This window comes from Enterococcus sp. AZ088, assembly GCF_051714845.1.
Taxonomy (GTDB): Bacteria; Bacillota; Bacilli; order Lactobacillales; family Enterococcaceae; genus Enterococcus; species Enterococcus faecalis.
Genome location: NZ_JBIOSQ010000001.1, coordinates 929,792 through 987,462 on the forward strand (window position 1 = coordinate 929,792; position 57,671 = coordinate 987,462).

The 57,671-nt window shown below is 33.7% G+C and carries 54 protein-coding genes, 1 other RNA gene, 1 pseudogene and 1 other annotated feature (2 of these 57 running past the window's edge); of the genes and pseudogenes, 40 read left to right on the top strand and 16 right to left on the bottom strand.

Annotated features, from left to right (window positions below; genetic code table 11):
* The 16 genes from IGL17_RS04690 to IGL17_RS04765 all read left to right on the top strand — a co-directional run.
* A protein-coding gene (locus IGL17_RS04690) for a hypothetical protein (protein WP_438760015.1) crosses the window boundary here: on the top strand, positions 1 to 418 show its end. 1,946 nt of this gene lie to the left of the window's left edge; the window shows 418 of its 2,364 coding nt (coding positions 1,947–2,364); its start codon lies off the left edge, out of view; it ends in the stop codon at positions 416 to 418.
* 476 nt (positions 419 to 894) lie between these two features.
* Complete coding sequence (locus tag IGL17_RS04695) at positions 895 to 1,365, top strand: hypothetical protein (protein ID WP_426030013.1); 471 nt, start codon at positions 895 to 897, stop codon at positions 1,363 to 1,365.
* A gap of 17 nt (positions 1,366 to 1,382) precedes the next feature.
* Positions 1,383 to 1,991: a hypothetical protein gene (locus IGL17_RS04700; RefSeq protein ID WP_426030015.1), complete on the top strand. Its 609-nt coding sequence runs from the start codon at positions 1,383 to 1,385 to the stop codon at positions 1,989 to 1,991.
* Between the two features lie 148 nt (positions 1,992 to 2,139).
* Entirely contained in the window at positions 2,140 to 2,406 is a 267-nt protein-coding gene (locus IGL17_RS04705; RefSeq protein WP_010785666.1) for a hypothetical protein, read from the top strand.
* A 27-nt stretch (positions 2,407 to 2,433) separates the two neighbouring features.
* On the top strand, positions 2,434 to 3,279 hold the full coding sequence (locus IGL17_RS04710; RefSeq protein WP_438760018.1) for a leucine-rich repeat domain-containing protein: 846 nt from the start codon (positions 2,434 to 2,436) through the stop codon (positions 3,277 to 3,279).
* A 3-nt stretch (positions 3,280 to 3,282) separates the two neighbouring features.
* Complete coding sequence (locus tag IGL17_RS04715; protein ID WP_174114750.1) at positions 3,283 to 3,837, top strand: hypothetical protein; 555 nt, start codon at positions 3,283 to 3,285, stop codon at positions 3,835 to 3,837.
* Between the two features lie 115 nt (positions 3,838 to 3,952).
* Positions 3,953 to 4,558: a recombinase family protein gene (locus IGL17_RS04720; protein WP_174114748.1), complete on the top strand. Its 606-nt coding sequence runs from the start codon at positions 3,953 to 3,955 to the stop codon at positions 4,556 to 4,558.
* 218 nt (positions 4,559 to 4,776) lie between these two features.
* A complete protein-coding gene (locus tag IGL17_RS04725; RefSeq protein ID WP_174114746.1) occupies positions 4,777 to 4,917 on the top strand; it encodes a hypothetical protein in 141 nt (46 codons plus the stop codon).
* Between the two features lie 42 nt (positions 4,918 to 4,959).
* Positions 4,960 to 5,130 carry a hypothetical protein gene (locus tag IGL17_RS04730; protein WP_174114744.1) on the top strand — a complete coding sequence of 57 codons (171 nt, stop codon included), beginning with the start codon at positions 4,960 to 4,962 and terminating at the stop codon, positions 5,128 to 5,130.
* An 89-nt stretch (positions 5,131 to 5,219) separates the two neighbouring features.
* Positions 5,220 to 5,720, top strand: coding sequence for a hypothetical protein (locus tag IGL17_RS04735; RefSeq protein ID WP_174114742.1), 501 nt, complete (start codon positions 5,220 to 5,222; stop codon positions 5,718 to 5,720).
* A 13-nt stretch (positions 5,721 to 5,733) separates the two neighbouring features.
* The gene (locus tag IGL17_RS04740) at positions 5,734 to 6,234 is read left to right on the top strand and encodes a hypothetical protein (RefSeq protein WP_426030021.1); all 501 of its coding nucleotides are present in this window, start codon (positions 5,734 to 5,736) and stop codon (positions 6,232 to 6,234) included.
* A 167-nt stretch (positions 6,235 to 6,401) separates the two neighbouring features.
* Positions 6,402 to 7,079, top strand: a complete 678-nt coding sequence (locus IGL17_RS04745) for a hypothetical protein (RefSeq protein WP_438760022.1) — start codon at positions 6,402 to 6,404, stop codon at positions 7,077 to 7,079.
* Positions 7,080 to 7,176: 97 nt separating this feature from the next.
* Positions 7,177 to 8,949, top strand: a complete 1,773-nt coding sequence (locus IGL17_RS04750) for a MucBP domain-containing protein (RefSeq protein ID WP_426030023.1) — start codon at positions 7,177 to 7,179, stop codon at positions 8,947 to 8,949.
* 58 nt (positions 8,950 to 9,007) lie between these two features.
* Entirely contained in the window at positions 9,008 to 9,799 is a 792-nt protein-coding gene (locus IGL17_RS04755; RefSeq protein ID WP_426030025.1) for a class A sortase, read from the top strand.
* A gap of 139 nt (positions 9,800 to 9,938) precedes the next feature.
* Complete coding sequence (locus tag IGL17_RS04760; RefSeq protein WP_426030027.1) at positions 9,939 to 11,930, top strand: DNA methyltransferase; 1,992 nt, start codon at positions 9,939 to 9,941, stop codon at positions 11,928 to 11,930.
* A 2-nt stretch (positions 11,931 to 11,932) separates the two neighbouring features.
* On the top strand, positions 11,933 to 14,560 hold the full coding sequence (locus IGL17_RS04765) for a DEAD/DEAH box helicase family protein (RefSeq protein ID WP_174114736.1): 2,628 nt from the start codon (positions 11,933 to 11,935) through the stop codon (positions 14,558 to 14,560).
* A 140-nt stretch (positions 14,561 to 14,700) separates the two neighbouring features.
* Here IGL17_RS04765 and IGL17_RS04770 read toward each other — a convergent pair whose 3' ends face one another.
* Both IGL17_RS04770 and IGL17_RS04775 read right to left on the bottom strand, forming a co-directional pair.
* The gene (locus IGL17_RS04770; RefSeq protein ID WP_104874989.1) at positions 14,701 to 15,351 is read right to left on the bottom strand and encodes a hypothetical protein; all 651 of its coding nucleotides are present in this window, start codon (positions 15,349 to 15,351) and stop codon (positions 14,701 to 14,703) included.
* A gap of 107 nt (positions 15,352 to 15,458) precedes the next feature.
* A complete protein-coding gene (locus tag IGL17_RS04775) occupies positions 15,459 to 16,271 on the bottom strand; it encodes a hypothetical protein (RefSeq protein WP_438839738.1) in 813 nt (270 codons plus the stop codon).
* A gap of 738 nt (positions 16,272 to 17,009) precedes the next feature.
* On the opposite strand from IGL17_RS04775, the gene IGL17_RS04780 reads away from it, so the two are divergent.
* The 3 genes from IGL17_RS04780 to IGL17_RS04790 all read left to right on the top strand — a co-directional run bounded on the left by IGL17_RS04780 (position 17,010) and on the right by IGL17_RS04790 (position 19,639).
* Positions 17,010 to 17,945, top strand: a complete 936-nt coding sequence (locus IGL17_RS04780) for a hypothetical protein (protein WP_104874988.1) — start codon at positions 17,010 to 17,012, stop codon at positions 17,943 to 17,945.
* Positions 17,946 to 18,085: 140 nt separating this feature from the next.
* A complete protein-coding gene (locus tag IGL17_RS04785; RefSeq protein WP_174114711.1) occupies positions 18,086 to 18,454 on the top strand; it encodes a PH domain-containing protein in 369 nt (122 codons plus the stop codon).
* A 12-nt stretch (positions 18,455 to 18,466) separates the two neighbouring features.
* The gene (locus IGL17_RS04790) at positions 18,467 to 19,639 is read left to right on the top strand and encodes a tyrosine-type recombinase/integrase (RefSeq protein WP_104681416.1); all 1,173 of its coding nucleotides are present in this window, start codon (positions 18,467 to 18,469) and stop codon (positions 19,637 to 19,639) included.
* Between the two features lie 97 nt (positions 19,640 to 19,736).
* Here IGL17_RS04790 and ssrA read toward each other — a convergent pair.
* Positions 19,737 to 20,103, bottom strand: a transfer-messenger RNA (tmRNA) gene (gene ssrA / locus IGL17_RS04795).
* 138 nt (positions 20,104 to 20,241) lie between these two features.
* Positions 20,242 to 20,547: a DUF6693 family protein gene (locus IGL17_RS04800; RefSeq protein ID WP_438760026.1), complete on the bottom strand. Its 306-nt coding sequence runs from the start codon at positions 20,545 to 20,547 to the stop codon at positions 20,242 to 20,244.
* A 334-nt stretch (positions 20,548 to 20,881) separates the two neighbouring features.
* Here IGL17_RS04800 and ace point away from each other — a divergent pair, with 334 nt between their 5' ends.
* The 3 genes from ace (at position 20,882) to IGL17_RS04815 (ending at position 25,430) form a co-directional block, all read left to right on the top strand.
* Positions 20,882 to 22,906, top strand: a complete 2,025-nt coding sequence (gene ace, locus IGL17_RS04805) for a collagen-binding MSCRAMM adhesin Ace (RefSeq protein WP_010714416.1) — start codon at positions 20,882 to 20,884, stop codon at positions 22,904 to 22,906.
* A gap of 124 nt (positions 22,907 to 23,030) precedes the next feature.
* Positions 23,031 to 24,626, top strand: coding sequence for an ATP-binding cassette domain-containing protein (locus IGL17_RS04810; RefSeq protein ID WP_016617858.1), 1,596 nt, complete (start codon positions 23,031 to 23,033; stop codon positions 24,624 to 24,626).
* Between the two features lie 69 nt (positions 24,627 to 24,695).
* A complete protein-coding gene (locus IGL17_RS04815; RefSeq protein WP_002386601.1) occupies positions 24,696 to 25,430 on the top strand; it encodes a class I SAM-dependent methyltransferase in 735 nt (244 codons plus the stop codon).
* Here IGL17_RS04815 and IGL17_RS04820 read toward each other — a convergent pair.
* From IGL17_RS04820 to IGL17_RS04835, 4 genes are all read right to left on the bottom strand, one after another.
* Positions 25,427 to 25,828, bottom strand: a complete 402-nt coding sequence (locus tag IGL17_RS04820) for a YxeA family protein (protein ID WP_002358048.1) — start codon at positions 25,826 to 25,828, stop codon at positions 25,427 to 25,429. The two genes, IGL17_RS04815 and IGL17_RS04820, sit on opposite strands and share 4 nt — an antisense overlap.
* A gap of 110 nt (positions 25,829 to 25,938) precedes the next feature.
* The gene (locus IGL17_RS04825; protein WP_002382100.1) at positions 25,939 to 27,291 is read right to left on the bottom strand and encodes an amino acid permease; all 1,353 of its coding nucleotides are present in this window, start codon (positions 27,289 to 27,291) and stop codon (positions 25,939 to 25,941) included.
* Positions 27,292 to 27,462: 171 nt separating this feature from the next.
* Positions 27,463 to 27,648 carry a hypothetical protein gene (locus tag IGL17_RS04830; protein ID WP_002358046.1) on the bottom strand — a complete coding sequence of 62 codons (186 nt, stop codon included), beginning with the start codon at positions 27,646 to 27,648 and terminating at the stop codon, positions 27,463 to 27,465.
* A 485-nt stretch (positions 27,649 to 28,133) separates the two neighbouring features.
* A complete protein-coding gene (locus tag IGL17_RS04835) occupies positions 28,134 to 28,421 on the bottom strand; it encodes a hypothetical protein (RefSeq protein ID WP_002384728.1) in 288 nt (95 codons plus the stop codon).
* A gap of 369 nt (positions 28,422 to 28,790) precedes the next feature.
* Here IGL17_RS04835 and IGL17_RS04840 point away from each other — a divergent pair, with 369 nt between their 5' ends.
* From IGL17_RS04840 to pheT, 9 genes are all read left to right on the top strand, one after another.
* The gene (locus tag IGL17_RS04840; protein ID WP_002365495.1) at positions 28,791 to 29,552 is read left to right on the top strand and encodes a (Fe-S)-binding protein; all 762 of its coding nucleotides are present in this window, start codon (positions 28,791 to 28,793) and stop codon (positions 29,550 to 29,552) included.
* A gap of 12 nt (positions 29,553 to 29,564) precedes the next feature.
* Positions 29,565 to 31,037 carry a LutB/LldF family L-lactate oxidation iron-sulfur protein gene (locus IGL17_RS04845; RefSeq protein WP_002365496.1) on the top strand — a complete coding sequence of 491 codons (1,473 nt, stop codon included), beginning with the start codon at positions 29,565 to 29,567 and terminating at the stop codon, positions 31,035 to 31,037.
* On the top strand, positions 31,030 to 31,749 hold the full coding sequence (locus IGL17_RS04850) for a LutC/YkgG family protein (protein ID WP_033624236.1): 720 nt from the start codon (positions 31,030 to 31,032) through the stop codon (positions 31,747 to 31,749). Before IGL17_RS04845 ends, IGL17_RS04850 begins: the two co-directional genes overlap by 8 nt.
* A gap of 220 nt (positions 31,750 to 31,969) precedes the next feature.
* A complete protein-coding gene (gene lepB / locus IGL17_RS04855) occupies positions 31,970 to 32,518 on the top strand; it encodes a signal peptidase I (protein WP_002358039.1) in 549 nt (182 codons plus the stop codon).
* Positions 32,519 to 32,628: 110 nt separating this feature from the next.
* On the top strand, positions 32,629 to 36,219 hold the full coding sequence (locus IGL17_RS04860; protein ID WP_016617861.1) for a PD-(D/E)XK nuclease family protein: 3,591 nt from the start codon (positions 32,629 to 32,631) through the stop codon (positions 36,217 to 36,219).
* The gene (addA, locus tag IGL17_RS04865; RefSeq protein WP_025193342.1) at positions 36,212 to 40,006 is read left to right on the top strand and encodes a helicase-exonuclease AddAB subunit AddA; all 3,795 of its coding nucleotides are present in this window, start codon (positions 36,212 to 36,214) and stop codon (positions 40,004 to 40,006) included. Before IGL17_RS04860 ends, addA begins: the two co-directional genes overlap by 8 nt.
* Before the next feature lie 69 nt (positions 40,007 to 40,075).
* Positions 40,076 to 40,420 (top strand): winged helix-turn-helix transcriptional regulator, encoded by a 345-nt coding sequence (locus IGL17_RS04870; RefSeq protein WP_002358035.1) that lies wholly within the window; start codon positions 40,076 to 40,078, stop codon positions 40,418 to 40,420.
* A 43-nt stretch (positions 40,421 to 40,463) separates the two neighbouring features.
* Positions 40,464 to 40,682, top strand: a binding site (T-box leader).
* A 57-nt stretch (positions 40,683 to 40,739) separates the two neighbouring features.
* A complete protein-coding gene (gene pheS / locus IGL17_RS04875; RefSeq protein WP_002358034.1) occupies positions 40,740 to 41,786 on the top strand; it encodes a phenylalanine--tRNA ligase subunit alpha in 1,047 nt (348 codons plus the stop codon).
* Between the two features lie 7 nt (positions 41,787 to 41,793).
* Complete coding sequence (pheT, locus tag IGL17_RS04880) at positions 41,794 to 44,217, top strand: phenylalanine--tRNA ligase subunit beta (protein WP_016617863.1); 2,424 nt, start codon at positions 41,794 to 41,796, stop codon at positions 44,215 to 44,217.
* A 197-nt stretch (positions 44,218 to 44,414) separates the two neighbouring features.
* On the opposite strand, the gene IGL17_RS04885 is transcribed toward pheT, so the two are convergent.
* The 4 genes from IGL17_RS04885 to IGL17_RS04900 are packed head-to-tail and all read right to left on the bottom strand — an operon-like array spanning position 44,415 to position 47,444.
* Positions 44,415 to 45,080, bottom strand: a complete 666-nt coding sequence (locus IGL17_RS04885; RefSeq protein ID WP_002382114.1) for an amino acid ABC transporter permease — start codon at positions 45,078 to 45,080, stop codon at positions 44,415 to 44,417.
* Between the two features lie 11 nt (positions 45,081 to 45,091).
* A complete protein-coding gene (locus IGL17_RS04890; protein WP_002363695.1) occupies positions 45,092 to 45,805 on the bottom strand; it encodes an amino acid ABC transporter permease in 714 nt (237 codons plus the stop codon).
* A 45-nt stretch (positions 45,806 to 45,850) separates the two neighbouring features.
* A complete protein-coding gene (locus IGL17_RS04895; protein WP_002360586.1) occupies positions 45,851 to 46,678 on the bottom strand; it encodes a transporter substrate-binding domain-containing protein in 828 nt (275 codons plus the stop codon).
* Positions 46,679 to 46,712: 34 nt separating this feature from the next.
* Positions 46,713 to 47,444: an amino acid ABC transporter ATP-binding protein gene (locus IGL17_RS04900; RefSeq protein WP_002360585.1), complete on the bottom strand. Its 732-nt coding sequence runs from the start codon at positions 47,442 to 47,444 to the stop codon at positions 46,713 to 46,715.
* Between the two features lie 264 nt (positions 47,445 to 47,708).
* Here IGL17_RS04900 and racE point away from each other — a divergent pair, with 264 nt between their 5' ends.
* The 6 genes and pseudogenes from racE (at position 47,709) to IGL17_RS04930 (ending at position 53,112) form a co-directional block, all read left to right on the top strand.
* On the top strand, positions 47,709 to 48,536 hold the full coding sequence (gene racE / locus IGL17_RS04905) for a glutamate racemase (RefSeq protein WP_002358027.1): 828 nt from the start codon (positions 47,709 to 47,711) through the stop codon (positions 48,534 to 48,536).
* A complete protein-coding gene (gene rph, locus IGL17_RS04910; RefSeq protein WP_002369622.1) occupies positions 48,529 to 49,884 on the top strand; it encodes a ribonuclease PH in 1,356 nt (451 codons plus the stop codon). The genes racE and rph overlap by 8 nt, the downstream gene beginning before the upstream one ends.
* 12 nt (positions 49,885 to 49,896) lie before the next feature.
* Positions 49,897 to 50,408, top strand: a pseudogene (locus IGL17_RS04915) (metallophosphoesterase).
* A 227-nt stretch (positions 50,409 to 50,635) separates the two neighbouring features.
* Complete coding sequence (gene cbpB / locus IGL17_RS04920) at positions 50,636 to 51,124, top strand: cyclic-di-AMP-binding protein CbpB (protein WP_002358013.1); 489 nt, start codon at positions 50,636 to 50,638, stop codon at positions 51,122 to 51,124.
* Positions 51,125 to 51,204: 80 nt separating this feature from the next.
* Entirely contained in the window at positions 51,205 to 51,906 is a 702-nt protein-coding gene (dapD, locus tag IGL17_RS04925) for a 2,3,4,5-tetrahydropyridine-2,6-dicarboxylate N-acetyltransferase (protein ID WP_002358012.1), read from the top strand.
* Between the two features lie 36 nt (positions 51,907 to 51,942).
* The gene (locus IGL17_RS04930; protein WP_016617864.1) at positions 51,943 to 53,112 is read left to right on the top strand and encodes an N-acetyldiaminopimelate deacetylase; all 1,170 of its coding nucleotides are present in this window, start codon (positions 51,943 to 51,945) and stop codon (positions 53,110 to 53,112) included.
* A 44-nt stretch (positions 53,113 to 53,156) separates the two neighbouring features.
* On the opposite strand, the gene IGL17_RS04935 is transcribed toward IGL17_RS04930, so the two are convergent.
* Entirely contained in the window at positions 53,157 to 54,077 is a 921-nt protein-coding gene (locus tag IGL17_RS04935) for a mechanosensitive ion channel family protein (protein ID WP_002382128.1), read from the bottom strand.
* A 169-nt stretch (positions 54,078 to 54,246) separates the two neighbouring features.
* Here IGL17_RS04935 and IGL17_RS04940 point away from each other — a divergent pair, with 169 nt between their 5' ends.
* Both IGL17_RS04940 and IGL17_RS04945 read left to right on the top strand, forming a co-directional pair.
* The gene (locus IGL17_RS04940; RefSeq protein ID WP_002358008.1) at positions 54,247 to 54,609 is read left to right on the top strand and encodes a hypothetical protein; all 363 of its coding nucleotides are present in this window, start codon (positions 54,247 to 54,249) and stop codon (positions 54,607 to 54,609) included.
* A 28-nt stretch (positions 54,610 to 54,637) separates the two neighbouring features.
* Positions 54,638 to 55,510, top strand: a complete 873-nt coding sequence (locus IGL17_RS04945; protein ID WP_325067984.1) for an aldo/keto reductase — start codon at positions 54,638 to 54,640, stop codon at positions 55,508 to 55,510.
* 50 nt (positions 55,511 to 55,560) lie between these two features.
* Here IGL17_RS04945 and IGL17_RS04950 read toward each other — a convergent pair whose 3' ends face one another.
* A complete protein-coding gene (locus tag IGL17_RS04950) occupies positions 55,561 to 56,283 on the bottom strand; it encodes a gamma-glutamyl-gamma-aminobutyrate hydrolase family protein (protein ID WP_002358005.1) in 723 nt (240 codons plus the stop codon).
* A gap of 141 nt (positions 56,284 to 56,424) precedes the next feature.
* Complete coding sequence (gene gloA, locus IGL17_RS04955) at positions 56,425 to 56,799, bottom strand: lactoylglutathione lyase (RefSeq protein WP_002358003.1); 375 nt, start codon at positions 56,797 to 56,799, stop codon at positions 56,425 to 56,427.
* A 148-nt stretch (positions 56,800 to 56,947) separates the two neighbouring features.
* On the opposite strand from gloA, the gene IGL17_RS04960 reads away from it, so the two are divergent.
* On the top strand, positions 56,948 to 57,394 hold the full coding sequence (locus IGL17_RS04960; protein ID WP_016617866.1) for an NUDIX hydrolase: 447 nt from the start codon (positions 56,948 to 56,950) through the stop codon (positions 57,392 to 57,394).
* Between the two features lie 63 nt (positions 57,395 to 57,457).
* On the opposite strand, the gene yidA is transcribed toward IGL17_RS04960, so the two are convergent.
* Positions 57,458 to 57,671 carry the end of a sugar-phosphatase gene (yidA, locus tag IGL17_RS04965; RefSeq protein ID WP_002361624.1) on the bottom strand. The gene runs 599 nt beyond the window's last position, so only the last 214 of its 813 coding nucleotides appear in the window; the start codon falls outside the window, past its right edge — the gene reads right to left on this strand; its stop codon occupies positions 57,458 to 57,460.

Genomic DNA, 57,671 nt, shown 5'->3' on the forward strand with positions numbered 1-57,671 from the left:
GGACAGTAGATTTTTAGGATATGCCGAAGCTGATGTGTGGAATACACAGGATAAATCTGAAACAATATCTAAATATTTAAAGAGCAAATCTGAACAAAGAAAAGGTCTGTTTTTGATAAATGCAACAGCATTTCAGCAGATAAATAAAGAAGAAGTAGAAGTAGATAAAATTGCGGGATTTGTTGAAACAAGAACACATTTTATCGATACACAAGAAATTGCAGATAATTTTGACAGATACTTTGATACAGACAAGAAATATGGTCGTTTAATAAGAGATAACTTTAATAACACTGATGATGATTTAGAAAGTATTATTATTACTAAAGATAAATCTGAAGAAGTTAAAGAAAATGAAGAAAAAGTTGAGGAATCAAAAACTATTGAAGATTTTGATTTTGATGATTTTAATTTATAAGGAGGTAGTTAATCATGTTTTACCTATTTTGTTTACTAATTTTTGCAATTAATTTATCAATATCATTTAGATATAAAAATATCAAAACTGACAATTTGACTTTAGACGAGTATATTAAATCAAAGTTTGATGTATCTGATAGTCAAGAAAATAAAGAAATATCAAGCGATATTCTAGACTTCGATAAATTTAACAACATATGATGTCATTCAAATTTGACTTAATATTGTATCTATGTTAATATAATAATATAGAGATATGTTAAAAGCGAAAAGTCGCATATCTCGCTGTCATTTATAAATTTATTTCTGAAGCAAGGTTACTCCGCCTTGCTTCTTTTTTTGCATTAAAATATTGGTATATCAATGATTAATATAAAGTGTTGTTTAAATTTGACTATTAATTTAGATGATGCTATTAATTAGATATATAGATAAATAATATATTTAATTAAATACAAAAAAGGAGAGATAATTATGAGTAAATTAGAGATAATCAAACAAAACTATGTATTAGATTTTAAGCAAAATGGAGATAAAGTTGATGAGTTAGAACAATCAGAAAAAGACAAAATAGATAATTTAGAAATTAAACAGCTATTTAAGCAATTAGAAAGAGCATTAGATGATATTGCTGATTGTGTATTAGATACTAATGTTTTAGATGACAAATCTAAAGTAGTGATAAGTAATTCTAACTTTATTGATTTTGATGAGTTTAATAAAGTATATCTAACAACTAATTACACTTGTTTTGATACTTTTGATACTAAACAATTTGTCGGAATACATTACTTTAAAGAATTATTTGCATTTGATAATGAGATGATTTATAAATTGACAAGATTGATTGAGCTATCTAATAGAATTGATTTGACTAAAAAAATAAAAAGAATCGGTAACAGTAATCTTATTAATGTGACTGAAGTTTTAGAATTTAAAATATAAAAAAGGGGGAAATCAGAATGAAATATTTAAGATTTGAAGGAAAGGAGAACACAACATTTGATAGAAATTTAAACTATAGATATTATAATCAAATCTACAAAAATCAGGAGATAGTAATTGACAAAGACTTGAGATTGATGCTAAAAAATAGACTCGATAATGGATTTAAGCAAGATAAATTAAGTAAACAATCAGCAACTATTGATGACATGATTAATGATTTAGATTTACTAACTGCAGTTGAGCAATTACAATCAATTATTAATCAATATCCGATAGCAAATAAAACCTTTGATAAATCAGCATTTATAGATACTTTAGACACACAAGTATTAATGTTTAAATTAGTAAATATCAAAGTAGATTTTGATTTAAATATTGAAAGCTTTGAGATATTAGCTAAATATATTGTCGATAATCAAAATAAAGAATCAGAAATAAACACCGTTAGAAATATACTCTATAATATTATTAAATCTGATGATTATTCTTTAGCACTTTTCCAAAAAATTATTGGGAAATTGAGAAGAAGGTTAGATAGTGATTTAGTTAAAGTTAGTAATGTTAAATATACTGCTGATGACAAATTTAAATTGAATACTGTTAATTTAACTTTTCTATTTTAAAATAAAAAAATCTAAAAACATTGATTTGATAGTGTGTGTAGAGGGGTGTTGTTTAAATTTGACTATATAATGAAAGGATGCTATTAATGATTATAGATACAATTATTGTATCTAATTAAATATAATAAAAAGGAGTGAGTTTTAAAAAATGAAAACTGTAGATATTGAAATATATAATTATATTAAAAAAATGGTGGGAAAAGGTACTAGTATAATTTATGAGCAGATTTACAATGAAGGTTATGATACACCTTTGATTCAAATTATTATCAAAAATGTCAGAATTAAAGAATTTATTTACTATGACTATGAACATGTCAAGTCACTAGATGATATTAAAAAAAATTTAGACATACAAATAAGCTGTTTAAATAGTCGAGTAAATCGAAGAAATAAGAAGCTCTTAACTAATTAAGAGCTTTAATAAAAGGAGGGAGTTGGATTGAAAGAAAATAAAAAAATAAAGATAGCTTTAGTACTAACAAGTCTAATTAATATTAGTTTAACAAGCTTTGTAGCTTTGCAATACTTTAATAATGATAAAAAAACAGAAGTAGTATCAGATAACAAAAAAGTTGCAAAATCAAATGATTTAAAAACAGCAAAAACTACTGAAACAACAGAAGAATTTAAATGTCCGATTAATGATTTGGAAACTTTTAAAAATGCTGATGGAGTGGAAGTTTTTAGTTATTATGTCAATCAAGACTGTAATGAAATAGTTGTAGATAGCTATATAGCAAGTGATTATATAGCAGATTTAGAAATTCCTGATAAAATCAAAGGTATTGAGGTAACAGCAATTAGGGATAGAGCATTTGCTAATGTTACTTTTAAAACTATTAAATTACCTGACGGCATTAGATATATCGGAAAAGAAGCATTTAGAGAATCAGACATCAAAGAGCTTGTATTACCTGAAAATTTGCAAGTTATTGATGATAGAGCATTTCAATATGCAAATTCTCTAGAAGGGACTTTGATAATTCCTAGTAAAGTGAAGTATATCGGTCAAAATGCCTTTCAATCAAATTATCTAACAAGTATTATTTTCCCCGAATCTTTGGAAATAATCGAAGATGGAGCATTTTTGTATAGCGAATTAGAAAATATTGAATTTAAAGGAAATGGTAAAAATCTTAAAAAAATAGGGGTTGATGCTTTTTCTGTCGCTAAAGTTCAGAATAAAATCGATGTCAGAGCTTTTGAAAACCTTGTAATATATGACTTTAATAACCCTATTTTGTATTTTGATGAAGAAATTTTAAACAAGGGAGGGATTGATTAAACCATGAAACTACTTGAATTTTTGATAGCTAACAAAGAAAATGTTGTATTTTGTCTAGCTGTATTGTCACTAATAATTCCTATTTTTATCAAGCATAAGAGGAAACTAACAATCATTTTAGCAATCATTAGTTGTATTTATATTTACAATAGTTACCAAAATTTTGATAGTAAACCAGATAAAATTGTAGAAAACACAGCAGGAATTGTTGATAAAGCAAAGAATAAAGTGTCTGAATCAGTCAATAATATTGCAGAAAAAGGGAGTGATTTGTTAGATAAAAATACAGATAATTATAATAAAGAAAAAGAAGAAAAGAAAAAAGAATCAAGAATCGGAACATTAAATTCGGAAGCAACAAATAATACTAATGAATCTGACAATTTAAAAGCAACAACAGAGTCAACAATAGATAAACTTGATGAATTTGAAAATGAATTAGCTGAATACTATAACAATTTAGACAATTTTAAAACTTATCAAAATCAGGAAGAAAATAAAACTGATGGTGATGAAAGAGCTAATACAGCTTTAGCAGATTTAGAAAATGAAAAATGAGGTAATATATTCAAAGTTTTTACATCATTTTAAATTTCTTGTGTATCAAGGGTTAAGGTGATGTAAAAAGATGAGGTAATTAAGAAATAAAAAATACTAATGGAGAGGATGAAAAATGAAATATGGTTATGTAAGAGTATCGACAAGAAGTCAGTTTGAAAAAGAAACATATTTAAAACAAATAGAAACATTAAAAGCTGAAGGAGTGTCAGAAGAAAATATATATATTGAAAATGAATCAGGAAAAAACACAAAAGATAGACCTATTTTTAATAAGTTATTAGAAATTTTAAAAGAAAATGATACCTTAATTGTTACTAAACTTGACAGATTAGCAAGAAATACAGCAGATGCTTTAAAAATAGCTGAATTGTTAACTAGTAAAGAAATAACCTTAAATATCTTAAATATGGGGATTTTAGACAACAAGCCTACTGGAAAGCTTATGTTTACTATGTTTTCAGCATTTGCAGAATTTGAAAGAAATTTGATAGCTGAAAGAATGTTGGAAGGTAGAGAGTATAAAAGACAAAATGACTCAAGTTATAAAGAAGGAAGAAAACATAAGTTGAATACTAATCAATTAAAGCATTTACATCAGCATTTTGAAGAAAATAAATATACAAATAAAGAATTAGCAAGCATTTTTAGCGTTTCTCAAAAAACAATAGCAACAAGAAAAAAAGAGTGGCAAGATATGAAAAATATGAGTAAATTATAGTGCTTATCACAAGCACTATTTTTGCTTTACTTTTTTATTAAAAAGTTTAAATATCTAACATAGTAAGCTATTTTTAATTAATAGTAATAAACAACAATGATACTTAAAATTGACTACAGTTTTAGATGATGCTAATATAAATATACGGAATAATATTATATTTATTTAAATACAATAAAAGTTGGTATGAACATGAAAAAAAACAGGAGGAAGGAGTAATGCAAAAGAAAAAAACTAAAGATAGCACATGCAAAGTATTAAAAAATGGAAAAATTGTTGGTTATTTAACAGCAAAAGATGAAGAAAATGGGAAAGATATAGAATTAGATAAACAAGGCTATACTATTGTAGCTATTTAATAGATACAATTTAATAAAAATAAAAAGTGGGAGGGAGGCTTAATGACTGATGGAGCATCACAAGGTTTGTTTGTAATTGTTGCTGTTGTTATTTTTGGTATATTTGTATTGATAGCATACTTGCTATTTAGAGATACTTTAAAAGATTCGCTCAATGGTATTTTTAAAAATGCTACAAGCAATGCAGAGGCAAGCTTAAATTATGTAGCTTAAATATTTTAAATTAAGGAAGATACTCATAAGCTTTAGATATTAATTATTTAGTATCTAAAGCTTTTTTATTATAAAAGGAGGTGTCAATTATGACAAATGGAGCAAGTCAAGGACTATTTGTGATTGTTGCAATAGTGATTTTTGGTATATTTATATTAATTAGTTATGTATTATTTAAAGATAATCTGAATACAACATTGGCTAATATATTTACTGATGGATTAGAGCAAGCAGAGGATTTAATTGACCCTAAAGTTATAACAAAAATCACTATTGTTGAGAAAACAAACGAAATAAAGAATTTAAAGAAAAATCAATCTGAAGAATACTATATCAATGAGTTTACTAAAGCTTTTGATTTTTTAGACCAAGGTGGAGAAAAAATTAAATCTAGAAAGCTAAATTTAGGGTTTAAATTTCATTCAAGAGGAACAACATATCCAACTTTTGAGGAATTTATGGAAAGTTATTCTAATGGCAGTGTCAATTTAAGGATGGGAGTAACAGCTACTGCAAAAACAGATAAATCAGTAATAGCTACAACAAAAATTAATGGAATTGCAGGAATTACAATATTTGAAAATCTTTAAGAGAGGTGAAAAAATGAAAAAAGTAAAGATATTGAATAAAGAAAAAAATAAAGAGATTGTTTTTGAATTTGAAGATTTAGGAAATAATGTATATCAATATACTAAAGATACTAAAGTGATTAGATTTGATTATACAAAGACAAAAAGCTTAATTGATACTGCATTAGCTGATTGCAAAGTTGATATTTTTAAAGTGTTTAGGCAAAAATACAGTTTAAGTGACACAACTTATTTTAATACTAAACAATCAAAAAACCCTAGATATAATTTAAAGTTATATCTAATATACTTAGATTTGAAGCAAAATAAAGATATAATCAATCAAGAAATCAAACTAATGGAAAATGCAATTAAATCTAATAAAATATCGGTAAATCAATATGCTAAATTATCTAAAATAACAAAACAAACACTATTTAATATTAAAACTAATAAACAAAACAAAGATAAAAAATACTTTTATAAAAACTATCTAAAAATAGTTGAAGCAAATAAATACTTAAAAAAGCCTTAAATTTAAGGCTTTTTTTGTTGATATAACAATGTTTGGTTAAAAGTGTTGTTCAAATTTGACTATTTAAATTAAGTACGCTATAAATAAACTATGGAGATAAATATTATATTTAAATAAATACAATATTTGAAAAATGAGGTAAATAAAAAAACAAAGGAGTGTTTAAAATGACAGTTAAACAAACAATAATGACTTTCGCATTAACAACAATGATGATGATGACAATGGCAACAACAACAGCAAATGCAGATGCATTAGATACAGTAGCAGATGTAGCTAATCAAACAACACAAATAGCTAAAGATAATAAAGATAATGTAAACAAAGATGGATTGATAGAAACTATGAACAAAAAAGAAGGAGACATTAAAGAACTTGTAGGTAAAGGTGGAGCATTTGCTAACAAATTTAATGCTAAATTAGATGATGCAATCAAATACAGCAAAGAAACAAATAATAAAAATATATTTACAAAAACAAGTAACTTTATATCAATATTACTTACAGATAAAACAAAGAAACAAGCATTAGATGCAGAAAATCAAGATAAATCAATCATCGATACAGCAAAAGAGCAAGTAGCTAATAATGACTTAAAAGAATCAACAAAACAAGCACTTAAACATCAATTCATTGGTAGTGGATTTTCAAGTGTTCCTTCAGGATTTGCAGGATTTTTAGCAGTTGGTATTAGAACATTATTAGGGATTATTGTAATATCAACAATTGCAATTAAATTATTTAAAAGTAAAAGAAATAATAATAATAGTGACATTAAAAGCAGAAATGCAAAAATTGATAGAGCTTATGGTAGAGGTCAAAAAGTATTGAGCAGAATAAGATAATAATTAAAGCTTTTTAAATAGCTAAATATCAACTATTTAGCTATTACTAAAGGTTTTAAAAAACCTAAAAAATAAATAGAAAGGAGGTATTTTACTAATGAGTAAAATAGTAAAAAAATTAAGTAGTATAGCATTATTAACAATAGTAGGTGCAAGTTTAGGTGCAAGTGGTTTACAGCTAAATTCAAATATTTTAGGTAACAATACAGTAGCTAAAGCGGAAGAATTAGATAAAACAGAAAATGTTGATAAAACTGGAGAAATTGCTGAATCAACTGAAGTTATACAAAGCAATCAAAAAGTTGTAAATGAAAGTGAAGTAACTGAAGTTAAAGAAAATCCTTGGAATTATTCAGAAGAATTAACAAAAGAAGGGTTTCAAGCATTACCAGAAATTCAAGGAGAAATGTTAAGTACCACAGAAAATGAAGGTTTAAGATTTAAAACAAAAACAAGAATGTATTTTGAAAATGATACAACTATTAGAGAACCTAAAGTAGGAGATATTGTAGTTGTAGAACAATCAAGTAATGATAAATTGTATGGTACTCATAGAAAATTTGATGAACCAAATTTATGGGTTGGTTATGATAATTTAAAATTTTACTACTCATTAGATAAAGAAATTGTAGATTATTATGATGATACAACTTTAGAATTATTAGATACTTATGTGTTAAATGGTAAAGAGTATAATTTTGAAACTGATAAAAATGGTAAAGCAATTACATCAACTGAAACAGTAACATATAATGATGCAATCAGTAATTTACCAATTTCTATGGAAAATACACATGTAGTATTTAGATATAAAGTAACAAAAGTTTTTGGACATAGAAATACAATTAATATTACATCTGATATCTATTCTCAATCTCATGTTGATTCTGACTTTGAAAAGATAAGTAGCGATACAAATCAACATGCTTTATATTATACAAAAGTAAATTATGTTGATTTTCAAACAAAAGAAGAAATAAAAGAATCAGATTATGTTTTAAATGAAATTGATGGAGATAAAACATTTTATGCTAAAGAAATTGATGGATATTTAGCAAATGAAGAATCTAAAACTATTAGTGTAAGTAGCACAGTAGACAGTGAAATTACTTTTTTTTACAACCCTGATTTAAAAAAAAAAGCTGATATAACAGTTAGATATGTTGATGAACAAGGAAACGACTTATTAAAGAAAGAAATACACAAAGACTTATTAACAGATAAATATTATGAATATGAAGCTAAAGAAATTGATGGGTATAATTTAATTAGCAACAAAAAACAAGGTCTTTGGTTGAGATTAGATGGTGGTGAAATAGTTTTTACTTATTCTAAAATTGAACCAATAATTGAAATAGGAAAAGTTATTGTCAATTATTTAGATGAAGATGGTAATAAAATAGTTGAATCTAAAGAAATTTTGGATTTTATTGGTAATAAGTATTTTGTGTCTGCTATTGATATTGATGGATATATATTCAATGAACAGATGTCTATAAGAAATCAAGGAGGAGTTTTTACTAAAGAGGATTCTATTATCAATTTTATTTATAAAAAAGTAGTCAAACCTACAGACCCAACAGAACCAAAAGTTCCAGTTGAACCTACTGAACCACAAGAGCCAATAACTCCTGAAAAACCAGTAGAACCACAAGAACCTACTGAACATGAAAAATCAGTAGAACCAGTAGAGCCAGCAACATCAACAGATACAGAAAAAGAAACTACTGAAGAAGATACTAAAAAAGAAGATAAGAAAGACAAGCTTTATCAAACAAATCACAGTAACAACAATATTTTATTAGCATTAGCAACAACAGCAATTATGAGCTTATTAGTATTTATAACTTTTAAAAGATTCAAAAAATAAGGTTAAAAGAGAGTAGTTTAACCGTTACTCTCTTTTTTATCAAAAAGGAGGGGGATTGATGGAAAAGTTATATATACATTTAAAAAATTTAAGAAAAGTTGCTGTTGTTATGCTGTTAGTATTTACTACTTTTTATTTGTTGTTAATCTTTTTAACTCAAAATGACAATCAAGAAATAGCTGATAATATTGAGAAATATAATGAGTTTATTATTGTTACAAAATCTGATAATAGTAAAAATGATATTGCAGAAATTAAAGATAATATTGAAAAAGTGAAGGAAAAGAGAGGGGTTAGTAAAAAGAATGAAAATCAAGTAGTATCTAAAGAGGAAGAAAATACAGAACCTATTGATTTAGATATAAAAGAAGAAATTATAGAAAATAGCTATCAATCTCTAGAAACAACTGATAAATTAAATAAATTAGGCAGTATCGAGATACCTAAAATCAATTTAAAACTATCGATTTTTGAGGGGAAACCTTTTGTAAATGATAAAAATAAAGAAGATTTAATGCTTTCTGGTGCAGTCACAAATAAGCAAAATCAAATAATGGGAAGAGGAAATTTTGTATTGGCAAGTCATATTATTAGTAATAGCAACTTACTTTTCACAAATGTTAATCAGCTAGAAAGAGGAGATACTATCGTTTTAAAAGACAGTGAATATATTTACAAATACACTGTTTATAATGATTTTATAGTATCTAAAGATGAAACATGGATTTTGAATGATATAAAAGATTATAGTATTTTGACACTCTATACTTGCTATGATGACGGGTCAAAAATACCTCAAAATAGGGTAGTTATTAGAGCAGTGCTTACAGATATTAACTTAAATAACTGATTGTTTGATAGAAAAACAAATTTTTCTGTCAGCAAAGTCAGTATAAAGTCCTTTAATTAGGGCTTTTTATTTTCTCATGACTTTTTGTATGTTGCTTGATATAATAAGGAAGGACAAGATTATCACTAGGAGATGAAAAATGGATACTAGATTAATGCAACAAATAAAAGATATTTTAAAAGAATTCCCTCAATATTGGATTGGGGAAGAATTACAAAGACCAGTTGTTATTGATGATTTAAAAAATTATGATGCACTTTTAATTTCAGCATTATTGAAGAATCAAAAGATTAGAGAGAACTATTCGGTAAAAGCTGGAGATGTGGTTATTTTTAAAGTGCAAGAATTTATTGATATTTTGAGGTATAAAGACTACTGGGCAGATAGCTATACTAAATATTCGAACACCATTGGATTGTCAAGTGAAGGTAAGTATCTTCAATACAATACTGATGTGGTGTTAGATTTTCCTTACAAAGATTGTGTCTTAGAAGGTGGTATGACCAAAGAAGATACTGGAAAAGAAGAAGTTTTCTATAATGAAGTTATTGCCAGAGATGAAATAGATACCCTGTTATCACCTAAAGTACTAGTGAATGTAAAAAAATATGATGCTGATGGAAAACATACAGTTGATTCTTTTAGTAATGAAGATAATTTAATTATTAAAGGAAATAACTTATTAGCTTTACATTCATTAAAAGAAAGATATGCTGAGAAAGTTAAATTTATATATATTGATGTTCCATATAATACGAAAAATGATAGTTTTAGGTATAACGATAGATTTAATCATTCCTCATGGCTAACCTTTATAAGGAATAGATTATTGATTTCTAGAGAACTATTATCAGATACTGGAATAATAGCATTGCATTGTGATGATAACGAGATAGGATATGTTACGGTTCTCTTAGATGAACTATTTGGACGAGATAATTTAATTTCTATTTTTCCTAGAATAACAAAAAAGGGCGGGAAGTCCACAGATATCATTGCAAAGAATCATGATTATATTTTGTTGTATTCAAAAAAAGATGTCTCTAAAATATTATACCCTATGCGTCATAATGACGAGAATTTTAAGTTTAAAGATGAATACTTTGATAGTCGAGGATATTATAAACTTAATCAAACATTAGATTATGATAGTTTACAATATAATAAATCTTTAGATTATGAAATAAAAATTAAAGATTTTTTACTTGTTCCTGGTGGTAATCAGGAAATGTATAAAAAACGAATATCGGGTGAATTTAATAGAGCTGATTGGGCATGGAGATGGAGTAAAGATTTATATGAATTTGGGTTGAAAAATGGCTTTATTGAATTAAAAACCAGTGGAACTCGACCAAGAATATATACTAAAACATATCAAAAAGTAAAAATCGAGAAAATTAATGGTCAATATGAAATTGTTTCAAAAATTAGAACAAAACCGTTATCTACATTAGAATTTACAGAAAATAAATATTCAAATGATAATGCAACTAAACATGCAAATACATTGATAGAAAAAGGACTGTTTGATTATACAAAACCAGAATCACTTATATGTAAATTAATAGAATTAAATACCAAAGAAAATGACATAGTTCTAGACTTTTTCATGGGTTCAGCAACTACTCAATCTGTAGCAATGAAAATGAATAGAAGATTTATTGGTATTGAACAGATGGATTATATCAATACAGTTTCTGTTCCAAGGCTTCAAAAAGTAATTGAAGGCGAACAAGGCGGAATTTCTAAAGATGTAAATTGGCAAGGTGGAGGTTCATTTATTTATGCTGAATTGATGGAATTAAATCAATTATATATGAACAAAATTGACCAAGTATCAACTAAAGAAGAATTAGCTGACTTATGGGATGAATTAGATAACAATACTGATTTAAATTTCCAATTAGACAAAGAGAAACTAGTGAATGAATTGTTAAAAGAACATGATGAAGAAGAGGGTTCTGTTACTTTCAATGACTTAACTTTTGACGAACAAAAAGCAATTTTTAAGAAAGCATTAGATAAGAATCAATTATATGTGCCTTATTCAGAAATTGAAGATACCAATGTACTTATTTCTGATAGTGACAAATCCTTTAACTATAGTTTTTATAATGGCGAGGTGGAATAGTCATGGCGAAAGAAAGATTATATGAATGGTTAGACAGTCAAATGTCTAATATGTTTTATACAAGTAATAATCCCCATGAAGTTCCTGAGTATATAAAAGCTAATCTTAAAGATGAACTTCGCCATTATCAAGAAGAAGCATTCAGAAGATTTCAATTTATGCAAGATGATAATTTACTTGCAGGAATTAGTGATGCAGGTTTTCAAAGAAAGCAACTATTATTTAATATGGCGACAGGTTCAGGGAAAACTATGGTTATGGCTAGTTTGATGTTGTATTTATACAAAGAGTTCAATTATCAGAACTTTATTTTCCTTGTAAATACTGATGCGATTATCAAGAAAACACAAGAAAATATGTTAAATACACAGTCAAATAAGTATTTGTTTAATTCTAATGGCATTTTTATTGATGGCGAACAAATTATGATTCAAGCAGTGGACAATTTTCCTGCTGTTAAAGATAAAAATACTATTTATCTAAAGCTGACTACTATTCAAAAGATTCATGGAGAATTAAATAAACCCAAAGAAAATGGTATTTCTTTAGATAGTTTGGAAGAGGAAGATATTGTCATATTAGGAGATGAAGCCCATCATTTTAATGCTTCCACAAAGAAAGAAAAAGAGGAAGAAACTTCTTGGGAAAATACTATTAATAAAATGTTATATCTGAGAACGAATAATAAACTCTTAGAATTTTCAGCAACAATCAATATGGATGATAAAAATATTTCCCAAAAATATAGTGATAAAATTATTTATAAATATGACTTAGGCGAATTTATGAATGATGGATATTCAAAAAATGTGTTAAGACTCCAATCTTCTGATAATGATGATGAGAAGATGAAAGATGCCCTCTTATTAAGTCAATACAGAAAATTAATAGCTAGGGAAAGTGGTATTTCTTATTTCAAACCTATTATCATGTTTAAATCAAGTAAGATTAAAATTTCTGAACAAAAACAACAAGAGTTTAATGCTATCATAGAGAATTTGTCTGTTGAAAGTTTAATTAAGTATATTAATCAAAGAAAAACAACAGTATCATCGAATTCTACACTTTATAAAGTCTTTTCTTATTTTTTAGAACAAAATTTAGATACTGTTATTCGAGAAATTCAGGAGGATTTTGAACCCAGAAACATTCTAAATGCGAATGAAAAGAATATGTTGAGTGTAGATAATGCAGTGTTACTGAACAGCTTGGAAAATATAAATAATCCTATCAGAGTTATCTTTGCAGTAGCAAAATTAAATGAAGGTTGGGATGTTTTGAATCTTTATGATATTGTCAGAATTTCTGAAGGTGCAGGGATTACTCGAAATACAACAGACAGTGAAGCACAATTGATTGGTAGGGGAGCAAGATATTTTCCTTTTGAATATGAGAATAAGAAAAGCTTTAAAAGAAGATTTGATAATGAAAACAATGATTTAAGAATATTAGAAGCATTACATTATCACACAATTAATGAAAAAGGCTATTTGGCTAACCTTGAAAAATCAATGAATGCTGTTAATTTAATTAGTTCAAGTGATGAAACGGTCAAAATTTTATCTACAAAATTAAAACATTCTTTCAAAAATTCAAGTGTTTATAAACAAGGGAATTTATTTGTGAATGAAAGTAGAGAAACAACTCCTGAAGATTATAGCTCTTTAGAAAAATTCACTATTACTAAAGAATGGGAAACTGAATTTATAGGTTCAACTGTGGAAACTGATTACAAAGGAAATATTAATGATGACACTGTTATTCAAAGAGAATTTGAATATTTAACAGTTGATAAGAGATTCTTTAAAAAAGCTTTGCAAAGAAATCCATTTTTCCGTTTTGTGAACCTTAAAAAGTATCTACCTTTGCTGAAATCTAAAGATGAATTAATTGATAGTGAACAATATTTTAATGGTGTTTCAATCAAAGTTTCCTTACCTAAAGGACAGCATATAACTGATTTAACAGCTTTTGAAAAGCTAGAAATTATTGATAAGTTCTTAGCTTATTGTGAAGAAAAAATTCGCAAAAATTATCAAAAAGAGATTGGATTGAAAGTGTTCAGACCAGTAGCTATTAAGGATACTTTGAGAGATTATGAAGTGGTAGTTCCTCTTTATGAAACAGGACATATTACTCAAAGAATTGAACTTCATCAAATGAAAGGGAAGGATTGGTTTGTTTATACTGATGCTATTATGAACCGTTTAGAATATGCGATGGTAGAGTTGATGGGAAGTTTTATTCATGAATTAGAAGCTAAATATAAACAAGTTTATCTAATTAGAAATGATGAAAAAGCAACTAGATACAAACTAACTGAATTTGGCGGAACGAGAGGTTTCATGCCTGACTTTGTCCTTTATTTAGAAAATGAAGAGTTTGTCTATCAAGTATTTGTCGAGCCAAAGGGCGAGGATAGGGAAAAAGAAGATGCTTGGAAGCAAGAAATGCTATATGCTCTTAATGGTTCAGATATTGAAATCATAGGAGAAAATGATAATGTTAAATTAGTTGGTATTAAGTTTTACAACAACAAGAATAAACGAGAATTTGTTAATGAACTATCAGAAAAAATCAATGATGGTGAGGTTTTAGATGGTAAGTTAGAATTATTCAGTGGTGAATAGCTGAACTAATTAATCTTATCTTGAATATCAAATAAAGCTAGTATTGTCATAAAAGGTTGTGAGTTTACATTTTAAGAATATCAAATGAAGATATTAATTAAAATGTAAAACTACTAAATCGATAGGACAATACTAGTTTTTTATATATTTTTAAAATTGTCATTAGTTAATTTATTGATTTTAAAATAGTTTTGAAAATGTTTATCAGTAAACTTATAATTTAACATTTTAGCAATACCTTCAGAATTAGAAACAAAAGCCTCTTTTTGCATTTCACAATATTTAATAAAGTAATTTTTCATTATTAAATTGACTAAAAGTGCTTTATTACCATTAATTTTTGGAAAAATTAAAGGAGTAGTTTCAATAATTTTGTTGAATATTTCTAAGTCTGTGTAGAGTCCGACTGTTCCTTTTTGCTGTTTTAATAATGTTCTTAAAGGTAGTCCTTTATAAACTTTATCGAGTAAAGTATCACCTAAGTTTTGAATTCTTTCTCTATCCTTTAACATATCTTCTAATTCTAAATCCCATAATTTATTTGACTTAAAATAATTAAACAAAACATTGTCAATAAAGTCAGTTTTTAACACATTTTTAAATTCTTTAGGCTCTTTACTTGCTTTTAGATACTTATTCATTTCACCTAAATAAATTATAATTAGATGGTTTAAGTGATTTTCAAAATAGATTCCACTTTGCACTTTTAAAACATCTTTATTTGTTAATTTAGCTCTTTTCTTCGCTTTTTCTAAATGCTCCTCGATTTCTTTAATTACTTCATCCATCATTTATATACAGTCCTTTAGTTTAATTTATGAGTACATAATACACTATCAAATATAATTAATCAATTTTTATATTTAAAAACATACAAAAAAGACTGTAAAAACAGTCTTTAAATAATTAATGATTTTAAATATTGAGGGTCTGAGCTAATCAGTAAAAAAGTATCGCTTAACTTATTATCATATTTGATACACAGATATCCTTTATTTCTACATAATTCGACTGATTTTGCATTACTGACTTGAGCAAATGTTGCAAGCATATCCTTTAAATCATCTTGATTAGCTAAAGCTAATTTAGTTGTTGTATCTAAATGATTCATAATCCAACTATATACTGCACAAGATACATTTTCGACTGCATTACTATCGTTCTCTTTATATATAAGCTCGACTTGTTCATCGGAAAGTTTAAAATCAGGTATTTTATTATCTAATGCTTCTAATGTTTTACAATCAAAGTGTATATATTTATTAGCTAAATAAATGATTTCAAAATCAATATCTATGTTGTATTTAGTTTTTAAATATTTTGTGTTTATAGTAATAGCTTCAGTCAAATTTCTAACAAATAAATCTTTATCTAAAGTATCATTACTATCAGTAATATTTGTATTTAAAAAACTTTGATAATCTTTAAAAATCTGAAGTGCTTTATTTTTAGATAACTCTTTTATTAGATTATCTATTTGACTGTCATCTGTAAAATTTCTGTTTTTACAGATTCTAACAACATCAGCTTTTGAATAATCCCTAAATTCATATTCTAAAACATCATAAGTAACTATTAATTCTGTAACATTGTTACTTTGTTTAATTCTAAAAGGTACTTTTGTTGCTTGTTTAAATATCAAATTAAGATAATAAACATAAGTCTTTACTATTTCCTCGTTACTCTTTTTTAATCTACCATCAATTTTCATAATAAACACTCCTCTCTTTTTTTTATTTGATTAGATACAATATTAATCTATATCTAATTAATAGCATCTAATAAGTCTATAGTCAATTTTAAGTATCTTTCTATTTATTCAATACATAAGATTAAGTAATATACTACATAAATTAATCATTATCAATGTAAGCTAAATACTGATATATCAACAATATCTTTACTTTAATTGCTTCTTACCCCCCCTATATAAATATATAATATTACTTTAGGGGGGGTATAAAAGGTTTGCCTTGATATATCAAGCTTTAAAGCACTTATTTTTCTAAAATTAATGATTGAGTATTAGCAAGCAGAGCTTGCTTACTTACTATAGATGTTTTTAAGTTTAGTCAAAAATGTAAAATTTGCTCTCTATTTAAAAATACTTAAAACCTTGATATATCAATACTTATTAACTGTTTATCATTAGATATTTAAATTATTCAAGATAAAAAATGCTTTAAATTGAATAGTTAGTGTAGAATTACCCATAATTATTTTTTAATTGAATCTGTGAGGTGTTTTTTCAAGAATAGATGCTTAAAACCTTAATGTTTCAACAATATGGAAAATTTGTCAACATAATAAAAACCCTTATAAAATCAAGGTTTTTAAAGGGTCATTTTTTAAGTGTGTTTTTCGATATTTTTTTACTAATTCTTTTTTAGATTGATTTATAAAATCACATTTGACATAATTAAATTAATAGATTGAAAGGAGTTTAAAAATGTCGAAAAAGAAAGTGATTTTATCAATAGGTTCAATTTGTGTTTTAGCAGTAATAATCTTTACAGCATTTAAAGCAGGTCAAAAAACACAGGTTAATGAGGCTAAAAGTATTAATAGTAGTGTAGAAGTAAGTGTTAGTAATAATGAAACAACAGAAAGTAGTAGTAGTAAAACATTAGAAACAGAAATATATAATGAAGTAAAAGAAGATGATGTATTAGAAGAATTTAAAAATCTTAAAAATGATGAGAGTAAATCAAAGGTATCGAAAGACAATAAAATTGATTATCTATCAGAAAATATTTTTCACACTAATGTTTTAGTTTCAGCTAAGGGGATGTATGAACAATTTGATAGAGATGGTGAAAAATTTAGTCTTTTATATTATAGTCCTGATGCAACAATTCCTTTTTTTTATGCTGATAATTCTAAAGATGAAATGGAAGATGCTAAAGCTGAAGTGACAATACCTTCAGATATTGGTTCTAATTTAAAGATAGACTCTAGTAATTATGACAAGTTTTATACTCTATATTTAAATCAAGGTTCAGGAGAGACTAACTATTATCTAGCTACTGAAAAAGATGGAGAAGTATTGATTACTTTAAATACAGTTAAAGATGTAGTAACTGAAGAAAACCGATTAGAAAAATCTCTTCTTGCATTAAAGCCGGTTCATGCGAAACAAGGGATAGAAACTAAGGATATTTCTTTAATGTTAAGTAATTTTACAGACGAAACTACTCCTTATATCGCTGTTTTAAATAATGTTTTTGATGATGCAAAAAAGCAGTCCTTTATTCAAAAAACTTACATTTCACTATCCTCTGATAATCAAACTGTTTATCTAAATCAAGAGGTATTTGATGGTGCATTTCAATCTGCACAACAATATTTATTTGCGATTTCTATTTTTGATACTTATTTCATGTAAATCATAATTATGAGTTAAGGGAATGTTCTCTTAACTCTTTTTCTATGTTCAAAATAAAAATATTGTACTTGATTAGATACAATATCGATGGTATGGTCCATTTATCAAAAATACAAAACATAAAGAAAGAGCTGATAAATATGGACTTTAAAGACCTGAAAACTAAAATTAAAAAAGAATGTAATGCAGAAATTTATGATAATAAGTTGCTAAAAGCAATCGCAACTAAAGTCAAATCATCGGACATTATAATTAGTGCTTTTGATTGTTGTGACAATGACAATAATCTTTGTCTTGTAGTTACTACTAAATCTAAAATGATTATCGCAACTAATCAATTTTTTAAGTCTGCTAAAATTAGTGTGATTAGCTTAAGTAGTGTTACTGATATTAAATTAAAAAAGGGATTATTTAAGCAACAGTTGATTGTATCTAATGCTAGAAGAGATACTATTTTTTATAAAATCAGTCAAAAAGCACAACTAAATAGTTTAATTAGCATGATATAGAGGTGTTTTGAAATGGCAACATTTAAAGATTACAAACTCAAAAGTGGCGAAAAAAAGTGGCTGTTTAAAACTTACTTAGGCAAAGATTTAAATGGTAAATCAGTGCAAACAACAAAAAGAGGATTTAATACAATAACAGATGCAAAAAAAGCAGAACTACAATTACAAATAGATTTTTTAGAAAAACTAGAAAGAGAAAAAATTGAAAGAGAAAAAAGAAAAGCTAATTTTGAAGATGTTTATTTGAAATGGTTTGCTCAATATAAAAATACTGTTAAACAATCAACATCAGCTAAGACTAAGCAGATATTTGATAATCACATTTTAAAAGCATTTGGGCATTTAGATATTAATGATATAACTATTGCATATGCACAAGAAGTCTTAAATTCTTGGTTTAATCATACTCAAATTAAATATAAAAGATACTATAACTATGCTGTAAATGTTATAGATTATGCAATACACTTAGAGTTAGTCGAGTCAAATTTTAATGTTTTAAAAAAACTAATAATGCCCAAAAAACAGGAAAAAATAGGCGAAGAAGAAAAGAAAAATTACTATACAAAAGAGGAATTATTACTATTTTTAGAAACATTGAGAAGTTTAGATAATCAAAAAGCTTATACTTTATTTTATTTATTATCATTTTCGGGTATGAGAAAAGGCGAAGCATTGGCTTTAAATTGGAAAGATATAGATTTTAAAAATAAAACTGTATCTATCAATAAAGCACTAACAAGAGGCTATGAATCTAAGTTATATGTCGATACACCTAAAAATAATAAAAGCTTTAGAACAATTAGTTTAGATGACTCAACAATTAAAGTCTTAAAAGAGTGGAAAATAAATCAAAAAATAGAACTTGAATCTGAAGGGTTTACTGTAAAAAATAGCCAATTAATATTTAGTAATAGTAACAATTTATTGATGAATCCGCAAAGTACAAGAAAGTATATCTTGCAAGTTTTGAAGAAAAATAAAGAGTTAAGCTATATTACAACTCATGGATTTAGGCACACACACTGTAGTTTATTATTTGAAGCAGGAGCTACAATAAAAGAAGTACAAGAGAGATTAGGGCATTCAGATGTAAAAACAACAATGAATATATATACCCATGTTTCTAAACAAATTAAAGTGGAAACGGCAAACAAATTTGCAGACTATATTTTAAAAAATTAAAAAATTTTGTGTCATTATTGTGTCATTTTACAAAAAAAGATGCTTAAAAACTTATAAATGCTGTCGCATCAAGCTTTTAAGACACCTTTTTTTTAAAGTATGGAGACGGCGGGAGTCGAACCCGCGTCCAAACATATTGCCACTTAAATCTCTACGTTCATAGACACTCATTTAAAGGTTCGCTTTACAGCGTGCCGAGTGACAGGCATTCTGTATTGCTAGTCTGGTAAGCTCCTCTAAATTTTACAGACGGAAAAATTTAGCGTATCCCACTTCGATTAGGACCCTGACCCGAGCACATGGGCGATGCCGGGAGGATCTTCGCTAGCTGGTTTTTAGGCAGCTAAAGCGAAAGAATTGTTTTCGTTTTTAGCAGTTATATTTAACTGTAACGTTTTAACGTAGCCGTAACCTACGAAACGCAATTCAAGCTCAACTATGCCTGTCGAATCCGTAACGCCCCCGAAATAACATAAGTATCCCTTGATACTTATCAAAGTATAGCATAAATTCCTTGTTTTTTCAAAGAGTAGGATAACACTCTGTTAGATATTCATAAAAAGAGGAAGGATGGACCGTAACTCAGTTCATCCTTCCTCTTTTTATGAAAGTGTGTGGGTATGTTTTGTAATCCATTGTTGCAAACGGATATTCAACCAAAAACCATAAATTCCTAAAGTAATTATAGTTAATAAAAGCCATTTAATCCAATGACCGAATAATTGCATAGCTGTACCGTCAAAATAAAGGCGTTTACCATCAATAACGGTATGCTTGATTTTCCAGTTGTACATCATATAAATTCCCCAAGGTGCGCAAATGCCTAATGTAAAGACAGTAATCAAGGTTGCTAAAATTGAAGTCCCGATATACGTTGCTAAACCACCGTCAAAATATGAATTTTTCATTCTTTTCCTCCTTATCTCATAAACTTTATTATAACAAGAATAAATGGCCTGGGAAACAAAATGAGGATGAAATAAGTATTTTTATTCATTATTGATGTGAAATATGTTATTTATGCAACTCAAATTTGGCAGCATTAGATATTTTGTAACAAATGTTATCTAATGTAACTACCATAATAAACCGTTTTCCTTAGAAAGTGAATTAGAAATTTTAAAAAAAGGCTATTTAAATGAGCATTAATATTGTGTGAGATATATCTTTTTGCTATTGTCAACTTCTGAAAAAGACCACTAAGTGGAAAAAATAAGAGAAAAGAAGGGTGAATAATTTTTTATGACAAAAAGTGTAAAATTTTTAGTGTTACTGTTGGTAATGATTCTACCAATTGCGGGGGCGTTATTGATTGGTCCAATTTCGTTTGGCGCCGAATTGAGCAAAAGTTCAATCGTTGACAAAGTAGAATTAGATCACACTACTTTATATCAAGGAGAGATGACCTCAATTAAAGTATCTTTTAGTGACAAAGAAAATCAGAAAATAAAACCTGGAGATACTATTACTTTAACTTTACCAGACGCACTAGTTGGAATGACCGAGAACGATAGTTCACCACGAAAAATCAATTTAAATGGTTTAGGGGAAGTTTTTATCTATAAAGATCATGTTGTAGCAACATTTAACGAAAAAGTTGAATCTTTACATAATGTGAATGGGCATTTTTCTTTCGGGATTAAAACGCTTATCACCAATAGTTCTCAACCGAATGTGATAGAAACGGATTTCGGAACAGCAACGGCGACTCAACGTTTGACGATTGAAGGAGTGACTAACACAGAGACTGGCCAAATTGAGCGAGACTATCCGTTTTTTTATAAAGTAGGCGATTTGGCTGGAGAGTCAAATCAAGTACGTTGGTTTTTAAATGTGAACCTCAATAAATCCGATGTCACAGAAGATATTTCAATTGCGGATCGACAAGGAAGTGGTCAACAATTAAATAAAGAGAGTTTTACATTTGATATTGTGAATGACAAAGAAACTAAATATATTTCACTTGCCGAGTTTGAGCAACAAGGTTATGGCAAAATTGACTTCGTAACAGATAATGACTTTAACTTACGTTTTTATCGGGATAAAGCACGCTTTACTTCCTTTATCGTCCGTTACACTTCGACAATCACAGAAGCAGGCCAACATCAAGCAACATTTGAAAATAGTTATGACATCAATTATCAACTAAACAATCAAGACGCAACGAATGAAAAAAATACATCACAGGTTAAAAATGTTTTTGTAGAAGGCGAGGCAAGCGGCAATCAAAATGTGGAAATGCCAACAGAAGAAAGTCTAGACATTCCTTTAGAGACAATAGATGAATGGGAACCAAAGACACCTACTTCGGAACAGGCAACAGAAACAAGTGAAAAGACAGACACAACAGAAACCGCAGAAAGCAGCCAACCAGAAGTTCATGTCTCACCAACAGAAGAAGAAAATCCAGATGAAGGTGAAACACTAGGCACGATTGAGCCAATCATACCTGAAAAACCAAGTGTGACAACTGAAGAGAATGGCACGACAGAAACTGCAGAAAGCAGCCAACCAGAAGTTCATGTCTCACCAACAGAAGAAGAAAATCCAGATGAAAGTGAAACACTAGGCACGATTGAGCCAATCATACCTGAAAAACCAAGTGTGACAACTGAAGAGAACGGCACAACAGAAACCGCAGAAAGCAGCCAACCAGAAGTTCATGTCTCACCAGCGGAAGAAGAAAATCCAGATGAAAGTGAAACGTTAGGTACAATTTTACCAATCCTACCTGAAAAACCAAGTGTGACAACTGAAGAGAATGGCACAACGGAAACTGCAGAAAGCAGTCAACCAGAAGTCCATGTGTCGCCAACGGAAGAAGAAAATCCAGATGAAAGTGAAACACTAGGCACGATTGCACCAATCATACCTGAAAAACCAAGCGTAACAACTGAAGAGAATGGTATAACGGAAACGGCAGAAAGCAGCCAGCCAGAAGTTCATGTCTCACCAACAAAAGAAATTACTACAACTGAGAAAAAACAGCCATCCACAGAAACAACTGTGGAGAAAAATAAAAATGTTACATCAAAAAATCAACCACAAATACTAAACGCTCCATTAAATACATTGAAAAATGAAGGAAGCCCACAGTTGGCTCCCCAACTGCTTAGTGAACCAATTCAAAAATTAAATGAAGCAAACGGGCAACGAGAACTTCCCAAAACAGGCACAACAAAAACACCGTTTATGCTAATAGCAGGAATACTGGCAAGTACATTTGCCGTTTTAGGTGTAAGTTATCTACAAATCAGAAAGAATTAACAATAGAAAAGCCATCCAGCTTTCGCTGGGGGGCTTTTCTATTATCTGGAGATAAATTGCTGATAGGCGCCAATCAAAAACTATGCTACAGTAAGGTAAGTACTGCTCGAAAAGGAGGGAGTAAATGACTAAAAAAATATGGTCGCACTTTCGGAAAAGCTTCACTTGGTACATTTTGATTGGCGTGATTGTTTCATTATGTAGTGCTTTAGCAATTTATTTTTTTCAACAGTTGTTAGATCATTATCAAAAAAGTTTCCAACTAGGGTTGTTAGTAGCGTATGGAACGACAATTATTTTAATTCCGCTATTGTCTTACTGTGAACAGAAACCGAAAGCTTACTTAACTAATGGCATCTATTTCTATTTGAAGAAATTAAGTTTAATAAAAATGAGCAAGATTTCCTATGAAGAATATCTAAAACTGGGAGCGGGAGCTTTACTACAAAAAGTAGAAGTTGGTGCAGCAGCTGGGAGAAATATCCACTTGAATTTTTATGGGCGCTTATTTCGAGAGCTAATTCCAGAGACGTTATTTAATTTATTTTTCATAGCATTGATTGATAAAAAATTACTACCAGCAATTCTAATTGGTTATGTGATTGTATTTATTTTAACCAAAATACTTTTGAAAACGCTACAAAAAATGAAAGAAAAAACACTTATTTCTGAAGAAGCAATGAATGCTACTTTGATACGAGGGATGACAGAACTAGTAACTTTTAGAATTAATCGAAAATATAAAAAAGAGATTGAAAATTACGCGTTAATGGCAGAGGAAAATAGTCAAAATATAACAAAAATGACTATGATCCATGAATTTTTCTTTGGCTTTTTTGCTTTGTTAGTCGCACTTATCAAAGTAAGTATTGTCGTACTTAGTTTTACTAACGTCGTGACGTTAAGTTTAGGTGGACTTGTAGCGATAGTGATGTATATCGATCGAATTTATACGCCGATAGCCATATTTAATGTTTTATTTGTTCAATATAATTTGGATAAAGTAGCCTATCAGCGCTTGGAAGATTTTTATAAAAAAGAAGATGATCCTGATTTAGCGGTTCCAGGCAAAGCGTTACCTGAAATTCAAACAATTTCATTAAAAGATGTGTGTTTTAGCGTAGATAGTCAAACGATTATGTCCCAACAAAATCGACAATTTTCAATGAACAAAACCTATGGCTTGATTGGAAAAAGTGGGACAGGCAAATCTACCCTGATTAAATTGATTTTAGGATTATTGAAGCCGACAGAGGGGACAGTTTATGTGAATCAATTTCCTCTAACACAATTTAATTTGGAAGATTATTATGAAAAAGTTTTTTATTTATCTCAAGATGTGCCAATATTTCAAGGAACGTTGAAAGAAAATATTGTATTTAATCAAGAAATTTCTGATGAACAAGTAATTGAAGCTATGTATCGTTTTCAGTTGGGGGAACTTTATGAACGGTTACCGGAAGGCTTAAACACTATTGTGAGTGAAAAAGGAATGAATTTTTCTGGTGGTGAAAAACAACGGATTGCTTTCACACGCTTAGCATTTACACAAGCAGAGATCCTTATTTTAGATGAGGCGACTTCTGCATTGGACGAAAAGACCGAAGAAAAAGTGTTACAAGAAGTACAAAGATTTACCCACAATAAGTTGACTATTTTGGTTACTCATCGACCTAAAACCCTGCGATTTGTAGATGAAATTATTGATTTAAATGAGTGAACTTGTTAGCTCTTTGGCGCTTCTTTTGCTACACTTTTTATAAGAATTGAGAGAAAGGGGCAACTGTTGATGAATAATAATGAGCAAGAATTAGCGGAATTTTGGGATGAATTTGCAGAAGAATATGAAGAAATTCAACAAGAATCGCCATTTCCAATTGCTCGAGAATTACGTGATTTCTTGGTCCAAGAAGGCATTTTTCCGTGTCAGACATTTCTGGATATCGCAGGTGGGACGGGACGATACTTACCTTTTTTTCAAGAGCAAGTCACGGAGTATACGCTAGCCGATATTTCTCAGAGAATGTTGGAGATTGCGGAAGCAAAAGCACAAAGCAACGTTGTTTTTCTTCACCAAAGCCAAGAAAGACTGATTGAGACTGGGAAAAAATTTCAAGTCGTTTTTTCAGCGATGAACCCTGCTTTGGATACGCCGGAAAAAGTTAATGCATTGTGCCAATTAAGTGAAGAATGGTGTCTTATATTTCGGCTAGTGGAAGAGCAAGATTCGTTGTTTTCTCCTTTTGAGCAAGAGAGCAACCCGCAGTTAAAATGGATGGCACAATACAAAGCATTTCTAAAAAAAGAACAGCGACCTTTTTTCACAAAAAAATTTTTCTTTGAAGCATCAGAAGCTATTTCAAAAGACTTTTTCCGCAGCTATTTTGAAGAACAATGGTCAGTTCCAATTTTAGAACAACGCGTACAAGAAATTTTTGGTTCTCATGAAATTAAGCAAAATCAGCGTACCATTATTTATGAATTAATTGCGATTCCATGTAAAAAAACAACCAGCGATGACTAATTATCGCTGGTTGTTTTTCGGTTATTTAATTGTGCGAAAGCTTTTTCTGGAATCTCTTTTTTATCAATTTTGACAGGAGATTGGATGATTCTTTTTTTACTAATGGTTGCTTCTATGTAAGCATTTGGTTCCAAAGGTTGAGGATTTTTGTCTGTCCGTTCGTAGTCCATAACTTGCGTTTTTCCATTACTTTTAACAAAAGTTAGTCGATAGTGTAAAGAATATTGGCCATCTATGCTTTTTTGATTGTCATCTACTGTTTGTTTTCGTTCAGGAATTTCTAGAGGAACTTGTGCATAGGCTTTTTCACCCTTATATGTATCTGCATAATAACGATAGCCTGTATAACCACCAACAATGAATAAGCCAATAAATAAAATAGCGCCGATTTTTTTCATTTTTTCTCCTCCTAACAATTTACAAAAATAGCATAGCAAAAGAAGAAGGAGATGGAACATCGAAAAAACGAACAGTTATCTTACAAAACTGTTCGTTTTTTTTGGTCTATTTAGCTTTCATCAGAGAGTAGAAAGGAATCATTTTTCTTACGATAACTAAAGAAAATAACAAAGTACAGTAGGCCTGTTAAAAGAGTGACGCCTAACGAATTTGTAAATAAGATGCCAATAAAGATGAGACCTAAAATGATTAACGCAAGGAGATTAATACTTTTTTCAAAGAGAGACCCTCGTTTTAAAGACAGAACAAACGCCGCAGCGCTAATTAAAATCCAAATTAGCAAGACAGTGTAAGAGAGAGAACCGGCTAAGTAACCAAATAATTCATCGCCAACAAAATAAGAAAGAATAACGCCCAGATATAAAACACTGGCGCAGAAGAAAACTGAACGTTGAGGTACTTGGTGCTTGTTTAAAACCGCTAGTTTACTCATGGGTCCTTTTTTATCTTTTAAGCGAAAATATAAAAGGCGAGAAGAGGCGTATACTCCAGAATTAATAGAAGAAAACAAGGCTAAAATAATCACAAAATTTACGATGTCAGCAGCAAAAGGAATATTCATTTTTTCAAAAACCATAACAAATGGACTCACCGTTGTGCCTGCTAAGGTATTCCAAGGGAAAATAATCAAAAGTAAGAATAATGGAATGATATAGAAGGAAATAATCCGTCCCATCACACCACGAATCGCTTTAGGAATGGCTTTTTTAGGATCATCTGCTTCACTGACAGTAATCGCGATTAATTCTGAACCGCCATAAGAATAAATAACTACTAATAAAGAATTAACTATACCTTTCATGCCATGTGGGGCGAAGCCACCATGATCGGTGATACTTTGTAAAGTAGGGAAGACACCACTGCCTAGCATTTGTTGTCCCACCAGATAAACACCAAAAATAATTAACAAAATGATGACACTAATTTTAGCAAACGCCAACCAATATTCTGTTTCTGCAAATAAACGAACCGAGTAAAGATTAATGAGCGTCGTTAAAATAGCTAAAATAAAAACAAAAAACCAAGCAGGAATATTAGGAAACCAAAGTTGTAAAAAGGAAGCTGCGGCAACCGCTTCTGCGATAATATTAATTGTCCACATGGAATAATAAACCCAATCAATAAAATCAGCAGAATGTGCACCTAAAAATGGTCGAACCAAGCCAGACAAACCATGATGTGTGTCTCCGCCATCTAAAACAAGTTTTCCTAAACCACTCATGACGATGAAGAGAACAGCACCGCCAATTAGAAAGGCGATTAAAACAGAAGGACCAGCAATACCAATTGCTTCGCCACTTCCTTTAAAAAGACCTGCGCCAATCGCTCCCCCTAAGGCTAACATCGTAATGTGGCGCGAGCTTAATTGTTTTTTTAAGGTTGTTTGTTGTGTTTCACTCATAGGATTCTCCTTTAATTGAAAAAAAATAATATGAAAATAACTTTCTTTATTATATACAATTTTCTGACAATTACAACTATTCTGTCAATGAAAATGAAAAAATAAGTGAAAAATATTATGAAAATAAAAAAATCGAGCAATTTAAGTGATTAAAATCGCTCAATTTTTTTATTAATTTTTATTTTTTAATAGAGTCATAATTGTTAATGGAACAGTAATGACTACATAGCCGATGATACTAGCCACTACTAAATAAGCTATAGGACTCGAGAAATTAAATAAGTCCGTTAAAAGTATTGCGACAATCATTGAAATAGCATAACAAATGAATAATTGAATAAACCGCTTTGCAGACAAAAAATCACCTCTTCCTAATTAGTTAAAGTCTCTTTTCAATCATTTAGTATACACCTGAAAAGAAGAATAAACTATCATTAATTAAAAGAAAAAGTGAAACAACTAGCGGATTTTTTGTTCAGCTGATTATCTTAAGAATTAGAAAATGAGGTCGGGACAGAAGTGTTTAACTCCTAGAACCAAGTAGGTACTGTTTAACATCTATTTGCTTTGCAAATAGTGTTTCTCAGCAATAAGAAGGGATTTCTGAAAATTGTTCTATAATTTTTGGAGACCAAGTAGGTATTGTTCATCATCGAATCACTACGTTCTTCGTGATTTTCAACAATTTCGGCTTATTTCCGAAGGACCTTCAACTCTTAGAGGTTTAGCTCTTAGAAGTTGTTGAGAACGAAGCAACGCGTAGTGTTGCTTCTGTTCCCGCCGTTTATCAGTTTTTGAGCGTGAAGTAAAAATCCAAAGTGATTTTTATCCCACGCCCATTTTCATTTATGACGTTGGCTTCGTGTAAATTGAGAAGTCTCGTCCTCTCTAGTGGTTGATTGCTGTGTTCGTTGTACGGCTTGCTTTTCTGGCTCGCTCTTTTTTGCAACATCAGTCACAACGTTTGGCTTCTGAGAAGGGGGAACAGTTGTTTTTTTGTTTAAAGTTGGCGTAGTTCTTTTTGTTTCTTTCTTTTGTTTCTTTTTATTATTTTTATCATTTCCAGTGACTGTCAAATAGATAATCAGAAAAATCATTAGGATCGTTGCAACAATTAATAGAATAAACATGTTAAATGAAATGAACATGCATGGCCCTCGTTTCTCGTTTTTTCTTAGTTTACCAAAATTTCAAAATTTCGTCACTCTTTTCTTCAGAAAAAACGAATTTCAAAGGGGTTAAAAGAAACTTTTATAAAAAAGCCTCCTTTTTTGTGTGAAAATGCACAAAATTTCTGGAATCGTTTGCTGTTAAAACCAGATACTGGTAAAATAATTATTGTATAAGAATCATTTTAAAAAACGATTTTTGTTACAAATAACGTATTTGTTGAAAAGGCACTGTGAAGTAGTTAGAGACGACAGCCAAGTGACTTTTAATGACAGCCGCCCAATTAATTTCATGGAGCCTTTTCGTAGAAAACGAGGAGGTTATTTTGCGTGAAAGTGAGTATATTTTCGACATGCGTGGTGGATTTACTTTTTCCAAATGTAGGGCAAGCAATGGTAGAGGTTTTGGAACGTTATGGCTGTGAAACGGTTTTACCAACAAGCCAAACGTGTTGTGGTCAGCCAACGTATAATAGTGGCTATGTGACAGAGAGCACGACAACGCTTAAGAATCAAATTGATAGTTTTGACGGTGCCGATTATGTGGTGGGACCTGCGGGGTCTTGTGTCGGCATGATGAAAGAATACCACAAATTTTTAGCAGATGATCCTATTTATGGACCAAAAGCACAACGTTTAGCTGAGCGAACTTACGAGTTTAGTCAGTTTCTTTATCGTGTCTTAGGGGTCAAAGATGTTGGCGCAACGTTACATGGGAAAGCCACTTATCATCGTTCTTGTCATATGACGCGAATTTTAAATGAACGAGAATCACCCTTTGTTTTGTTGGATCATGTGAAAGGATTAGAAATGATTCCTTTAGGACATCTTGAAAATTGTTGCGGATTTGGCGGAACGTTTTCAGTGAAAATGCCAGCTATTTCTGAACAAATGGTGACGGAAAAAATGAACGATGTGATTGATACAGGCGCAGAAATTTTAATTAGTGCGGATATGGGTTGCCTGATGAATATCGGGGGTAAATTCAATCGTGATGGGAAAAAGATTAAGATTATGCATATTGCAGAAGTCCTTAATCACGAAGTGGATGAAGCACGCATGGACCAACCACAAATCATATCGGTAGGGTAAGGGGGAAGAACTGTGGGATTATCAACGAGCAATAAGCCGTTAAGTGAACGAATTGAAGAAAGTAAAAAAGATGTGTTTATGCAAAAGGCTGTCGCTAAAGCACAAGATGCCCAATGGGAGAAACGAGAAGGTGCGCGGGAAGCTTTAGGCAATTGGCCACAATGGCGTGAACTGGGAGAACAAATTCGCCAACATACCATTCAGTATCTGCCTGACTATTTAGAAGAGTTCAGTGATAACGTTGCCAAACGAGGTGGCAAAGTCTTTTTTGCTCAAACCGCCGAAGAGGCCAATGAATATGTGAAACAAGTGGTTCTAGAAAAAAAGGCGAAAAAAATTGTGAAATCTAAATCAATGGTGACGACCGAAGTCGATATTGATCCAATGTTATTGGGATTAGACGATGTCAGTGTGATGGAAACAGACTTGGCGGAATTCATTTTACAAATGGATGACTGGGATGAGCCGTCACATATTGTTTTCCCAAGTATTCATAAAAATCGCGAACAGATTCGTCAGGTTTTTGCGAAAAAATTAGGGTATCAAGGAGATAATGACCCGGTAAATTTGGCACGCTGTGCACGAGAAGTGATGCGCAAATTCTTTTTGGAAGCGGAGATTGGCATTACAGGTTGTAATTTCGCTATTGCGGATAGCGGCTTAATTAACTTAAATACAAATGAAGGAAATGCTGATTTGACCATCAGTATTCCTAAGACACAAATCGTGTTAATGGGGATGGAAAGAATCGTACCAACAATGCGTGAAGCAGAGGTTTTAGATAACCTTTTAGCCAGAAGTGCCGTTGGTCAAAATTTAACAACGTATGTGACGTTTGCCGGGCAAAAAAATGCGGATGAATCCGATGGTCCAGAAGAATTTCACGTGGTCATTTTGGATAACGGACGTTCAAAAGCGTTAGGAACAGCCTTTCAGCCAGTCTTACAGTGTATTCGTTGTGGGTCTTGTCTGAATGTTTGTCCGGTCTATCGCCATATTGGAGGGCACGGTTATGGCTCTATTTATCCAGGACCAATTGGTGCTGTGCTTTCTCCAATTTTAGGTGGATATAAACAGTTTGGGGAATTGCCTTATGCATCTAGTCTTTGTGGGGCATGTACGGAAACGTGTCCTGTGAAAATTCCATTGCACGAATTATTAATTGAACATCGTAAAGTGATGACCGATGATCTGAAAATGAAACATGGATTTGAAGATTTCCAAATGCGTATGGTAGGTAAAGCCACTGGTTCACCAGCAATGTTTAAAGCAGCCATGAAAGTCGATCATGCTGCAGCGGGCATTTTAAGTAAACAAAAAGACATTACTGTTGAAAACATGTACAATCATGGAGGCTACCTTGATAAAGGACCAGGGTTAGTAAAAGGTTGGACCGATGTTCGTGATTTGCCAAGACCACCAAAATCTTCAGAAAACTTCAGAAGTTGGTTCAAAAAACATCAAGAAGGTGAAAAAAATGACTAACGAAGCGATTCAAAATCGAGAACCTTTTTTACAAAATCTACGAGAAAAATTAGGCGTAGAAAAACAGTCTGTTTCAGCTCATCCATTTGAGCCAGTTAATCATTTACCAGAAGAACAGTTGGCAGATAAAACACCAGCAGAGCTATTAACGATTGTGAAAGAACGTGTGGAAACGATTCACACGAACTTAGTGGAAACTACACAAGAAAATTTACTGACGACGATTCAGCAAATTGTTGCTGAGTTCGGTGGAGGCAATCTTTTATTGCCAACAGATGCACGTTTTGAAGCTTATGGATTAGCTGATTTAGCTAAGTCATTAGAGGCTGTTTCTGTTAAGCAATGGCAACCTGGAAGTGAGCAACGAGAAGCGAATATTCAAACAGCTGCTCAGGCAAATATCGCGATTGCCTTTGCTGAGTTTTTACTAGCTGAATCAGGAACGATTGTGGTGGAGTCCAATGCGGGGCAAGGCAGAGCTTTACACTTTTTACCGAAGCATTACATTTCAATTATACCATTTAGCAAACTCGTTCCACGTTCGACTCAGCCAGCAGCTTTTTATACAGATAAAATAGAAAAAGGCGAAAAAATCGGCTCAGCGATTCACTTTATTTCAGGGCCTTCTAATTCAGGAGATATTGAAATGCAACTGGTTGTCGGGTTGCATGGTCCTTTAGAAGTTTGTTACGTGGTTGTGATGGATCGCTAAAACGCTAGAAGCATAATCAATTCAGCCCTTTTTAGAATTGATTATGTTTTTTTTATGAGCAGGATCAAAAAAGTAAGAATCAAATTTGAAAGAAATACGTTTTTTTTCTGACCATTTTGTAAAAAAAGCGTACATAAAAATTAATTGGGTGTTAAGCACTATAGGATTGATTTACTTTGTGGTAGAATATGAGACATAAGATAATAAGGTTTTTGGAGGAATGAGTTTGAAATCAAAAGAATTAATTAAAACAGTCGTCTTTTTTGCCTGTTTAGCTTTGGGTCTGTTTTTACTGAGACAATTTGTATTTACGCCTGTCGTAGTGAGAGGTCATTCAATGGATCCAACGTTAGCAGATGGTGAACGGGTAATTACGTTAAAAAACACAGAAATTAATCGTTTCGATATTATTACTTTCCCAGCGCCAGATGAACCAGATAAAAATTATATTAAACGTGTGATTGGTTTACCTGGAGATACAATTGCGTACAAGGATGATACGTTGTACATCAATGGAAAAGAAGTTGACGAACCCTATTTAGATGAATTTAAAAAAGCCTTAACAGATGGTCAACCTTTGACAGGCGATTTTTCATTAAAAGAAAAAGTACCAGCAGATAGCTACTTTGTTTTAGGTGATAATCGACGGAATTCAAAAGACGGTCGTGTCATTGGTTTTATTCATAAAAAAGATATTTTGGGTGAAGTGAAATTTGTGATGTGGCCATTCTCACGGTTTGGTCCAATACCAGAAGTGTCAAAACAATAAAAGAGACAATGAGTAAAAGAGAAGGACGGAAATGTGTAAAAACAAACACATGTTTCCGTTCTTCTTTTGTGGTAAAATAAAGGCAGTGCAAAGGAAAAGGATGTGAAACCATGAGTGTGCAGTTTATTAGAGGAACCGCTGTGGCTGATTTAGAAGCGCCACTTATACAGGCGACAAAACAATGGCTAGAGGAAGACGCACAGCATGAAGTATTCTATTTAGTCCCGAACCATATTAAGTTTGAGCAAGAAATTCAAGTCTTGCAAAAGTTACGTCAATTACAGACAACTACGTCTGATTCAATAACCAGTACCCGTCTGCAGGTTTTTAGTTTTTACCGTTTGGCTTGGTACTATTTACAACATACACCTTTTTACTCGGCAGATGTTTTATCTGATGCAGGCGCTGCGATGATTTTCCGCAAAATTTTAGTAGAAGCAGAAGAAGAGTTACAAATTTTTAGAGGTGAAATTAACAAGCCCGGCTTTATTCAGCAACTATTTCAGCTTTATCAAGAAATGCGCGAAGGCAATATTGAGATTGCGGAGCTTTATCCATTTTTAGAAAAACAAATGGAGAACCCTAAAGGACAAGATTTACAACTTAAGTTTCAAGATTTAACGTTAATTTTTACGCGATTCCAATTGCAAATGAGTCAGTATGGCTATGAATCAGCGGAGATTATTCAACATTTAAGCGAGTATTTACAAACGGTTGATTTGTCGAATGTCCAATTCGTTATTTCAGGCTATCAGCAGTTTACTGCCAGAGAATTAAAGTTGATTGAAGTACTAATGGCGCAAGCAGGTTCTGTGAAAGTAGCCCTTTTATTGGACAAACAATATCCGCATGACTTACCTGATCCGCGGTCGTTATTTTATGAAGCGGGACAAACCTATCATCAGCTTTATCAACTAGCAAGACAGAAGCAAATCCCGATTCTTTCAGATTATGTGGAAAAGAAAGAGGTATTAATTACAAACCCAGACTTGCAAGGATTAAATGATTATTGGATTCAATCGCAAGAACACCTGCCTCCATTAAGCACAACTGACTGGAGGGGCGATGGCTTATTTCTGTGGCGTGCTGAAAACGTTAAAGAAGAATTAACACATGTTGCAACCGAAATTCGCCGTTTAGTGGTGGAAGAAGGGTATCGGTACAAAGAAATTCAGGTGTTGACTCGTGATTTAGATTGTTATGAAAATTTATTAGAACCGATTTTTGCGGAACACGAGATTCCTGTTTATGTCGACCGAGATATGGCTATGGATCGGCATCCTTTAGTCGAATGGATTGAATCTTTATTTGCTATTCATTCGTACAATTATCGTTATCGTGATGTGCTCCGTTTTTTGAGAACGGAATTATTTATGCCAATGAATCAACTCGCTACTTCTGAAGAAAGCTTGACTGATTGGTTAAACCAACGGAACGCTTGGCGCAGAAAAGTTGATATTACCGAAAATGTAGTCCTGGCATACGGCTATGAAGGTTATTATTGGTCGCAAGAAAAAGATTGGGAATTTATTCGGTATGATTTTGAAGCGGAAGAGCAAGAAGATGTCGCTACGATGGAAGAAGAGTCAAATGCGATTCGTCAATCGCTTCAACGGCTGTTACCTAGTTACTTTCAAGCAATGATAAGTGCCAAAACTGGTTTGGAAGCAGCGACCGTCTTCTATCACTTTTTACTGCAAAGTGGTGTGGCAACACAATTAAAAATGTGGCGCTTACAAGCTATCGAAGCCGGTCAACTAGAAACAGCTCGTAACCATGAACAGACTTGGGATGCATTGATGTCATTACTAGATGAATACGTCACTGTTTACGGAGAAAGTTCGTTTGATTTTACAACGTTTCAAGAAATATTTGTTAGTGGTTTGGAAGGTTTGCACTATAGTAAAGTGCCGACAGCGATTGACCAAGTACAAGTTCGCGCAATGGATTTAACTCGACCTGGCGCTGCCAAGGTTACTTTTGCTATTGGGATGACGGAAGAAATTTTTCCACAAAAGATTGAAAATAAAACACTATTGTCTGATGAAGAACGGCAGACAATCAATGATACTTTAACGGAAAACCAATATTTACGTGGGACAACCGGACGCAAAATTGCGCAAGAACCTTATGTTGCGTATCTCGTCTTTTCTTCAGCGCGAGAACGGTTATATTTAACCTATCCAAGTGTTAAAGACACCGCTCAAGAAGTCAAACCGTCTCCTTATTTTAAAAATATCCAAAAAGATTTAAACTTGCCCGTTTTTGAAAAAAATGAAACAACCATTTTCGATGATGAAACGACCAGTTTAGCCCATATTAGTACGTATCGGACGTTAATCGGTGAATTAACGCGTTTGAAAAGACAACGGAAAGAAACACAAGAAGGATTGTTGCCTTTCTGGTTAAATATGGAAAAAGCGCTAATGAACCAATCAATTGCACCGCTAGCCAAGCAAGTTTTCGAAAGTTTAACGCATCAAAATATTCCTGAAAAGATTGATGAGGTCTTAGCAGAACCTTTATATGGTAAAGATATTTATACATCCGTTTCTCGGATGGAGAGTTTTTATCGCTGTCAGTATCAATACTTTTCTCGCTATGGCTTACGTTTGAAAGAAAGAGATGTCTTTGGGCTTTCGCCAGCAGCTACAGGGGAATTTTTCCATGAAGCATTGGATCAGTTCTTTAAATTATTGATTATGAATCAACGGAACTTATCTGAATTAACCGATCAGGAAGTCAATTTATTGGCGGAGGAAGTACTAAATAGTATTTTAGGGGATGCGCGTTTTTCTGTATTAACGACCTCTAGTCGCATGAACTATATTCGCTATCAATTGAGTCAAACAATTAAAAAAGTCAGTTGGGCGCTGAAACGTCAAAGCCAACGAAGTGGCATGACGACTGTTCAAACGGAAGTGTTATTTGGCCAAATTGCCGCTAAAAAAGGAATTTCTGGTTTGGAATTACCATTAAAAAATCAAGGGAAGATTCATGTTCGGGGAAAAATCGACCGGATTGATCAATTGGTTACCCCCGAATCAACCTATTTAGGTGTGATTGATTATAAATCGAGTCACCGTAAATTTAATATGACAGAAGCGTATTACGGCTTAGCCATGCAAATGCTGACGTACTTGGATGTGGCTTTAATGGATGCTGTGCAATTAGTTGGTCAAGAAGCTAAACCTGCTGGCTCACTTTATCTGCATGTACACAATCCTACGTTATCTTATGAAGGCAAAGACGACATTGAACAACAAATGCTTAAAAAATATCAGTTTGATGGTCTTTTGATGAAAGACCCAGATTTATTGGATCATTTAGATACGAGTCTGCAAGCTAAACAAAGTTCGTTGCTGTTTCCAATTGAAGAATCCGCCAAAGAACAAATTAAACCTGGTCGTCGCCAAGAAGATAAATTTGTGACAGAACCAGAATTAGGCGCGTTGCTTTCCCATAACCGAAATAAATTTATTGAAGCGGGAAATCAAATTATTGGCGGCGAAGTTCAACTTAATCCCGCTTATCAAGGCAAGGAACGGATTGCTTGTCGCTATTGTCCGTTTCGAAGTGTCTGTGATTTTGATGTGATGTTAAAAGAAAATAATTATCATCGTATTGAGAATTTATCCAAAGAGGAAATTATGGCGCGCTTGTTAAACAAAGATGAGGAAGGAGCAACCGAAGATGAGTAAAACAATTCCACTACGTCCAGCCAATGAGCAATTCACCGACAGTCAATGGCAAGCGGTGTTTGATGGCGATGAAAATATCTTAGTTTCTGCTTCGGCTGGCTCAGGAAAAACCACCGTTTTAGTTCGCCGTGTCATTGAAAAAGTCAAAAGCGGCGTCGATATCGATCGTCTCTTGATTGTGACGTACACTGAAGCCGCCGCCCGTGAGATGAAAGAACGTATCCAAGTGGCTTTACAAAAGGCAATGAATGAAGAACAAGATCCAGAAAGAAGACGGCATTTTTCTCGTCAAATTGCTCTTTTGCCAACAGCCAATATCAGCACGTTACATGCCTTTTGTTTAACTGTTATTCGTCGTTTTTATTATTTAATTGACATAGATCCAGTTTTTCGGATGTTAACAGATGAAACAGAAACATTGTTATTAAAAGAAGATGTTTGGGATGCATTACGTGAACAATTTTATGCGGAAAATCAAGAAGAATTTTACCAATTAACAGCGAATTTTTCCAATGATCGTAGTGATGATGGACTCACTAACTTAATTTTTTCTTTTTATGAATTTGCCAAAGCCAATCCTGATCCAGAGGCGTGGATTAATGGCTTAACACAAGCCTACGAAGTAGGGGATCAGCTAGGCGAATCAACGTTATTTCAGACGTATTTAAAACCGCTAGCCGTTGAGACGTTACAACGAACTCTTCAGCGTTACGAAGAAATGGTGACCTTAACAGAGGGCGAAGAGAAACTTCAAAAGATTTGGTATTTAGCTCAAAATGAAAAGGAACAAACAAAACAATTTTTACAATTTTTAGAGAGAAATGATTTAGAAAGCGCCTATAATTTGACTGAATTGTTAAGCTTTGACCGCTACCCAACGGTTCGTGCCGAAGAGTTGAAACCAACCGCGGAACAAGCCAAACAGTTACGAGAACAAAATAAAAAAGCGTTAAATGATTTGAAAAAGCAACTGTTTACACTTTCTCCAGATGCCATGAAACAAGTCTTGAAAGAGGCCACGCCCATTGTTCAAGAAATGGCTCACGTGGGGAAACAATTTATGGAGGCCTATGGCGCAGAAAAACGGCTTAAAAATTTAGTGGATTTTAACGATTTAGAACATTATACGTTAGCTATTTTAGCGAAAAATCAGGCAGATGGCTGGCAAGCATCAGAAGCCTCTCTTTACTATCGCGAAAAATTTGATGAAGTGTTAGTCGATGAATACCAAGATATCAATCAATTACAAGAATCTATTTTGTATTGGTTGCGCCGTCCGCTTAGCACAGAAGGAAACCTTTTTATGGTAGGAGATGTGAAACAGTCTATTTATTCTTTCCGCTTGGCAGATCCTACATTGTTTATTGAAAAATACAATCAGTATGGGCAAGGCAAAGAGGGCAAACGAATTATTCTAGCTGAAAATTTTCGTTCCCGCAAAGACGTTTTAGACTTTACGAATTTAGTATTTAGTCAATTAATGGATGAGCGAGTGGGCCAAATTGCTTACGATGAGTCAGCCGCTTTGGTTCATGGTTTTGATCAATTTTCGGAGGCGGCTGATTATTCAACTGAATTGCTAATTTATGAAAAAAAAGCAACAGAATCAGTTGAATTTCCAGAATTACAATCCTCTGAGTTGTTGATTGAAGATAAGACAGAAGGGGAACTTTACGTTACTGCTTTGAAAATTCGTGAATTAATTGACCAAAATTTCTTAATTTATGATAAAAAGCTGAAAACAGATCGACCGATTACTTATCAAGATATTGTCTTATTAACGCCTACGAAGAAAAATAATTTAACTATTTTAGATGTTTTTAAATCATTAGAAATTCCAGTTCAAGTCAATGATGCTCAAAATTATTTCCAAGCAACGGAAATTCGTACAATGATTGCCTTGCTTCAATTGATTGATAATCCCTATCAAGACATTCCCTTGGCAGCTGTGTTACGTTCACCAATTGTTGGATTAAAAGAAAACGAATTAGTGCTTATTCGTTTGGCTAATAAGGAAACCAGTTACTACGAAGCATTTTTAACGTTTAATCAAAAGATGGAACCAACCATGGAGGAAGCAGTTGTTCAGGAAAAAACTATACGTTTTGCTGAATCATTAGAAAAATGGCGGGAACAGGCTCGACGCAACCAGCTTAGCAACTTGCTGTGGACAATTTATCGGGAAACGGCCTATCTTGATTATGTTGGCGGGTTGCCTGTTGGCAAACAACGCCAAGCCAATTTATATGCGTTGGTCGATCGGGCCGCGGCGTATGAAAAAACAACCTTCCGCGGATTATTTCAATTTGTTCGCTTCATCGAAAAAATGCAAGAAAAAGACAAAGATTTAGCGGAACCAGTCGTTTTAAGTGAAGAGAATGCCGTACGCGTCATGACGATTCACGCTAGTAAAGGGTTAGAATTTCCGGTGGTATTCGTTTTAGATATGACCAAAGAATTTAATGTCAGTGATTTGAATGAACGCTATATCTTTGAAGAAAATTTAGGGGTAGGCATTCGTTATTTACAACCTGAAGAACGAGTTATGTACGATACTTTACCATTTTTGGCGATTAAACAAGTACGATTGAGAAAATTACTATCCGAAGAAATGCGGAAGTTATATGTGGCGTTGACACGTGCAGAACAGAAACTTTTTCTGGTAGGCTCCTATAAAGACCAAGCGGCAATGTGGAAAGAGTGGCTGAAAGTTGGCGATGTAGAAACACTGGTGCTACCAGCTGAAAATCGCTTGCAAAGTAAAAGTAGTTTAATGAATTGGGTTGGGATGACATTGGTACGTCATCAAAAAGCCGATGAATATCAGCAAGAAGTAGTAGTAAGTAACGTTCCGCAAGTCAAGAAGCACCCAGCTAACTTTCATATTCAGTGGTTCAACCAAGAACAACTACGAGCAGCCATTCAGCAATTACAATTGCCAGAAAGACAAGCAGAGGATTTAGCCGAAAAAGCGCAATTATCTGCTGACAAAATCAATCGTGGTCTTGCACGGTTAAGTTTCAATTATCCGTTTGAAGTGGCTACTCGGACCACCAGTTATCAGTCTGTTTCTGAAATCAAGCGAGTATTTGATGACCCCGATAACAAAGAAATTGGTAAAATTGAGGTTCGGGAAGACAATACTATTCAAGCGCAACCGTTGATTGTCAATCGAATGATTGAAGGAGATTTAAGTAAGCCTAAATTTTTAGATACGGTTCAAGCGCCCTCAGCAGCTGAAATTGGGACAGCAACTCATTATTTATTACAACTAATTGATTTAAGTAAGCAACCTTCTTACGAGGAAGTGCGAGCTGTTCAAGAACGCTTAGTGGAAAATAAATTGATTTTACCAGCAATTGCTGAAAAAATGAATCTGGAACAAATCGTGGCCTTCTTTGACACCGCCCTAGGAAAACAATTGATTCAACACCATCAAACCGTTAGAAGGGAACAACCTTTTTCTATGCTGATTGAAGCAGAAGAGCTCATTCAAAATTATCCAGAAACGACACAAGATGATTTATTAATTCATGGGATTATTGATGGCTATATCGAATTAGACAATCAATGCATTTTGTATGACTATAAAACCGATCATGTAAAAGGCACCTCTTCCCAATCGATTTCTGAAATTGTCGAACGGTATCGCGGACAGATGAATCTTTATCGTAGAGCACTACAAGAGGCAACGCATAAAGAGGTGTCGCACGTCTATTTAATTTTATTAAATGGAGGAGTAATTATTGACATGCAGACAGGAAATGTTGTAGATTTTATAAAGTAGAAAAAATTAGAAGCAGAAACACTTACATTTTGTAAGGAATGTGCTATACTCATTGAAGAGGTGAGGAAGATGGAAAAAGTAAAAACAGAATCGTTTGTACTTTGTCCCAAATTTGAAAAATCATTTTCAATACTTGGTAAAAAATGGAATGGTTTAATTATTGATGTTTTATTAGAACGAGGTCCTCAACGTTTTGGCGAATTAAAAGAAAAAATTCCAATGTTAAGTGATCGTGTCTTAGTAGAGCGATTGAAGGAACTAGAAGCTGAAGGAATTATCACCAAAGCTGTTCGTTGCGGTGAAGGAAATCGCTTAGAATATTTCCTAACCGAAAAAGGCGAAGACTTGCAATTAGCAATGGAACAAATTCAACATTGGGCAGAAAAATGGGTAAAAGACGAAGAATGCAGTTGACCGCAAGCAAAACTTCTTGTAAACTAAACGTAATTAAATAATTAAAAAAACAGTGATGGAAACAAGTAGTTTGAATTGACGTGTTTTAGGGAGAGTCAGCCAGAGACTGGAAGCTGATTTACACAGTCACCAAGCGAAATTCACTTCCTGAGTTTGTTTGTTTTCAAGAAGAAAGCAAACCGGTAATTGCCGTTAAATGAAATGAGTGCATGACAACAATTTGTTATGAATTAGGATGGTAACACGATAGCTCGTTCCTTTGAAAGGAATGGGTTATCGTTTTTTTTTAGTTTAAATAAAAGATAGAGGGGAACGCATAATGACATTACAAGCGCAATTAGAAGCTCTTAGAGACAATACGCTCAAAGAAATCGCACAAGTTGCTACTTTAAAAGAATTAAACCAAATTCGCGTAGAAACATTAGGGAAAAAAGGGCCAATCACCGAAGTATTAAGAGGCATGAAAAACCTTTCACCAGAAGAACGACCAGTGGTGGGGGGCTTTGCAAATGAAATTCGTGATTTATTAACCGAAGCAATTGAAGCGCGCAAAGTTGTTTTAGAAAACGAAGCGTTAAATGCGGCACTAAAAGAAGAAAGTTTAGATGTAACTTTACCTGGAAAACAAATGCCTCAAGGCACACGTCATATTTTGACACAAGTTATGGAAGAGATTGAAGATATTTTCTTAGGCATGGGTTATCAAGTAGTGGAAGGATACGAAGTAGAATCGGATCACTATAATTTCGAACGCATGAATCTACCAAAAGATCATCCGGCACGCGACATGCAAGATACGTTTTATATTTCAGATGAGATGTTAATTCGTACGCATACTTCACCAGTTCAAGCTCGAACAATGGAAAAACACGATTTTTCAAAAGGTGCATTACGAATGATTTCTCCTGGGAAAGTATTCCGTCGTGATACAGATGATGCGACACATAGTCACCAATTCCATCAGATTGAAGGCCTTGTTGTCGATAAAAATGTCACAATGGGTGATTTAAAAGGGACGTTAGAAGTCATGATGAAAAAAATGTTTGGTGAAGATCGTAAAATTCGTTTACGTCCTAGCTATTTCCCTTTTACAGAACCTTCAGTTGAAGTAGATGTTAGCTGTTTTAAATGTGGCGGCGCAGGTTGTAACGTCTGCAAACATACAGGTTGGATTGAAATTTTAGGTGCGGGGATGGTTCATCCAGATGTGTTACAAATGTCAGGGATTGATCCAACAGAGTACTCAGGCTTTGCCTTTGGCTTAGGACCAGATCGCGTTGCTATGTTACGTTATGGTGTAAATGATATCCGTAATTTTTATCAAAATGATTTACGTTTCTTAAATCAATTCAAGGTAAAGGAGTAGTTGAAAAATGTTAGTTTCTTATAAATGGTTAAATGAATATGTTAATCTTTCAAACGTTACTCCGCAAGAATTAGCGGACAAAATGTCTGTGACAGGTATCGAAGTTGAGGGCGTTGCTGTACCTGAAGAAGGCTTAAAGAAAATTGTTGTCGGTGAAGTAAAAGAATGTGTTCCTCATCCAAACTCTGACCACTTATCAATTTGCCAAGTAGACATCGGTGAAGAAGAGTTGTCACAAATTGTTTGTGGAGCACCAAATGTGAAAGCCGGAATTAAAGTCATCGTGGCGTTACCTGGTTCAAGAATTGCAGGAAATCAAAAAATTAAAAAAGGTAAAATGCGTGGCGAAGTCTCTAACGGAATGATTTGTTCGTTAGAAGAGCTAGGATATTCAGATAATGTCGTACCAAAAGCCTACGCTGAAGGGATTTATTATTTACCTCAAGAAGCAGTGAATGGGACACCTGTTTTCCCTTATTTAGACATGGATGATGCGATTATTGAATTATCAATTACACCAAACCGTGCAGATGCATTAAGTATGAGAGGGGTAGCCTATGAAGTTGGCGCAATTTATCGTCAAACGCCTCAGTTTAATGATCCCGAACTCAAAGAAGATGCTTCAGATAACGTGGGAAATTACGTAACAGTGACTGTTGAAGATTCACAAGATGCGCCAACGTATCAAATTCGTGTCATTAAAGATGTGACGATTGCAGAAAGTCCTCAGTGGTTGCAAAATCGATTGATGAATGAAGGAATCCGTCCGATTAACAATGTGGTGGACGTGACAAATTATATTTTATTATTATTTGGTCAACCATTGCATGCATTTGATTACCAAAAATTAGATAGTAAAGAAATCTTGGTTCGTCGAGCAACAGCAGCAGAAGAACTAATTACATTAGATGGTGAAACACGTCAATTAACAGAAGAAAATATCGTCATTACGAATGGAAAAACGCCTGTCGGCTTAGCCGGTGTAATGGGTGGGGCTAATTCTGAAATCAGTCAAGAAACAACAACTGTGGCTTTAGAAGCGGCATTGTTCAATCCATTGTCTATTCGCAAAACGTCTAAACAATTCAATTTACGGAGTGAATCTTCAAGTAGATTTGAAAAAGGTATCAACCAAGCGACAGTTGGGCTAGCTTGTGATGTGGCAGCCGCGATGATTGCAGAGTTAGCCAACGGAACAGTGGTCTCAGGCACTGCAGTTGGTTCTGAAGTGGCCGTTAAAGAAGCACAGGTAGCTGTGACTTTAGAACGAATCAACCAATATTTAGGCACTGCATTAGATGAAGCAACGGTGAATGAAATTTTTGAAGCACTCGGTTTTGCTTATGAAGTAAATCAAGGCGCCTATGAAATTACGATTCCACCAAGACGTTGGGATATTGCGATTGAAGCAGATATTATTGAAGAAGTGGCCCGCATTTATGGATATGATCATTTACCTTCAACATTGCCAAGTGGAGAAACAGTTGCTGGAAGTCTAACCAAAGCACAACATGTTACGCGCCAATTAAAGAGCTTACTGGAAGGTCATGGTACGAGTGAAGCCATCAGCTATGCGTTGACAACAGAAGAAAAATCCCGTCAATTTATGATGAAAGAAAGTCAAACAACACGTTTGCAATGGCCAATGAGTGAAGAGCGTTCTGTGTTACGTATGAACTTAATTTCTGGTTTATTAGATGATGTCGCATACAATGTGGCGCGTAAAAATAATAATATCGCCTTCTACGAAGTAGGACGCGTTTTCTACCAAACAGAAGATCCAACAAAAAATTTACCTACAGAAGAAAATCACTTAGCACTTGCTTTAACTGGTAATACAATGGTTAAAGATTGGCAAACAAAAGCAACAGCCGTTGATTTTTATACAGTAAAAGGCTTAGTGGAAAGTATTGTAGCTGTTTTAGGATTAACAGAAAAAATCAGTTATCAAGCGACAACGGCGATTCCAGAAATGCATCCAGGCCGGACAGCATGGATTTATTTAGAAGATGAAGTGGTTGGTTTTGTCGGACAAGTTCACCCAACGACAGCAAAATCGTACGATATTCCTGAAACATATGTTGCTGAATTAAACTTGCAACAATTAGTAGCTACAGAAGCAGGCGGGGTTACTTATGAAGCAGTGTCTAAATTCCCAGCAGTTTCTCGAGATATTGCTTTATTAGTCGATGAAACAGTTACCAATCAAGAACTAGTTAAAACTATTTCAGATAACGCAGGTAAATATTTGAAAGAGATTCATTTATTTGATGTATATCAAGGTGAAAAACTAGGCGCTGGCAAAAAATCAATGGCATATAGTTTAACTTTCGTTAATGCAGAAGCGACATTAGTGGATGAAGAAATTAACCGTTCAATGGAAAAAGTTGAAAAAGCGCTAATTGAAAAACATCAAGTAGAAGTAAGATAAAATAAAAACAGGAAAGTGGGGCATAAGTCGAAATGACTTATGCCCCACTTTCTAAATCTTAAGATAATCAGCTGAACAAAAGCAGCTCCTTCGGAAATAAGCCGAAATTATCCAAAAATTAAAGAACAATTTTCGGAAATTCCTTCTTATTTCTTGGAGCTAAATACTTTTGTCTCAGCCTCCTGTTTTTAACTACATTAATAACTTTTCGCCCAATTTCGTGAAAGCCAACGTGAAAATTGTGAGATACTAAAGTTAATAATGAAATAAATAAGGGCGACGATTCCGTAAATAGTGAATACTTGTCCTGTTTGTGCGTAGCGCCCCATTAAGATATAAGATTTGCCAAAGAGTTCTTGTAAAGCAATTACGGAATACAAGAAACTTGTATCCTTGATGACAGTAACAAACTGAGAAACGATCGCTGGTAAAACATTGCGAATGGCTTGAGGCAAAACAATATGATAAAGAATTTGCCAATTTGAAAAACCTTGAGAACGCGCCGCTTCAATTTGGCCTTTATCGACCCCATTTAAACCACCACGAATAATTTCCGCTAAAGCAGCGGTAGTAAACACAGTAAAACTCACAATTCCAGCAGGTGTGGATTTGATTTTGAAAATCAAAAAAATAACATAAATCCACAATAAGTTTGGAATATTACGCACCACTTCTACATAAATACTGGCAAGTAACTTCAGTGGTCCATGGGTTTGATTTCGCAAAACGGCTAGAATGGTGCCAAAAATCGTACTCAAAATAATTGAGACGAAGGAAATATAGAGCGTCAATTTTAAGCCGTTAAATAGAAATTGAAAATTATTTGCTGTCAGTAATTGACGCATTTCTTCTGAAAAAGGCATCTGTTTTCCTCCTATCTACTATATGCTTTCTTATTTTTTTCTTCCATTTTTCTAGCCAAATTCGCTAATGGGAAGCAAAGAATGAAATATAAGAAACCAGCGAGCGCAAAGGCGGGAATATAGTTCAAGTTGACAGACGACCAACTATTGGCAGCAAACATTACGTCTGCGCCAGAAATAATGGCAACTGTTGACGTATTTTTAATTAGGTTCACTACTTGATTGGTTAAAGGCGGTAACATAATCCGCCATGCTTGTGGTAAAATCACATACCGCATCGTTTGACCATACGTTAATCCTTGGGAGTAAGCCGCTTCAAATTGCCCTCTTGGGACAGCTCCGATTCCTGAGCGAACCACTTCAGAAATGTAGGCGCCATGATAGAGGCCTACACACAGAATGGCAATCGTAGTAATAGAAAATGAAAGCAGCGGGCTTAGCAGAGGAAAGCCATAATAGACTACGATAAATTGAATCAACAAAGGTGTGTTTTGAAAAAATTCTACATAGACACGACTAATTGCGTGTAAAAGTTTACTTTTGGTCGCTGATAAACTGCCAAAGAAAATGCCTAAAGCAAAGGCGACTAAGATTGCTCCTAAAGAAAGCAGAATAGTATAGAGAAAAGCCTGACCAAAAATTCGCCAATCTTGAAATAAAGCTTCCCAACGATATAAGGCAAATGGCCCTTCTTCAAGCCAGGAAATATTGGCTAACAAAAACATAAAAATCCCTCCTAAAATTTTTGATTCTTCAAGTCTTAGGAATGATTAATTTTTTAAGCCCCAGTCTTGATAAATTTTTTCTAGTGTGCCGTCTTTTTCCCATTTTTCAATTAAACCATTTAGATAATCATTTAATTCAGTATTTGCTTTCTTTGTGGTAATTCCATATTCTTGTGGCGAAAAACCATCTTTTAAAATTTCTGTCTTGCCATCCACATAGCCAGATAGGATTGATTTATCCACTGAAAATGCATCAATTCGTTTAGAAGTTAACGCTGTTTTTAATTCTGGATAGGAACCTAATTCTTGATAAGTAAATTTGATTCCTTCCTCTTGCGCTTTTTTCTCTAAGTTTTCTTTTGTCGTAGCAGATTGTGCAACGCCGATTGTTTTTCCGTCTAAATCTTTCATACTTGAGAAGTTATCCTCTTTGCGCACAAGGAAACCAATCTCATCTGTATAATAAGGAGTTGTAAAATTATAAGTCTTTTTACGTTCATCAGTAATTGTAAATGTAGCAATTACCATATCTAGTTCACCATTGTCTAAAAGGGGACCGCGCGTTTTCGCTGTCACGCCCACAAATTCCACATTCTCTTCGCTGCCAGTAATTTCTTTCGCAATCAAGCGTGCAATATCTGGTTCCATTCCTTCATTTTTGTTTGTATCAGGATTCATATAGCCAAAATTAGGAATGTCTTCTTTGACACCTACTTTAATTTTCCCCGCTTTTTTTAATTGTTCTACTGTGACCGTTTTGTTTGATGAAGCACTTTTGGAAGTTGAGTCATTGTTGCCGCTACCACAGCCAACAATGATGCCTGCTAATACAAGTAAGGAGAGTCCAGCTAGCCATTTATTTTGTTTTTTCATTGTTCATTCCTCCAATTTTTTGTTTTTTTATTCATTACCCGTTATGAATAATTTTGCTTAGAAATTCTTTTGCACGAGGGTTTTCAGTGCTTGTAAAGAAATGTTCAGGTGTTCCTTGTTCAATAATCTGTCCTTGGTCCATGAAGATTACACGGTCAGCCACTTGACGAGCAAAGCCCATTTCATGTGTGACACAAACCATGGTAATATTTTGTTTGGAAAGATCGACCATTACATCTAAAACTTCTTGAATCATTTCTGGATCAAGTGCCGAAGTCGGTTCATCAAAAAGGATAATCTCAGGATGCATATTTAAGGCACGAGCAATAGCGACCCGTTGTTGCTGCCCGCCAGAAAGCTGCGAAGGATAAGCAGAAGCTTTATCAGCCAAACCGACTCGTTCTAAATACTCCATGCCAGTACGAACCGCTTCGTCTTTGGAAACGCCCATCACTTTAATCGGTGCTAACGTTAAATTATCAATAATCGTTTTGTGAGCATATAAGTTAAAATTTTGAAAGACCATGGCAACTTTCTGGCGAACCTTTTGAATCGGTGCTTTCGGTTTGGTGATGTCAATGTTATCAATTACGACGGAACCATCATTGACTTTTTCCAATTGGTTCATACACCGAATTAATGTACTTTTGCCAGAGCCAGAGGGTCCGATAATGACAATTTTTTCTCCTTGTTCTACATTTAAAGTAATATCTTTTAAAACGTGATGCTCCCCAAAATACTTATTTACATGTTCTAAAGAAATCATAGGCAGTCTCCTTTGCAATCATTTGGCAGAAAAGATAACAGAGGATTCGGTGAGAAACATGTTATTTAAATTAAATTAACCAAATGTATTTCTAATTGTATTCTCAATGTTAGGAATTATAACATACAAAAAAATGAATTACTAGTTTTTTAATCGAAAAAGATTTCCTTCAAAAAAAGAAATAAATGAGAGCAAAACAGGAAAAATTGACAATAGTCCTTAAAAAGTAGAAAATAAAGGCAGTGAATAAAAGGCAAAGGTAGGATGAGAATGAGCAATCAAGAAGCCATTGGATTAATTGATTCTGGCGTTGGTGGATTAACTGTTTTAAAGGAAGCGCTAAAACAATTACCAAATGAACGATTAATTTATTTAGGAGATACAGCCCGTTGCCCATATGGTCCACGACCAGCCGAACAAGTCGTTCAGTTTACTTGGGAAATGGCCGATTTTTTATTGAAAAAACGAATAAAAATGCTAGTAATCGCATGTAATACCGCGACGGCTGTCGCATTAGAAGAAATTAAAGCTGCCTTGCCAATTCCAGTTGTCGGTGTTATTTTACCTGGCGCACGAGCAGCCGTTAAAGTCACAAAAAATAACAAAATTGGTGTCATAGGTACCTTAGGGACAATCAAAAGTGCTTCCTATGAAATCGCCATTAAAAGTAAGGCACCAGCAATTGAGGTGACTAGTTTAGCTTGCCCTAAATTTGTCCCCATTGTTGAAAGTAATCAATATCGTTCTTCCGTAGCAAAAAAAATTGTGGCAGAAACACTTCAAGCACTACAATTAAAAGGACTTGATACGTTGATTTTAGGTTGTACCCATTACCCGTTGTTACGTCCGGTGATTCAAAATGTGATGGGGAGTCATGTGACATTAATTGACTCAGGAGCCGAAACAGTTGGCGAAGTTAGCATGCTTCTCGATTATTTTGACATTGCCCATACGCCTGAAGCGCCTACACAGCCCCATGAATTTTATACAACTGGTTCTGCAAAAATGTTTGAAGAGATTGCAAGCAGTTGGCTTGGTATAGAGAACTTAAAAGCACAACAGATTCACTTAGGAGGAAACGAAAATGATTAGACATGATAGTCGTGCACCAAAAGAATTGCGAAAGATCACTATTGAAACCAATGTTTTTAAACATCCAGAAGGTTCGGTGGTTATTTCGTTTGGTGATACAAAAGTAATTTGCTCAGCCACTGTCGAAGAAAAGGTCCCCCCATTTTTACGAGGCGGGGGAACAGGTTGGGTAGCAGCTGAATATAGCATGCTCCCTCGCGCGACGAACACAAGAAATATTCGAGAAAGTGCGAAAGGAAAATTAACAGGGCGAACAATGGAGATTCAACGTTTGATTGGGCGGTCATTGCGAGCTGTTGTTGACTTAGAAAAGTTAGGGGAACGGAGCATTGTTGTCGATTGTGATGTGATTCAAGCAGATGGTGGAACCCGTACTGCTAGTATTACAGGCGCTTTTGTTGCTCTACGCTTAGCAGTTAATCATTTATTGATGACTGGTGCGCTAGCGGAAGACCCAATTAAAGAGCATTTAGCTGCTGTCAGCGTGGGTATTTTACCCGATGGTTATTGTGTGCTGGACTTAGATTACGCAGAGGACTCGAATGCTGCAGTGGATATGAACATCGTGATGACCGAGTCTGGTGAATTTGTGGAAATTCAAGGAACGGGTGAAGAAGCTACCTTCTCAGGAGATGAGTTAAATGCCATGCTCTTTTATGGAAAAACAGGGATTGAGGAATTAATTGCGTATCAGAAAGAAGCGCTTTATGCTTTAGCCTCTGAAGAAGTCCCTTCGCAAGATTCAGAAGAGAAAGTGATTGTCATTGCAACTAGAAATCCTGGTAAAGCGAAAGAGTTTAGTTCAATTTTTGGTGAAAAAGGATATACAGTTAAGACGTTATTAGATTATCCGAATTTGCCAGATGTAGAAGAAACTGGTCGAACATTTGAAGAAAATGCTCGTCTAAAAGCTGAAACAATTGCAGAAATTTTACAGAAACCAGTACTAGCAGATGATTCAGGATTAATTGTTGATGCCTTAGGAGGAATGCCGGGAATCTATTCTGCTCGTTTTGCTGGTGAGCCAACTAACGATGCTTCAAATAATGCGAAACTACTACATGAGTTAACGGGCGTGCCAAAAGAAAAAAGACAAGCGCGTTTCCATTGTACATTGGTTTTTGCTGAACCAAAGAAAGAAAGTCTGGTGGTCGAAGCTGAATGGCCAGGAGAAGTCGGCACGATTCCTCGTGGTGAAGGAGGCTTTGGGTACGATTCACTTTTCTATGTTCCAGAGCTTGGTAAGACAGCAGCTGAATTGTCTGGAGAAGAGAAAAATAAAGTTAGTCATCGTGGACAAGCAGTGGCAAAATTAAAAGAACAATGGGAAGAATGGCTAAAAAAATAGGAGTTGAAACGTATGAAAATCTTGGTAGTAAGCGATAATCATGGCGACCGTGACTGTTTAGTTGACTTAGTGAATCATTATGAAGGACAAGTCGATGCACTCTTTCACTGTGGTGATTCTGAATTAGAACCGACAGATGAACTTTGGCAGAAATTAATTGTAGTCCAAGGAAATTGTGATTTTTATGATGAATTTCCCAAAACTGTGACTAAAAAAGTGGGAGATCAAGTTATTTATATGACACATGGTCATTTGGCCAATGTTAGAATGGGGCTCACGACACTTGCTTTACAAGCGGAAGAAGCAGGAGCGACAATTGCCTTATTTGGTCACACTCATGTACTCGGCGCAGAGCGACACAATAACATTCTCTTTGTTAATCCGGGAAGTATTCGTTTACCTCGTGGACCAGTTCAAGAGAAAACATATGCATAATTGAAAGTACACCTGAACAATATCTCGTTCAGTACTATAACAAAGAGCACCAACCGTTGGAACGATTAAAGGCAACGTTTACGAAGTAAAAAAGTCGATTTTTTACCTGATAGTAGAACATAAGCCAGCGAGGGAATGTTCTACTATCAATTTTTTATTTTTTTAAGAAAGCGTTCTCTTTTTTTGGGGAGAATAGAACAAAACGTTAATTTTCGTTTGTTAAGTTATGAAGAATTTGCGAATTCCAAGACTTTTTTCGCAGAATTAGGTACAATAAGTTACGTGTTAAAGAATTAGAAATGGAGGCAACCCAATCATGATAGGGACTGCTGTAAAAGAATTATTATTAGAAAAACAAGAAACGTTTTTAGTACCTGCCGAAAATGTCGCCAATGTAATGTGTTTAAATCCTTTAAGTCACGCGGCATTAGTCTTATCGCAAGTTCGCTATTCCAAGATTCCTGTGTTAGATAAGGGAGATCGCTTTGTTGGCTTAATCGGCTTGACAGACGTTGTAGATAAAATGTTTGATTTGACTTCAGTGGATTTTGAAAAATTGAATGAATTTACTGTGGCCGATGTAATGGAAGTCAATGTTCCTGTAATTGGTGAATCGTGGGATTTAGAAGAAGTGTTACATTTATTAGTAGATGCTTCTTTTTTACCAGTGGTTGATGATAATCAACGCTTTAAAGGTATCATTACACGCAAAGAAATTTTAAAAGCGGTCAATCATATGGCGCATGAATTAGAAAAACATCATCTTGTTCTGCCTAAATCAGAAGAAGAAATGAAAGTAATTTAAATAAAACACAAGAAACTCTTTACTTTTTTCTCATAAATGCGTTATTCTGTATGATAACACGAAGTAAAGGAGTGCTGTGATTGGACGCATATGAGATTATTCAGTATATTGGCGATGCCAAAAAGCAAACGCCTGTTAAAGTAACACTGAAAGGGCAATTAAAAGAAGTCACGTTTCCGGAAACAATTAAGGTCTTTAATAATTGTAAAACTGGGACACTGTTTGGCGATTGGGCTGACGTAAAACCTTTTTTAGAAGCAAACAAAGAAAAAATTGAGGATTATGTTGTAGAAAACGATGCACGTAACTCAGCAATTCCTTTTCTTGATCTGAAAGACATTAATGCTCGGATTGAACCAGGTGCTTTGATTCGCGAAAAAGTTGAAATTGGCGATCAAGCGGTGATTATGATGGGGGCTATTCTAAATATTGGCGCCGTCGTTGGTGCAGGGACTATGATTGATATGGGCGCTGTTTTGGGCGGTCGTGCAACTGTAGGAAAACATTGTCATATTGGCGCGGGAACGGTTTTAGCTGGTGTCATTGAACCCCCAAGTGCCGCACCTGTGGTTATTGAAAACGAGGTTGTCATTGGAGCGAATGCGGTCGTACTAGAAGGGGTTCGTGTTGGTGAAGGTGCCGTTGTGGCTGCTGGGGCAGTAGTTGTGGAAGACGTTCCAGCGCATACCGTTGTCGCAGGCGTGCCAGCAAAAGTAATTAAACAAATTGATGATAAAACCAAGAGTAAAACAGAGATTTTAGAAGAATTACGTAAACTCTAAAAATAAATTAGTCAGTCGCGATGAAGAAACTTCTTCATGGCGGCTTTCGATTACCCCAAAAATGAAGGAGTGGCTTTTGTGGAGCAAGAAGAATTAATTGCGATTAGACGGCAACTACATCAAATACCTGAAATCGGTCTAGAAGAAAAGGAAACACAAGCCTTTTTACTTAATGAAATTGATAAAATGAAGCAACCTTATCTGCAAGTTCGAACATGGCAAACGGGGATTTTAGTCTTCATAGAAGGCAAAAATCCTCAGAAAACCATCGGCTGGCGTGCTGATATTGATGGTTTGCCTATTCAAGAGGAAGTGGTTTCTGCTTTTCAATCAAAACGACCAGGGTTTATGCATGCCTGTGGGCACGATTTTCACATGACAATCGGTTTAGGGGTTTTGAAAGAATTAAGTCAACAGCAACCAGACAATAACTTTTTATTTTTATTTCAACCTGCTGAAGAAAATGAAGCAGGGGGGATGTTGATGTATGAAGACCACGCGTTTGGTGAGTGGTTACCTGATGAATTTTATGCGCTTCATGTTAATCCTGATTTGCCAGTCGGAACTATTAGTACCAGAGTAGGGACATTGTTTGCTGCCACTTGTGAAGTGAACATTACCTTAAAAGGAAAAGGTGGACATGCGGCTTTTCCGCATCAAGCAAATGATATGGTCTTAGCGGCCACAAATTTAATTCAGCAAGCGCAAACGATCGTTAGTCGAAATGTTGATCCTGTGATTGGGGCAGTCGTTACTTTTGGGACTTTTCATGCAGGGACTGCCTGCAATGTGATTGCCGAAGAAGCAACTTTATCTGGTACAATTCGCACATTGACAGCAGAAACGAATGAACAAACGCAGCGAAGAATTCGCGAAATTAGTGAAGGTATTGCGCAATCTTTTCAATGTGAAGTAACTGTTCATCTTGATCAGAAAGGGTATTTACCTGTAGTGAATGAGCCAGCATGTACCACGAATTTGATTGAATACATGAGCAAACAAGCAACAGTTCAATTTCAACAAGCACCGGTTGCAATGACAGGTGAAGATTTTGGCTATCTATTGTCTAAAGTCCCAGGCACGATGTTTTGGTTAGGCGTGGCAAGTCCTTATAGCCTTCATTCTGCCAAGTTTGAACCGAACGAAGAGGCGTTATTGTTTGGAGTGGAGGCAGTTAGTGGGTTTTTAAAATCATTGGACAATTAGAAAAACAGCCACCAGATAACTAATAAATATCTGGTGGCTGTTTTTTATTTTGCAATAATGGGCGTATTGGGAATCGTAAAACCGGCCTCTGTTAATGCTTTGATATATTGAGCTAGAAATTCTTCTTTGACCGCAAATTGTTTGCCGTTTAGTACATACATGGTCGTTCGCACCGCAAAGTTGCCATTGCCTAAATCAACCATACCAAAAATATCTGGCCCAGTTTGAATACTTTCGATATACTTTTCTTTTAACGTTTCATTGACTTCTGTAATCACTTCACAAATTTTTTCATAACCTTCTTCAGGATTGATGCGGACATCAATTAACACTTGCATATTGGCACGAGACAGGTTACTGATTGTGGTGATGTTTCGGTTTGGAATAAAATGAACAGTTCCATCAACCGCTTTAATTTGAGTGGTTCGTAATCCGACAGAAGTAACTGTTCCTTCAATATTTAACGCCAATAAGCGAATATAATCGCCTACATCCATTTGTTGTTCTAAAATAATGAAAAATCCGGTAATTAAGTCATTCATGAATCCTTGAGCCCCTAAACCAATGGCAACACCGGCAATTCCCGCTCCGGCTAATAATGAGCCAACAGGCACACCGACAATGGTCAAAAGAGAATAGATGAAGAAAAAGAACAGCGTATATTGAAATGCATTAATGATTAAAGTGTGTAACGTTTTTAAACGGCTTTCACTAAAATGTTGCTTTTTACTATAATTTGCATAGGTGCGATCAATTAAATATTTCCCGATTCGCTGAATGATAAAAAATAGAAAAATTAAAAATAAAATTGATAAACTTTTTTCAATTAAGGTAGCGACAATGGCATCCCAATTAATATTGTTCCAAAAGCGTTGTAGCGCGCTCACTTTTTTTACGGTCGCTTCTGCTAAATCAGGAGCAGAAGAATCGACTGTTTCAGTACTGGCTAAACCAAGTATCAACATAAAAATCCAACTTTCTCTAAAATTTCTTCTTTTAGTATACTAAATCTCTCGGCGAAAGGGGAAGAAAATAGAAAGTTTTTTTTAAGACTTAACATGTTTTTTTAGGAATGTTATAATTTTGTAAATAAATAATATATTTTATAATTTTGTTAAAGGTTGTGAGTGCTGCGTGAAAGTTTCAATTGAATGGGCAAAAAATGATTTACTTTCTAAATTACCTGTAACAATTTTTATTGATGAACGATGTGCCACTCGCTTGACGGCTGACAAGCGACGAACATTCATCTTCCATAATCCAGTCGCTTTACGATTAGGAAGTCGTTTTTTTAGTAGTCAGATAATCGAAATTGCGGAATCATGTACATTGAAAGTTTCCTTTAATTGGTCCTGTGTTTATCTCTTTTGTATCTGGTTACTTGCAGTTAAACTGTGGATTGGAAGCGTTAGCGGTCGAACAATTGTAGTTGTGGCACTAATCGGAGTGCTGACCTATTGGCGTCGTTATTTATTAAAAATAAAGAAAATGACCTGACAAGTCGTGATTGTTTCGTGAAAGAAGAATGCGTAGTATACTAAAAGAAATGAAAATGAAGGGACTGAAGAAACACATGACTTTGGATAAAACAAAAAAATTAGCAAACGGCAATGAAATGCCACGCCTAGGTTTAGGCGTTTGGCGTGTAGAAGATGGCTCAGAAGCAACAAATTCAGTAAAATGGGCTTTAGAAGCGGGTTATCGCTTGATTGATACGGCAGCCGTTTATAAAAACGAAGCAGGGGTGGGCGAAGGCATTCGTCAATCGGGTATTCCCCGCGAAGAAATTTTCGTGACGACGAAATTATGGAATGAAGATCAAGGCTATGAAAATGCGATTAAAGCGTTTGATAAAAGCTTAGAAAAATTAGGTTTAGACTATGTTGATTTATATTTAATTCACTGGCCTGTTGCTGGTAAATATAAAGAATCATGGAAAGCATTAGAAGAAATTTACGCAAGTGGTCGTGCCAAAGCAATTGGCGTTTCCAATTTTCATCAACATCATTTGGAAGATTTATTAACAGAAGCCAATGTTGTGCCAATGGTGGATCAAATTGAATTACATCCTACGTTAACACAAGAACCGCTACGAAAATATTTAGCCGAAAATAAGATTGCCGTGGAGGCTTGGTCTCCTCTAGGACAAGGTAATTTATTATCTGAACCAGTACTAGTGAAAATTGGTGAAAAATATGGTAAATCAGCGGCCCAAGTGATTATTCGTTGGCACTTACAAAATGATATTATCGTGATTCCTAAATCTGTTCACGAAAAAAGAATTCAGGAAAATTTTGCTGTCTTTGATTTTGAATTAACACCAGAAGAAATAACCGCAATTAATCAGTTAAATAAGGATCATCGTTTTGGTGCAGATCCAGATAATTTTGATTTTTAAGTATGATAGCAAGTAAAAACGGAGGGGCAAAAGACGTCCCTCCGTTTTTACTATAATTTTTGAACAAAGTAGTTAAAGAGTGCTTGGGATTTGGCATCACGTGCGTACATTAGTTCAGGATGCCATTGAACAGCTAATAAAGGCTGCTGTTCATTTGTTGATTCCACTGCTTCTGCAAGGCCATCAGAGGACCAAGCAGTAACGCGTAAATCTTTTCCTAAAGTATGTAGTGCTTGGTGATGGTACGAGTTGACTTGACCAGTTGTACCATATATGTTTGATAATTGACTGTCTGGTTCAACATCAATACGATGCGTCGCAAAGATTGGTTGAGTGGGTTGTTGTCCGTGCTTAACTGACCATTGAGGATACATCGATAAATCTTGATATAATGTGCCACCTAAAGCAACATTGACTAATTGCATTCCACGGCAAACCGCAAAAATAGGTTTGTTTTGTTTTAAGGCTTCTTCAATTAGGGCTAATTCAAACTCGTCACGATCACGATTCGTTTCTTCTAATTTTATATGGGGTTCTTGTCCGTAAAATTCAGGGGCAACATCTTGACCGCCTGCTAAAAGTAGTTTATCAATTTGTTGTATATACGTAGCGGCTAATTCTTTGGGGCCAATTGGCAAAACGAGAGGAACGCCACCTGCGGCTTGAACAGCGCTCACAAAACCTTGTGGGGTGTAAGTCACTTGGTTACCGTGAAACACTTCAGCCGCCTGCAAAAGTTGATTGCCAGCGATTCCAATAATTTTTTTTGTCATAATAACATCACATCCTCAATAAATTCATACGTTCTATTGTAGCACTTTTTTGAAAAAAGTGTTTGAGAAGAAGTCGAGACAAGTTTTGTCTCGGACAGCTCTCAAACACAAAAAACTCAGTAAGTGAACAAGTGAAACTTTTTAACGTTCACGAATGACTTCGATTTTATAACCATCTGGGTCGACAACAAAGTAATAAGATGGTGCAGTTCCAGGTAAGCCTTTTAAGTCAGTAACAGTTAAGCCAGCCGCTTGATGTTTTTCGTGTAATCCTTCTAAATCATCTGTACTGATGGCGATATGACCATAACCGTTTCCTAAATCGTATGCTTCATGATCATAATTATAAGTTAGTTCTAGTTCGTAGTCGTCTCCTGGTAAAGTTAAATAAACCAAAGTAAATTTATTTTCTGGAAAATCACGACGGCGACTTTCTTCAAAATTGAAGGCTTTTTGATAGAAATCTAATGATGCCTCTAAATCTTTTACACGCACACATGTATGAGCCATTTTCATAGTTAAAAACTCCCTTTCAAACTTAATTATATTTCCAACGTTAATAGTAGCATAGATAAACGTGAAATGTAGAGAAAAACGCTTGGTTTCTGACTTGTTCTAAAGGAATTTCTCAGGTAAAATAGATGAAAAGAGAAGAGGTGCGCCAATGAAAACGCCAACGTTTGGAAAAAGAGAAGAGACATTGACCTATCAAACAAGATATGCTGCATACATTATTGTTTCAAAGCCAGAAAATAACACAATGGTTCTGGTACAAGCGCCAAATGGAGCTTATTTTTTACCAGGAGGCGAAATTGAAGGCACCGAAACGAAAGAAGAAGCGATCCATCGAGAAGTGCTAGAAGAATTGGGAATTAGTGTAGAAATTGGCTGTTATTTAGGGAAAGCTGATGAATATTTTTATTCGAACCATCGCCAAACTGCCTATTATAATCCTGGCTATTTTTATGTAGCGAATACTTGGCGGCAACTTAGCGAACCCTTAGAAAGGACCAATACTTTACACTGGGTTGCACCAGAAGAAGCAGTCCGTTTATTAAAAAGAGGAAGCCACCGTTGGGCCGTTGAAAAATGGCTAGCGGCAGCATCATAAAATAACGAATAACCCTCAATCTATGTTGATTAGATTGAGGGTTATTGTTATTGAAAAGAATGTTTAAATTAAAACCATTTTTTCAATAATTTGAGCGACACCATCTTCGTCATTACTAGTGGTATGCACATCGGCAATTGTTTTAACATTTTCTGTCGCATTGCCCATCGCAACACCAATCCCAGCGTAATCAATCATAGATAAGTCATTTTCATTGTCACCAATGGCCATCACTTCGTCTTTATTTAAGCCTAAATGGTCTGCCAATTTTGCTAGA

Coding starts and splice junctions, on each gene's coding strand:
- IGL17_RS04695 (WP_426030013.1), top strand. CDS start 895: ATGAGTAAATTAGAGATAATCAAACAAAACTATGTATTAGATTTTAAG.
- IGL17_RS04700 (WP_426030015.1), top strand. CDS start 1,383: ATGAAATATTTAAGATTTGAAGGAAAGGAGAACACAACATTTGATAGA.
- IGL17_RS04705 (WP_010785666.1), top strand. CDS start 2,140: ATGAAAACTGTAGATATTGAAATATATAATTATATTAAAAAAATGGTG.
- IGL17_RS04715 (WP_174114750.1), top strand. CDS start 3,283: ATGAAACTACTTGAATTTTTGATAGCTAACAAAGAAAATGTTGTATTT.
- IGL17_RS04720 (WP_174114748.1), top strand. CDS start 3,953: ATGAAATATGGTTATGTAAGAGTATCGACAAGAAGTCAGTTTGAAAAA.
- IGL17_RS04725 (WP_174114746.1), top strand. CDS start 4,777: ATGCAAAAGAAAAAAACTAAAGATAGCACATGCAAAGTATTAAAAAAT.
- IGL17_RS04730 (WP_174114744.1), top strand. CDS start 4,960: ATGACTGATGGAGCATCACAAGGTTTGTTTGTAATTGTTGCTGTTGTT.
- IGL17_RS04735 (WP_174114742.1), top strand. CDS start 5,220: ATGACAAATGGAGCAAGTCAAGGACTATTTGTGATTGTTGCAATAGTG.
- IGL17_RS04740 (WP_426030021.1), top strand. CDS start 5,734: ATGAAAAAAGTAAAGATATTGAATAAAGAAAAAAATAAAGAGATTGTT.
- IGL17_RS04745 (WP_438760022.1), top strand. CDS start 6,402: ATGACAGTTAAACAAACAATAATGACTTTCGCATTAACAACAATGATG.
- IGL17_RS04750 (WP_426030023.1), top strand. CDS start 7,177: ATGAGTAAAATAGTAAAAAAATTAAGTAGTATAGCATTATTAACAATA.
- IGL17_RS04755 (WP_426030025.1), top strand. CDS start 9,008: ATGGAAAAGTTATATATACATTTAAAAAATTTAAGAAAAGTTGCTGTT.
- IGL17_RS04760 (WP_426030027.1), top strand. CDS start 9,939: ATGGATACTAGATTAATGCAACAAATAAAAGATATTTTAAAAGAATTC.
- IGL17_RS04765 (WP_174114736.1), top strand. CDS start 11,933: ATGGCGAAAGAAAGATTATATGAATGGTTAGACAGTCAAATGTCTAAT.
- IGL17_RS04770 (WP_104874989.1), bottom strand. CDS start 15,351: ATGATGGATGAAGTAATTAAAGAAATCGAGGAGCATTTAGAAAAAGCG.
- IGL17_RS04775 (WP_438839738.1), bottom strand. CDS start 16,271: ATGAAAATTGATGGTAGATTAAAAAAGAGTAACGAGGAAATAGTAAAG.
- IGL17_RS04780 (WP_104874988.1), top strand. CDS start 17,010: ATGTCGAAAAAGAAAGTGATTTTATCAATAGGTTCAATTTGTGTTTTA.
- IGL17_RS04785 (WP_174114711.1), top strand. CDS start 18,086: ATGGACTTTAAAGACCTGAAAACTAAAATTAAAAAAGAATGTAATGCA.
- IGL17_RS04790 (WP_104681416.1), top strand. CDS start 18,467: ATGGCAACATTTAAAGATTACAAACTCAAAAGTGGCGAAAAAAAGTGG.
- IGL17_RS04800 (WP_438760026.1), bottom strand. CDS start 20,547: ATGAAAAATTCATATTTTGACGGTGGTTTAGCAACGTATATCGGGACT.
- ace (WP_010714416.1), top strand. CDS start 20,882: ATGACAAAAAGTGTAAAATTTTTAGTGTTACTGTTGGTAATGATTCTA.
- IGL17_RS04810 (WP_016617858.1), top strand. CDS start 23,031: ATGACTAAAAAAATATGGTCGCACTTTCGGAAAAGCTTCACTTGGTAC.
- IGL17_RS04815 (WP_002386601.1), top strand. CDS start 24,696: ATGAATAATAATGAGCAAGAATTAGCGGAATTTTGGGATGAATTTGCA.
- IGL17_RS04820 (WP_002358048.1), bottom strand. CDS start 25,828: ATGAAAAAAATCGGCGCTATTTTATTTATTGGCTTATTCATTGTTGGT.
- IGL17_RS04825 (WP_002382100.1), bottom strand. CDS start 27,291: ATGAGTGAAACACAACAAACAACCTTAAAAAAACAATTAAGCTCGCGC.
- IGL17_RS04835 (WP_002384728.1), bottom strand. CDS start 28,421: ATGTTTATTCTATTAATTGTTGCAACGATCCTAATGATTTTTCTGATT.
- IGL17_RS04850 (WP_033624236.1), top strand. CDS start 31,030: ATGACTAACGAAGCGATTCAAAATCGAGAACCTTTTTTACAAAATCTA.
- lepB (WP_002358039.1), top strand. CDS start 31,970: ATGAGTTTGAAATCAAAAGAATTAATTAAAACAGTCGTCTTTTTTGCC.
- IGL17_RS04860 (WP_016617861.1), top strand. CDS start 32,629: ATGAGTGTGCAGTTTATTAGAGGAACCGCTGTGGCTGATTTAGAAGCG.
- addA (WP_025193342.1), top strand. CDS start 36,212: ATGAGTAAAACAATTCCACTACGTCCAGCCAATGAGCAATTCACCGAC.
- IGL17_RS04870 (WP_002358035.1), top strand. CDS start 40,076: ATGGAAAAAGTAAAAACAGAATCGTTTGTACTTTGTCCCAAATTTGAA.
- pheS (WP_002358034.1), top strand. CDS start 40,740: ATGACATTACAAGCGCAATTAGAAGCTCTTAGAGACAATACGCTCAAA.
- pheT (WP_016617863.1), top strand. CDS start 41,794: ATGTTAGTTTCTTATAAATGGTTAAATGAATATGTTAATCTTTCAAAC.
- IGL17_RS04885 (WP_002382114.1), bottom strand. CDS start 45,080: ATGCCTTTTTCAGAAGAAATGCGTCAATTACTGACAGCAAATAATTTT.
- IGL17_RS04890 (WP_002363695.1), bottom strand. CDS start 45,805: ATGTTTTTGTTAGCCAATATTTCCTGGCTTGAAGAAGGGCCATTTGCC.
- IGL17_RS04895 (WP_002360586.1), bottom strand. CDS start 46,678: ATGAAAAAACAAAATAAATGGCTAGCTGGACTCTCCTTACTTGTATTA.
- IGL17_RS04900 (WP_002360585.1), bottom strand. CDS start 47,444: ATGATTTCTTTAGAACATGTAAATAAGTATTTTGGGGAGCATCACGTT.
- racE (WP_002358027.1), top strand. CDS start 47,709: ATGAGAATGAGCAATCAAGAAGCCATTGGATTAATTGATTCTGGCGTT.
- rph (WP_002369622.1), top strand. CDS start 48,529: ATGATTAGACATGATAGTCGTGCACCAAAAGAATTGCGAAAGATCACT.
- cbpB (WP_002358013.1), top strand. CDS start 50,636: ATGATAGGGACTGCTGTAAAAGAATTATTATTAGAAAAACAAGAAACG.
- IGL17_RS04930 (WP_016617864.1), top strand. CDS start 51,943: ATGGCGGCTTTCGATTACCCCAAAAATGAAGGAGTGGCTTTTGTGGAG.
- IGL17_RS04935 (WP_002382128.1), bottom strand. CDS start 54,077: ATGTTGATACTTGGTTTAGCCAGTACTGAAACAGTCGATTCTTCTGCT.
- IGL17_RS04945 (WP_325067984.1), top strand. CDS start 54,638: ATGCGTAGTATACTAAAAGAAATGAAAATGAAGGGACTGAAGAAACAC.
- IGL17_RS04950 (WP_002358005.1), bottom strand. CDS start 56,283: ATGACAAAAAAAATTATTGGAATCGCTGGCAATCAACTTTTGCAGGCG.
- gloA (WP_002358003.1), bottom strand. CDS start 56,799: ATGAAAATGGCTCATACATGTGTGCGTGTAAAAGATTTAGAGGCATCA.
- IGL17_RS04960 (WP_016617866.1), top strand. CDS start 56,948: ATGAAAACGCCAACGTTTGGAAAAAGAGAAGAGACATTGACCTATCAA.